This window comes from Fluoribacter dumoffii NY 23 (genome assembly GCF_000236165.1).
In the GTDB taxonomy this organism is placed as follows: Bacteria; Pseudomonadota; Gammaproteobacteria; order Legionellales; family Legionellaceae; genus Legionella; species Legionella dumoffii.
In genome coordinates this window covers 2595186-2652856 of record NZ_CM001373.1, presented here as the reverse complement: position 1 = coordinate 2652856, position 57671 = coordinate 2595186, and the positions used below count along the sequence as shown (strand labels likewise).

The following is a 57671-nucleotide window of genomic DNA, read 5'->3' as shown; positions in this document are numbered from 1 at the left end:
TACCCCGGTAATCGCTAATACCGTAAGCATAATAAGGAAGATCATGGTGATTAACAAAATATACCCGTGGTTATTCATTACTACATTCTTCCGCTCATGTTTGGATAAGGGGATGTATGTATCCCTAGAACTTTGCTTGTTTCCAGATACGGGAACACATTTTGTCTTGTGCAAAAAAAGTTTCATGAGCTCGCATTCCTTAAAGCAATATTGACTTCATACACATGGCGAAGCCGATTATCATTGGGCACAGTAACTAAAGTATCCAAGACTCTATATTGAGTGCTATTCTGATTCCCGGAAGCAACTTGGCCTTCAACCAGGAAACCTAGACGAATTGCATATACCTGAGCCCAATTGGTGACAGCATCGGCCGTAACATACTGGGAAATGCTCCCATTGCCTCCAATACCGTACTGGACTTTCATGACTTCCACCCCAGGAACAAGCGGTTGAATGGTCCAACCTGTCTCAGTCAGAATACCGCGCATCAACGCACTTTGCCCTCCTTGTCCTTGTCCTACAAAGAAAGCAGTTTGCTGCAAGGGAATGAATTGAGCTCCGGGTTGGTAATTGACAATGAACGCAGAGGTAGAATTATCGTATGGGCCTGATCCGGCTTCATGGGAAATGGTTGTTGCTGTTGCCCCTGTAATCACGAATACGGAAGTTTTAATGCAATCGGACACAGCGGCAAATTGTCCCAGATTAAGACTCAAGCCATTGGTACTTTGCACCGTAAAGGAATTACTGGCTGAGTCAATGGTGGTTATTGAAACAGGAAAACTCCCGGGAGCCGCCCCCAGAACTACCAATACATCACTGGTACTCTCTACATTTCCTGCCAAAGAAGAGTCTAGAGAAGGTGTCCAATTCCCAGGATTGCTGTCATTAGGAGAATTGGTTTGGGTAATTGAAATTGTGGTGCCATTTCGGTTGTAACCAGCGAGCAAGGCAGGAGTAACCCCTAAAGTTCCTAGAGGGCTTGAGCCCCCGCCATTTAAATTGGACATGGCCGTATTGATTGTCCCACAACCTGCGAATCCGGATGCGCGAATTACTGGTGTTACGAGGTTGGCGATAGCATTTTCAGTATTTTGAATAAGAGCCTGGGTATTACTTGTTCTATAAATTTGTGTTTGGGTGATATAAATTTCCATTACTGCATAACTAAGCAGGAGACCAATAGCTGTGGCGACCATTAACTCGACTAGGGAAAAACCTTTTTGATGCGCGGTATATTTATTCATAATTGACTTTGTATGCTCAGTTGAACGTAGTTCGGATTAACAGGCGAAGCAGTACTGCTTGCACCAACCTCATTTTGGGCAAGACTATCGTCCCATTGTACCGTTACTGTAATGATTGTATTGCCTCCTGTCCCTGGCGCAGGTGACGAAGTAATTGAACCGCTCCCATTGGGTAATCTGCTCACATCATAGGTTAACCAATACCATGTGTCATATGCAGCCAATTGGGGGCTTGAACAGGGGGATTGGTTGCATAAAACTCCCGGGGCCGCAGGGAGAACAGGTGAGCCGCTGCTGTTGATATTGCTAATATTGTAATTACCATTAATCGCAGCCTGGCTGTTTGCACGAATTTTATCAAATATATCATAAATACACTGCACCGCTTGTTGTTTGGCATAACTTGAATTATTGGCTTTGTTGGACAAAATTAACATCCCTGCTATCCCTAACATACCAACAGCCATGACCACTAAAGCAATGAGGACTTCAATTAAGGACATTCCTGTTTGGTGGATAATGAATTTCGCATTACCATTCATAAATAATCTCCATTAAGGACATGCAAGTGCACTGTTGTCCCAAACAGCTTGTCCCGGTGTATCACCCGATTGCACAAATCCTGTGGACATCACTTCTATGGAGCGCGCAAATGTCCCGCCTCGGCTGTCGCAAAATTTAAAATTACTTGGTGTTGCGGTTAATCCGTGGGAATCAAAGGTTACACTCCCAACATTCCCTGAAAGGACAGGGTCCGAGACTGATAATTGTTGGCTTTGCAATAAGGTGCTGGTACCTGATGAAGGCTTAGTGACCACTATCCATCCTGCCCCCCAATTACCACCACACGTGGTGGATTGGACGGCTCCAAATGGACACACCATGACATCCATTGATTCATTTAAAGCATTGTTGCGTGCATAATTTAATGCATTCACTAACATATCCGTATATGCAGTAAGGCGACTGTTCATGAGCATATTACTTAAGGCTGGAAGTGCGACAACCAAAGCCACACAGAGCACCAGCAAGGTGATTAAAAGCTCAATTAAAGTAAAAGCTGCATATTTAACTAACATGAATTCAAGTCCCTTGTAAATAGAACAAGTCCCTTTATATTAAGTTTAGGTGATAGCTATGTCTTTTACCAAAGAATTACCCCTTTTCACTGACGAAAGCGGGTATAAGGGAGCAGGGCATTGCAGGCGTCCGTCCATTTATCTGGTAGAGGAAATTCAATTCCTGCTGGGTAAATGGGGGCAGCACCTTGATGTACTGCAATCACTTCTTGAAACTATAAAATGAAATCTTACTTGGAGAGATTATTAGAGTTTGGTTTTCTAATCCCATTCAACGAATGTCTCCACGTCATTTTTTGTCTTTTGTTGCAGGGGCATTTTCTTGTTGTGGGCTAAAATTGCATGTCTGCTGCACTGGATTGGGTATTTAAATGTTTTTAATGCCTCTTCCAAATTGATAAATTCATAACCTTTTTCTTTATATAAATTAATGATATCCGGCAAGACATAAGCGTTAAGCAAATTCGCATGAATCAATAGAATTTGCGCTTGTTGAGGGTTGCGATGAAACTGGTTGTGTTCTTCGGCCCGCAAAGTTTGTTGCCAAATAAAATCAAGATAAAAGGGTTTCAGTTCCTCAAGATAAGCGCGTCTATTCAGCTCGGGAACAGATAACAATCGTTGATTAAAGACGAAGTCTTTAGAGTCTACGGTAATGGGGGCAACATGGTAATTTTTTTTGGCAAGATAACACAGTATGTCTTCTTTTTTTTGTCCAGAGCTCATTGCCAAATAAGGATAGCGAAAATACTTGGGCTCAGTCAGGACCGGATGCAAAATACGGTCTGCTCCTTTAATTTCCTGTATATACTCCTCAGTATTCATTTTATTTAAATTTGCATGTGAGAGGGTATGATTCCCTAATCCAAAACCGGCATCACGAAATTTACGCAGTATTTCCCAGTTATCTTTGCGGACTTCCCTGGCAATAATGAACCCGGTTGCAGGTACCTGTTCCTTGGTCATGGTATTAATCATCATGTTGAGATGAAAATTTCGATACTCACCCACAAAAGGAAGATCATCGATAGTTATGGATACAGTCTTTTTGAGTGCCACTGGTGTTTGTTTGGGGGGTAATTCCGGTGGTTCAGGGGCCTGGAGTTTGTTTTCAGAATCAAGAGTACTGTTGTTTGCATTAATAGCAATCTCATTGGGATTCAAGGAAAAACTGAGATTGGAACATGCCATTAACAGCATCAGCATGGAAGGTATTTTTTTAATAATATTTTTAATTTTCATTTAGAGCGGGTACAAACAAAATAAAGAAAAATGACATTGTAACAAAAAATTAATCTAAATGGCTTATCTTAAGTGCTTTTGCCACAAAAATTTTTAGAAGATAAGGTGATGAAAAGCAGATAATTCGATCACCTTATTTGAGAGTTAAGCTAAAACATAAGTAAGAATAAAACTAATTGGGACCATTTCCAGTGGAAACACCTGTTTTATTAGTATATTCCAATTGTTCCTCATCGTCTTCTTCATCTTGTTTTGCTTTACTAAAGAACAATGCAGTAGTCAGACTGCTTAAATAGCTTTTAGCAGCTTTTTCGGGCCCTTTGGTTTCCTTTTTAAATTCTTCAACAACCATTTTTAATGCATCCATACGGCAAGAATAAATCATATCAATCATTAAATTAAAAGTTGCTTTTAAATCAAAGTCCTCAATTCCTGAAAAAATATGCGCAGCACGGATGACTTTTTTACCGTTATTTTTTGGCTCTACTGTCATGAACTGAATATATTGAATTGCGGAAGTAACCAATGCTTCAACATCCTGAGGATTGACCTCATCTATAGCAAGAATTTGGTTTAATCCTTTCTTTTTCTTTTTGCCTGTTAGAATAACTGAATTATCTTCGTTTCCAATATACGAGGAGGCATATCCATTCTTGATTTGTTGACGCACCAAATGCATTGAACCTGCGAGAACAGCAGTTTTTTCAGCTTCATCAATCAAGGATTTTTCCAGGGATTCTCTTATTTTATTAAGGAAATGAAGTTGGGCAACACGCTCCCTTGACCTTAATTTTTCAATTTTCGCAACATTCTTATCAGCAAGCTCTTCTTTAATTAATTCATCAAGATCAGCATTGAGTTTGTCCCAACCTCCAAATCGATGAATTGCAGAGACGGGAGATTTTTTATTTGCCTTGAATTTATGGTGCTCAGGAGCAATTTGTCCTTCTGCAGTAAAAGAGGCAACGATGGCATGTTGTGCATCTTTTTCCAGCTTATATGAAGTTTGAATGAGTTTGTTTAGGTCATCTGTTGGGATAACAGTCAACATATGCTCTTTTGCAAATCCATTACGAGAATCATGTCCAATGAAAATCTGACTTAGAAAAGCATTTAGTGCTGTATGAAATTTAGCAATTTGGTAGAGGTCAGGTTTGTCTTCTTGTTTCACCTCATCACCAATTCCAATTGCATCTTTTAGACGATCATTAAGTAATCCTGGGGATTCAATTAAACTTCTATTATTTTCGATATCCTGCATTACAGTTAACATGGCGCCATAATAAGCGTTGGTTAGATTGATAATCGTCTGGTGCGACTTTACTTGTTCCTCTGCTCTAACTTTTTCTTTTACTTGTTCTTCTATTTTAAGCAGGATAGAGCCGAGAAATTGAAGTTCAAATTTTCGGTGGGGATTAGAAAGATCCTCGATTTTTCCCTTACCTTCACGTTTTAATATAATATCAACGGTATCGTCGAAGTTTTTTCTTAAATCACTTAGTTCCTTTAGTCCAAACGTCATGTTAGTCTCCAAATGTCCAATGGAAAAATAATGTAAGATCTTCTTACACGGTGTCAGTGTAAACTAAAGTAAACCTCTCGTCATGTATTTTCATTATACAATTTCCTATTTTAGAAAAATGAATTAAAATTCAGTAGGTTAGTAGTTTTAATTGGATTAAAACTTGAACTGTTCTTTGATAAAAATCATAAAAAAATTGTATTAATTTAAATAATGGGTAATATTTCTGTCATTTTTTATTAAGCGTATAAATCCATGATGCTCCAGGCACGGGCAATAGAACATTGAGTTCGTCTTCCATAGGATTGCGTGCATGAGAGGAAGTTTTTTCTAAGAGGTCTGTTTTGAATAGTACAACTGATAAACAGTTACAACACTTTTTTAATAATGCATGGTTTGCATTAATCTTTCTGCTTGTCTGTCGCATAATTTCGATGTGTTTCATTCCCTTAAACGACGTTTCAGAATCACGTTATGCAGAGATTGCCCGTAAGATGCTGGAAACAGGTAATTGGGTGACTCCATTACATGACTATGGAGTGCCTTTTTGGGCAAAACCGCCTTTGTCAACCTGGCTTTCTGCATTGTCAATGAAACTGTTCGGGATTAATGAGTTTGCTGTTCGTTTACCTGGATTACTCTTGTCTTTGGCAACCCTCTGGCTTGTTTGGGATTTAGCTAAAAAACACAGCGGACCCTTCATTGCCATGCTGACTGCTTTAGTTCTTGCTGGAACTCTGTATTTCTTCCTTGATGCAGGTACGGTGATGACCGATCCCTCTTTGGTTTTTTGCATTACTTTGGTTCTGGTTGCATTTTGGCATGCGGTAGTCGATTGCAGTAAGGTTTGGTCCTATGTTTTTTTTATTGGCTTGGGATTGGGGTTATTGGCAAAAGGCCCTGTTGCTGTCGTTTTATCAGGATTACCTATCTTTTTTTGGGTGTTGTTACGAAATCAATGGCTTAATTTATGGCAAAGGCTACCTTGGATAAAAGGTGTTTTTTTAATGCTTCTTATCGCACTGCCTTGGTATATTTGGGCTGAAATTCGGACGCCAGGGTTTTTAAATTATTTTATAGTAGGCGAGAATTTTAATCGATTTTTAAAGCCAGGATGGACAGGAGATAAATACGGTTATGCCCATAAACAACCATGGGGGATGATTTGGATCTATGCTGCAAGCGGAATTTTTCCCTGGTGTCTTTTAGGTGTGGCATGGTTTATCAAATATCGACATAACGTGCGTAAAGTATTCGCAGATAAAGATGGATGGTTGAGTTATTTCTTTCTGTGTACAGTAGTCCCTTTATTCTTTTTTACCTTTTCCAGCAACATCATTTATACCTATGTTTTTCCCAGTATCCCTGCCTTCTCTCTGTTTTTCGTTGAATACTGGAATCGGGTAGATGCTATAGCAAAAGCAAAGCAGCTTATCATTGGACTTTCTGTGGTTATTGGCGTGATATTCCTGCTGGCTACCTTTGCATTTAATGCACTACCGGAAGTTGTTTCCAAAACCCAAAAATCAGTGGTCGCTGCTTGGGTCAAACAAAACCCCGCTGCAGGAAGCGCTCTCATATATTGGGATTATAAAGTTGACTTTTCGGCGCAGTTTTACTCTGGCGGCAGAGCGAAATCTGCCTTTAGTAATAAAAAGCTCTGTGAATTGTTACATAACGGACGAGAAAATTATTTGGCAATTGAACCTCATGACACCCGCAAGATTTCCCCGGTTTTATTTTCCAGGATGATTTTGCTGCAACGGGTGTTTGCCGGTGATAAACCCATTTTATTAATGCGTATTCCGGTTTCGGTAAAAGACTTTTGTAACAATAAATGAATAATAAGCTGACCACAGGGAGTATCTTTTCCAACGCCAAGTTCTAAATTTGTTCAATAAAGATACCAATTCATTTAGAGTTTTGATATAATCCGGCACAATTTTTTAAGTCATAAGGAGTAACTGTGTCGCAATCCATTACAGTGAATTCAAGCACTTTTGTGCCTCGCGGTGACTTAATGGCCTGGGTTGTATGTTTATCTGCCGGATTGTTTTTCCTATATGAATTTTTTCAGCTCAATATTTTTGATGTAATCAATCAGCCCTTACGTGACGACTTCCATATTGACGCAACTCAATTAAGTTGGATGTCCAGTGCTTATCTGTGGGCGGATATTCTATTCCTTTTGCCTGCAGGAATTATCCTTGATCGCTTTTCTACACGTACTGTCATATTAAGTGCAATGTTCATTTGTGTTCTTGGTACTGTAGGTTTTGCGTTAACCCACTCCTTTATTTTAGCTTCGTTTTGTCATTTTCTCTCAGGAATAGGCAATGCATTTTGCTTTTTATCCTGTGTTGTATTGGTATCGCATTGGTTCCCCCCGAGAAGGCAAGCACTTGTTATCGGCTCTTTGGTGACGATGGCTTTTGTTGGCGGAATGATGGCTCATACTCCTTTTGCTTATCTTTACGAGCTTTTTGGATGGCGGAAGGCATTATTAATTGATGGTGCGGTTGGTGCTGTATTGCTGTTGTGGATTTACTGGGTGGTCCGGGATAAGCCAGAAGATTCGCCAGCAAAGATGAACACCAATCAAGGGCAAGTAATTTCCGGATTTATCAAGGCATTATCCAATTCTCAAAATTGGCTGGCAGGATTTTATACGTCGTTTCTTAATTTGCCTATTATGGTTTTGTGTGCTCTATGGGGTGCCAGTTATTTACAAGTAGTGCATCATTTACCTGAAATGGCAGCAAGTAATGTCGTGAGTCTGATTTTCATGGGAAGCGTTATTGGTTGTCCTTTAGCCGGATGGCTTTCTGATTCCCAAGGGCGTCGTAAGCCTTTAATGATAGCGGGTGCAATCGCAACGCTTGTCACCGTAATTCCCTTATTCCTGGATATCGCTTTATCGCAAACAACCTTGAGTGTGATCTTTTTTGCGTTAGGTTTTTTTACAAGTACCCAAGTTATCACCTATCCTTTGGTTGCTGAAAGCAATTCAACAGATAATACAGGGGCTGCAACTGGTATTGCCTCTGTGATTATTATGGGAGGGGGCGGTGTAGGGCAAGTATTATTTGGTTGGTTAATTACGCATCATGCAGGGGCGTCAGTTGCTAATTATACTGTGGCTGATTTTCAATACGCCATGTGGATGTTCCCGATAACTACGGTTGCAGCTTTGCTCGCCGTGTTAATAACCCGCGAAACTTATTGCAAGCGGTAAGCTGAGGAGTAAAAATGCAAGTGGTGGACGAGTTTCAAGAATATAATGATCTTAAGTCATCATTATTGCCCTGGATGGTATGTTTTGCTGCAACCTTATTCTTCTTTTATGAGTTTATTCAAGGGAATATGTTTGCATCCATCGCTGCAGATATTATGCAAGCTTATCAAATTCAGGCAGATAAAATGGCCTGGTTATCAAGTATTTACTATCTTTCCAATGTTTTATTTCTTTTTGTTGCGGGAATGGTACTTGATCGGTTTTCGATAAAAAATACTTTATTAATCGCTATGTTCTTGTGTGTCGCCAGCACTTTTCTTCTGGCTCATTCTGATTCTTTTTACATGGCATTATTTTGCCGATTTATTACCGGTATTGGCAGTGCATTTTGTTTTCTGGGACCTGTGCGCCTAGCCTCGCATTGGTTTCCACCCAGGCGGATGGCTTTGGTCACTGGGGCTATAGTCACCATGGCGATGGCTGGGGGGATGTTGGCTCAATATCCGTTGACCAAATTGGTTCTGATGGTAGGATGGCGTCAGGCTGTTCAGGATGTTGGAATTCTCGGTTTTGTCATGTTGCTCGTGATGTTCTTCTGGATAAAGGAAAAGCCCAAGAACCCATTAAAAGTTGTCCCGCCCATTAATGTTATTTCAGCTGCTAAAAAAGCGTATTTTAATGCGCAATATATACGGGCAGCTTTCTATGCGAGTTTAATGAATATGGCCATTGCTGTATTTGGTGCGATGATGGGAACTTTATATCTGGTACAGCGTCTGGATATCAATTCTGCACAAGCATCTATGGTAAACGGTATGTTATTCCTGGGGGCAATCATTGGTTCTCCACTGGTTGGCTGGATATCTGACAAGATGGGGTTACGCATTGTACCTATGAAAATAGGTGTGATTGCCTCCTTACTTACTTTACTCTCGGTACTCTATCTTCCTGTTTCTTATAGCCAAATGGCTTTTTTATTTTTCTTGCTGGGATTTTTTACTTCAGCGCAAGTGATAAGTTATGCTCTCGTAGCTGAGAGTAGCCCTCCAGCAATGACTGCAACTGCTGTTAGTGTGATTTCAATATTGACTCAGGGCGGTTATATTGTATATCAAAACCTATTTAGTTATTTATTAACAAACCATGGGGGTATGCATATGGTGAACGGAACTCCTGTTTATCTGCTTAGTGCATATCAATATGCTGCAATTATTTTACCAATAGGTTTATTAATTGCTTTTCTCATGCTTTTCGGTTTAAAAGAAACACACTGCCAACATACTGAGGACTAAGATGACAGGGCGAGTTTGTATATTACTCATGGATTCTTTTGGCATAGGTGCCAGTTTGGATGCCGCTCGCTATGGTGATGCAGGTGCCAATACCTTTGTTCATATCCATCAAGCTTGTGAGCGGGGAGAAGGGGACAAAACCGGTTTACGCCAAGGTCCATTAACATTACCTAATCTGGCACGGTTAGGACTTTACCATGCTGCATTAGCCAGTAGTGGATTACGCTTTGTGGAGTTATCCGCTTTTTCTGAGCCTGTTGGCTATTATGGGTATGCAGTAGAGCAGAGCTTAGGCAAAGATACTCCCAGCGGTCATTGGGAGCTGGCGGGGGTTCCCGTAACCTTTGAATGGGGTTATTTTCCCGAACAGCCTTTTTGTTTCCCAAAAAAATTAATTGATGATTTTATTCAACGTACTGGTGTACCAGGAGTACTTGGTGAGAAGCATGCATCTGGAACTGAAATTCTTGAGGAATTAGGTGAAGAGCATATGCGAAGTGGTAAGCCAATCGTTTATACTTCTGCTGACAGTGTATTTCAAATTGCAGCACATGAAGAAAGTTTTGGGTTACAGCGTTTATATGATATTTGTGAAATTGCCCGTCTTCTGGTAGATGAATACCAGATTGGCCGTGTCATAGCCCGTCCCTTTATCGGCAAACCAGGAACGTTTAAACGAACTGCAAATCGTAAGGATTATGCCACCTTACCTCCGGAAAAAACGTTACTCGATTATTTAAAGGAAGCAGGGCAGGAAGTGATTGCTCTGGGAAAAATTGCTGATATTTACGCGCACCAGGGTATCACACAAACCCTCAAGGCTGATGGTAACATGGCACTATTTGATAAAACGTTGGCTGCGATGAAAACGGCACCCGCAGGGAGTTTGGTTTTTACCAATTTTGTAGATTTTGATTCATCTTTCGGCCATCGACGTGATGTAGTGGGATATGCCCACGCACTTGAGGAATTTGATGCGCGTCTTCCAGAACTTGAAGCGATATTAAAACCCGACGATCTTGTGGTTATTGCAGCAGACCATGGGTGTGATCCTACTTTCCCGGGTTCCGATCATACAAGGGAACATATCCCGGTTTTAGTCTATGGCCCAAGTCTGAAAGGTCGCTTTATAGGACGTAGAGAAACCTTCGCTGATGTGGGGCAAAGCATTGCGCAACACTTAGGACTAAAAAACTTGCCTCATGGTATATCTTTTTTAATCTAATTCTACAGCCAATCAGGATGATGAATATCTATTTTTCTTTTAATGGATAATTATCATTCTGATTAATGGATAATTATCATTCTCAGACCCCTTGTTTTTTTGTTTATCATCCCCATTTAAATGATTCCGGTTTGATTTGAGGATTTAATTTTGGAACAATTTCATGGGACAACCATACTTTCAGTAAGACGCGGAAATCAGGTAGTTATCGGCGGTGATGGGCAGGTAACTCTTGGAAACACCGTGATGAAGGGTAATGCACGTAAGGTGAGACGCCTCTATAAAGATCAAATTATTGCTGGTTTCGCTGGTGGAACAGCCGATGCATTCACTCTTTTCGAACGCTTCGAGAGCAAGTTGGAAATGCATCAAGGCCATTTAGTCCGCGCAGCAGTTGAACTTGCTAAAGATTGGCGAACCGACAGAATGTTGCGTCGACTTGAAGCAGTGCTTGCAGTAGCAGACGCCAAATCTTCCTTAATAATTACAGGTAATGGTGATGTAATCGAGCCTGAAAATAGCTTAATTGCTATTGGTTCGGGAGGGCCTTTTGCGCAAGCAGCTGCACGAGCATTAATGGAAAATACTGAATTATCGGCTATGGAGATAGTGCGTAAAGCATTACTCATCGCTGGGGATATCTGTATTTATACCAATAACAATTTAACTATAGAAGAATTAAATAATGGCAACAAAAAATAGTAAGGTAATGACTCATCATGAGAGTATCCGGGAGGTGATGACTCCTCGGGAGATTGTCCAGGAATTGGACAAATATATTATTGGGCAGGATGATGCAAAAAGAGCAGTAGCTATCGCTTTACGTAATCGATGGCGGCGGATGAACATTAAAGATTCTGCCTTGCGCAATGAAATCATGCCAAAAAATATTCTTATGATTGGTCCAACTGGTGTAGGAAAAACTGAAATTGCCCGGCGGTTGGCTAAATTGGCACGCGCTCCCTTTATCAAAGTAGAGGCAACAAAGTTTACGGAAGTCGGATATGTCGGACGTGATGTGGACACCATTGTGCGTGATTTGGCTGATATCGCAGTCAAACAAGAACGTGAATTCGCCATGAAAAAGGTGGAGCATCTTGCTGAGGATGCAGCTGAGGAGCGAATTTTGGATGTGTTACTTCCCCCGGCACGCGGTAGTTTAACGCCGGGTGAAAAGGACAGCACAGCCAGACAAGTTTTCCGCAAGCAATTACGCGAGGGGACTCTAGACGACAATGAAATCGAAATAGAAATTTCAGCAAACTCAATAGGCATAGAAATTATGGCCCCCCCTGGCATGGAAGAAATGACAAGCCAGCTTCAATCGATGTTTCAGCAAGTAGGTAGCCATAAAACAAAAACACGTAAAATGACTATTGCCAAAGCTAAACAAATTTTACGCGAAGAGGAAGCAGCCAAATTAATTAATGAAGACGATATTAAAATTCGCGCCATAGAAAATGTGGAGCAAAATGGTATTGTGTTTATTGATGAGTTGGATAAAGTAGCGCGACGTGCCGAAAATGGTGGTGGCGGCGATGTTTCGCGAGAAGGGGTGCAACGCGATTTATTGCCTTTGGTGGAAGGAACGACAGTTACTACCAAATACGGGATGATTCGTTCTGATCATATCTTGTTTATAGCATCAGGAGCGTTTCATGTAGCCAAACCCTCTGATTTGATTGCTGAATTGCAAGGTCGATTGCCTATCCGCGTGGAGCTATCTGCTCTATCTGTTGACGATTTTGTGCGGATTCTCACTGAACCTACAGCTTCCTTGACTTTACAATACAGTGCCTTGATGGCTACTGAAGGTTTGACCTTAACTTTTGATGAAACAGGAATTAGACGTATCGCTGAGGTGGCATGGCAAGTAAACGAGCGTACTGAAAATATTGGCGCACGCAGACTTTACACCGTGATGGAGCGCTTATTGGAAGTTGTTTCGTTTGAGGCTACTGATAAATCAGGCGATTCGGTCCATGTTGACAAAGACTATGTCGAAAAAAATCTCGGGCAGATTGTCGCGGACGAGGATTTGGCTCGTTACATTCTATAATCTAATAGAGCCTGGATGAAACACGGATTAATTCGTTTTGCCCAGGCTATCAATTATGAAACTCTGTTTTACCCATAAAAATTAATGAACAAATAATAAAGAGTGCTTTTATTCTAAAAATTAAGTTATTCTTTTATTTGCTTGTTGTGATAAATATTGTCCAATGATTAAGGAAAATTATTAGGACTTTTGCTCTTGCTTATTTGATTCTTGGAGGTTTGATTCATCTGAAATGAAGTGTGATTAAACAGTGGTTCTCAGGGAGGAGATAAAAATGTCATATGATTCACGCTCTATTGCTAAAATGATAAGTAAAGATTTCGAGCTTTCTGGTGCATCTTCAGGAAATTCCAAATACCATTCTCTTTTTTCATCTGTAGGAGTGAAAACAAACTCATTTTTTAATCGTTCAAAATCAACTTTGGATTTTCCAGATTCGTACCCCAGGATTTGGAACAAAATTAGCGGGGGCTCTAACTTGAGAAGGATTAAAGCCTTGCTTTTAGACTATACCAAAGAAAAATGTTTTTTAGGTTCTTTTTTTGGTCGGGTAATTACAGGACATTGGAATAGGCATCATGTGAGTGCTGTAAGCCAGATTATTGCAAATATGTCCATTAAAAATTATTACGAATCCACTGATGATGTTGTTGCTGATTTGAAATTGTTAAAGCCAGAGAAAGGAGGATCCCTCGATCAGCGAATTAAATTTATTGAAATGAAATTAGAAGAACAACTAAACTATGAATTTAGAATGTAACCGGGAAGGGCAGGTGAGTTAGAGTCTGCATAATCGAAGCAATTCACTTGCTCCATAGAATTTAATGCTTTTTCCACTTAGGTAAGGGAGCTGTTTTTGATGTCTGATCCTTATATTTTGATTTTATATTACTCGCGCACCGGTTCTGTAGCGCAATTAGCCCAATACATTGCGCGTGGGATAGAGAGTGCGGGAGGTATTGAGGCACGCTTAAGAACAGTGCCCCCGGTATCTAATACGTGTGAAGCAGTGGATAAAGCCATTCCAGATAGCGGTGCACCCTATGCAACCTTGGATGATTTACGTTATTGTTCCGGACTTGCCTTGGGCAGCCCTACTCGTTTTGGGAACATGGCTTCTCCTTTGAAATATTTTCTCGATAGTACTTCCGCTTTATGGCTTGCGGGTGATTTGGTGGATAAGCCGGCTTGTGTGTTTTCTTCTTCTGCCAGTATGCATGGCGGTCAGGAAACTACCTTATTAAGCATGATGCTGCCTTTGTTGCATCATGGCATGATTTTAGTAGGCGTCCCTTATTCTCAGCCCTCTTTGAATGATACTGTGACAGGGGGGACCCCTTATGGAGTCACGCATGTATCCGGTGTGGCAAATAATCAACCTCTGAGTCAGGATGAAATTAATTTAGCCAAGCATTTGGGTGAGCGTTTAGCGCGTACTGCTCTAAAATTAAATAAAAAAAGGGGAGATTAATTTGAACTGGGTTGGACAAGAATGAGTTAACCCTGATTTCCAGCCCGAGTGAGCCCTTTGAACTCTGGCTATAATAAAGTTGAGTGAATTTAAAAATGAAAGTAATTAGTTTTAATGCCAATGGTATCCGCTCGGCGGCACGTAATGGTTTTTATGAGTGGCTTACAGCACAAGATGCTGATTTTGTTTGTATTCAGGAAACGAAAGCACACCCTGAACAGTTAATCCCGGAAGAGCTGTATTACCCCCGCGATTATTTTTGCGAGTATTATTCAGCACAAAAAAAGGGATACAGTGGGGTGGCAATTTATGCCCGTCACAAGCCACATCGTATTATTAGGGGCATGGGCTTTGATCATTGTGACAATGAAGGCCGATACATACAATTTGATTACCCAAAATTCAGTATTGTTTCGCTTTATTTACCTTCAGGCACAAGCGGTGAAGAACGCCAGACAGTGAAATATGCATTTCTCGCACAATTTGCCGAGCATTTAACGCGATTAAAAAATGAGGGGCGGGAATTAATTCTGTGTGGAGATTACAATATTGCCCATAAGAAAATTGACTTAAAGAATTGGCGCGGCAATCAAAAAAATTCCGGATTTTTACCCGAAGAACGTGCCTGGATGGATCAATTATTTGGTACTTTGGGTTTTGTCGATGCATTTCGCGTGCATAATCAGGAAGAAGAGCAATATACGTGGTGGTCCTTCAGGGGGCGCGCATGGGAAAAAAATGTGGGATGGAGAATTGATTACCAGGTTGTTACTCCCGGCCTGATAGAGCATGTAGTCGACAGCCGTATTTTTAAGGAACCTCGCTTGTCTGATCATGCTCCTTTATTAATCGAATATAAAGGGGATTGGTGTGCTTAAATTAGCAAGCTGGAATGTAAATTCATTGAAAATAAGACTGGATCAAGTAATACAATGGCTAGATTCTACGGGTACGGATATTCTGGCATTGCAGGAAACTAAATTGCTGGATGAACATTTTCCCGTAACTGCTTTTGTGGAGAAAGGCTATTATGTAGTGTTTTCGGGACAGAAAACTTATAACGGGGTGGCAATAATCAGTCGATATCCTTTTTCTGATGTTTTGACCGCTATTCCTGATTTTGAGGATCCTCAAAGGCGCATCCTGGCTGTGACTGTTGCAGGTATTCGCCTTATCAATTTATATGTCCCCAATGGTTCAGAGCTTACTTCAGAAAAATATCAATATAAGTTGAACTGGTTACAAAGGGTGACTTCATTTATTCAACAGCAAATGACTATATATCCCAATGTAGCGGTAGTAGGTGATTTTAATATCGCTCCAGAAGACCGTGATGTGCATGACCCTGCTGAATGGATAGGCTCTGTATTAGTAAGCCCTGCAGAACGGGAAGCATTTACACAATTATTACAACTTGGATTGCATGACAGTTTTAGGAATTTCATTCAGAACGAGCAGGCATTCAGTTGGTGGGATTATCGTGCAGGTGCTTTCAGACGTAACCGCGGTTTACGCATCGATCATATTTTGTTAAACGAAGCACTCAATACTTTATGCAAGCAATCCATTATCGATAAGGAGCCCCGCAAAGCCGAAAGACCCTCAGATCACGCACCTGTTTGGGTTGAACTCGATTTTAAAGTGAGTTAATTATTGTAGCCTGGCAGCGGAGCTTTTCGGGTTTCGCCCGCCACTCAGGCTATTTTACTGCTGATTTGGTTTTCATCACTTATTTTGTAAGGTTTCGAATAAGAACCAAATTCGTCGTTCCGTTTCATCGATATAAACTTCAAGGACACTGGTGGTGGCAAAATCATTTTTGTTGCTACACACCTCATGGGCTTTTCTTAAATTTTTCAAAAATGCCTTATTATCTTCCAAAAGGGCTTTCAGCATATCATCTGCAGAAAGAGTTTCATTAGCATCTCTAAGCGTCTGTAATTGCTTGATCTGTCCGATAGAATGAATGGTTCTTTCGCCAAGCTTGCGAACCCGTTCTGCCAAAACATCAATCATTGCAAAAATTTGTTCACTGTGTTCATCTAAAAGCAGATGATAATCACGATAATGGGGGCCAGTCATATGCCAGTGGAAATTCTTGGTTTTAACGAATAAAGCAAAAGTATCGGCTACCAGTGGATTAAGAGCCTCAGCAATTTTATGCCGAGCTTTGATATCAAGATCATTAGGTGTTTCCAGTTTATACAATTCCAGTTTTTTCATTTTAACTCCTTTTTAATAATATGTTTTTATAAGAGTAGACCATCATTTATAAATTGTGCATATTGTGGAGAAATATTCCTCAAAGTACTGCATAAAAACATAGAAACTTCTTATTAGTTATTAGAAATGATCGGTTTCTCCTCATCCGGATCTTTAGGGGGCATTGGTTTCTCTTTAGAGTACAGAGGTGAAGAAATGAGCGGTGGTTCTACTGCAGTCATTTCGTCATTTGTTGAGAGAGTATCCAGTTGAGTTAATAAAAGACTGTATGAATCACGAGTTTCAGGGGCTTCTGCATAGTCGAGAACGGTTGCCAAATAACTCTTGATTAACTGTTCGGTTAATTCTTGTCCATCACTAAACACATAATCAGGATGTTTTTCAAGGATAAATTTTGCAATTCGTGACGGATTAAAAGCTACCCCTAAATGTGAAATTTCCCATTTCAGAATCTTGACATCTTTTTCTGAGAATTTTTCTTTAGCGTCTGAAAGAATCATTTGGTACGTTTCACCCTGGCTGACTTTAGCAAGAGCAAGCTGATATTCTCCATGAAGTCTTTCAAGATCGCTGAAAGTTCTAATCTTTCTTATAAACTTTTCTTCTGCAAAATCTTGCGCGTATTCAGCCAAAAAAACCTGCATTCCTGCATCGAGTGACATTTTGGGTTGATCCCGAACTTGCAGAAAGTTGAAAGCAGACTCCAGTTGCCCATCAAGACAATACCCTAAAAAATTACCGCTCCATTCATAGAGCAAATCGGCATTTTTTGCTCTTTCGTATTGGGAGATGAACGCGTCAATTATTCCGTTCAAACCATTAGCTAAGCTAACGTGGGAATAAGCATGGTTGAGAGGGGCATAGGGATCAATATGCAGCTGTATCCCATTGATTGATAACAAACGGGGCTGTGAGAGATTGTGTTTGATGGACTCGTATCCCATTTCCATATAGGCTTTTTTATTTTCGGCCAATGCTTTTATTGCTTGCAAACAGTCAAAATGGTTGATGCCATTTTTTGAGCACTCCTCGGCAATCTCCACCAGTTTTTTAATTCGTTGCCGATCTTCCTCTCCGCCGTTGTTTTGATGTGCAGTTTCTATTTCCTTTTCGATTTGTTTGCGGGCAATTTTGTGGGCTTTAGTTTCTTTACTGCCGGAAGATGGCGACGGTATACGAGTTAACAAATCTTTCAGTTTTTCAAATGGAGTTTTTTTATGGAAAAAATCGGCCATTCCTTCTTCCAATAGCTTGCTTAATTTGAGATCCAGCGGAGGATACTTTTTAAGCAGACTGGCAAATTCTGATTTTTTAAATAGGGGGTTTAATTTATTGGCGGGGAATTTTTTTCCGAAATCAACTAAAAAATCTGCTAAATTTCTTTGTTCAAATTCACTTCCTGGGGGTATCTCCTTTTTTAATGCAGTGAGAAATACCCGTATGTCAGCAGATTGGGGTTTAATAAGTTCTAAAACAGTTCTTAAACTTTGTTTTTGCCGATAGGCAATAACAGATTCTTTTTGCTTTTTTTGTCTTTCAGCTGCTTCATCATCGTTTGCTGTACTCAATAAACCGGTTAATCGAATAACTTCTTCCTCAGAACGATCAGGTAATTGATGTCCATCGAAAGGAACTATCGCCCCGGAAACTACCTCAATAATATTTGCAGAACTATGAACGCCGCAGCTTAATTTATCTTTTTGTTGGACTCCTGAGGCACTGGTGATTTCATAACCATCCAAAATACCTTGTTCGACACATTGGGAAATTTGTTTTTTTGCTTCGGTGTAATCTTCACCCAGAGAATCCATTATGTGTACTTGTTTATTTTTTCTGTCGATTACAATAGCAACCGAATGCTCCCCAAGTTTCGTCGGCAATGAAAAAAATACATAACGTGGTTCTGCTTTGTAAAAATCAATATTCTTTTCTTCTAACTGGTTCGCCAAACTAAAATTATTGCCGACTTTATCCGGACCAACCATCAGAGTAACGAAGTTGTGAATATTTAGACTCTTAAGTACTCGGGAGGCACTGTTAACTATCGAGGAGTTATCGAAATCTATTTGATTTTTCCTATATCTTTCACCGCGTTTAGTTTGTACCTCGCGCTCCAGATCATCAAAAGGTTTGTAGGTTACTGCCATAACAATTACCAAAGTAAGCATTATATGATCTTATTGTAGTTTATTTGCAGACAATAAGCTCTAAATAAACAAGAGTAATAATAGAGCATAAAAGATGTAACACTTCATGCTATCTTTATAGGTGATGGCGTTAGGAATTTGCCTTGGATCTTCTAGGGTTAACAAAAGGGAGGCAATCTCTGCATTTTGATATAAAAATTGCTTTGCAGCGATTTTTCTGCTATTGTTTTGCGTCATTTGTGTCGAGTATGGTGCTTGACCTTGGGTTCAGGTGGCGATACTCATTACTAAAGAGAGTGGTATTATGAAAGCATCAATTCATCCAGAGTATAAAACAGTTAAGGTAACATGCAGTTGTGGCGAGCAATTTGAAACTCGTTCAACTTTGTGTAAAGATTTGAACATTGAAGTATGTTCACAATGCCATCCTTTTTATACTGGTAAGCAAAAACTGGTAGATACTGGAGGTCGTGTACAGAAGTTCCGCGATCGTTACAGCCAGCGTTCTACACAAGCAAAATAAGAAAAGAAATAAGGCGCGGTATTTTGCGCCTTATTTCTATATACTTCATTCGAAGTATAACTTGTTGACAGTTTGTTCCTGCAGTGCTAATTTGCCGTGATGTAGGTTCATGTCGTTCGATTCTTGTCTCAATCCTCATCAATTCATGACTTTTTCTCTTGATTCACAAGAGATTTCATAGTCAGAGGTTTGTGTGTCCTGCGAAATGGTGAAGGGTTCATGAATCAATAAGGGTTAGTAGGATTTTAGACCTTACTTAAGTTTTATTTTCATATGTAAGAGAGTGAGTACTTTGGATAATGAAGTTTTAAAGCAGTGCGCATTAGATTATCACGAGTTTCCAACTCCTGGAAAACTTGGTGTTCATATTACCAAATCAACTGACTCCCAGAGTGATTTGTCCCTGGCTTATACGCCTGGCGTTGCAGCCCCAGTAATTGCAATAGCAGAAAATCCTGAAGATGCCTATCGTTACACGAATAAAGGAAATTTAGTCGCGGTAATGACTAATGGTACCGCTGTATTGGGTTTGGGAGATCTTGGACCTCTTGCCAGTAAACCGGTTATGGAGGGAAAAGCAGTTTTATTCAAGCGTTTTGCTGGTATTGATGTATTTGATATAGAAATTGATGCTCATGACTCGCAAGCTTTTATCGCCACAGCGAAACGTATTGCTCCTACATTTGGTGGGATTAACCTGGAAGATCTTAAGGCCCCTGAATGTTTTGAAATCGAGCAAGCTTTAATTGAACAATTAAATATTCCAGTATTTCATGATGATCAGCACGGTACTGCCATTGTAATTGCAGCAGGCTTGCTTAATGCCCTTGAGTTACAAAACAAAAAATTATCCGAAGCAAAAATTGTGTGTATTGGCGCCGGTGCAGCCGGAATTGCTTCCATGCGCTTACTTGTTGCTTTAGGTGCCAATAAAGAAAATATGTTGCTTTTGGATACCAAAGGCGTCATTCATTCCGGGCGAGCCGACCTGAATGCGTACAAATTTGCTTTTGCCCGCACCACAGAATGCAGGACTTTGGCTGACGCACTCGTGGATGCTGATGTATTTATCGGCGTTGCAAAGCCCGATTTATTAAATGCTGATTTATTGAAATTAATGGCACCAAAACCGGTTATTTTTGCTTTATCAAATCCTGACCCTGAAATTAGGCCCGAGTTGGCTTTTCAGGTACGTGACGATTTAATCATTGCTACTGGACGCAGTGATTATCCCAATCAGGTCAATAATGTGTTATGTTTTCCCTATATTTTTCGCGGTGCGTTGGATGTGCGTGCTAAGTGTATTAATCAATCGATGCAAATTGCAGCAGTTGAGGCAATTCGCCAACTGGTGCATGAACCCGTTCCCCAGGTAGTAAAGGATAATTACCCAGGTGTTACGCATTGGGAATTTGGTCCTGACTACATTATTCCCAAGCCAATAGACCCTCGTTTAAGAGAACGAGTTCCCGCTGCTGTAGCTCAAGCTGCAATTGCAAGTGGCGCGAATCAAATGAGTTGTAATTTAGAATAAAAGTAGCATTCTGCATGGAATAGGGCATCTCAAGGTATAGCTATATGTCGGATGAGATATGCCTTATTTCATATGGGATAACGATAGGTAAATTATAAAGTTAAGAGTATGACTGTTGTATTCAAAACAGTGCCTGCTCTTGCTTTACAAGTATTAAGGAGATTGCCTTGCTTTCTGAAAACCGTAGAAATTACGCATTAATTGGATGGCTTATTTGTGGTCTTGGGGCCTTATTTTACAGTTATGAATATTTGCTCCGGATTGCGCCCAGTGCAATGGAAACTGCTCTGCGTGAGCATTTTAATTTATCCGCCACAGGGTTTGGGCATATTTCTTCTGTATATTATTATGCCTATGTCCCCATGCAATTACCCGTAGGGATTATGATGGACCGATACGGTCCTCGAAGGTTGTTAACATTTGCCTGTCTGATTTGCGTTATTGGAACTTTTTTATTCACCAGCACCACTTCTTTTTGGGTTGCTGCTTCAGGACGTTTCCTGGTCGGGTTAGGCTCGGCATTTGCGTTTGTTGGCGTCTTAAAGCTCGCTACCATCTGGTTGCCTGAAAATAAGCTCGCTATGGTTTCCGGTATCACCTCTGCATTAGGTACAGTAGGTGCGATGTTAGGCGATAATTTTTTAGAATTATTTGTGAATAGATTAGGATGGATTAGGACATTAAACCTCACTGCTTTCTTCGGAATTGTATTAACTTTTCTTTTATGGTTGGGAATACACGATAAAAAAGGCCGCTACCGACAAAGCGGCACAGTTCCGAATTTTAGAAAAGGGTTAGTTGATTTAAACATAATAGTCAGTAACAGACAAATTTGGATCAATGGTTTGTTTGGGTGTATGGTTTATCTGCCCACTACTGTTTTTGCGGAATTATGGGGAATACCCTATCTAAGGAATGCCCATGGTTTGACAGCACATGGTGCCGGTTTAGCAAACTCATTACTGTTCCTGGGGTTTACTATAGGCGCTCCGTTAATGGGTTACTTTTCTGACCGCATTGCGCGCAGAAGATTACCCATGTTTTTAGGCGCCAGTGTGGCAACAGTTCTTATGCTGGTTATTCTCTATGTCCCCGGCTTGAGCGAAACCAATGTCCAGGTGCTTATGTTTTTCCTGGGTCTATTTTATAGTGCGCAGGCAATTGTATTTGCAGTCGGCAGGGAGTTGAGTCCTGGTGAAGCAGCCGGTACAGCTATGGCATTTACGAACATGATTGTCATGTTGGGCGGCATGTTATTGCAGCCTTTAGTGGGACATTTATTAGATTTTAGTTATTCCTTACGTAGTGGCACCTCTATTTCTACGGCATTAGTCATGGAAAATGTTGATAGAGTATACAACATGACCGACTACCGAATTGCGCTGGCATTTATACCGCTCAGCATGTTAATTGCAGCTTTATTAACCTTCTTATTAAGGGAAACTCACGCTCATGCACCTAAATAATACCGTTTCAAGAAAACAAATGCTTTTTGGCATGTTTATCTGCTTTGTTGGGGCTGTTTTTTACTGCTATGAGTTTATCTTACGCATTATCCCCGGGGTTTTGCAGACGGAACTAAGCACTGCACTGGGGCATATATCAGCAACTACGTTTGGACAAATATCTGCCTTATACTATTTTGCATACTCTCCAATGCAAATGCCTGTCGGAATGCTGATGGATCGCTTTGGTCCCCGGCGTCTTTTAACGTTTGCCTGTATCTGTTGTACAGTCGGCTCCTGGATGTTTTCCCTGACCTCATCCATGTTTTTGGTGGGGGCAGGGCGTTTTCTAGTCGGTTTTGGTTCTTCTTTCGCTTTTGTTGGAGTTTTGTCTCTTGCATTACACTGGTTACCTAGACGTTATTTCTCCCTGGTTGCAGGCTTAATGACTACTTTAGGGATGCTAGGTCTGGTTTATGGTGAAGTGAAAATTACTGAATGGTCGCAGAGCATAGGCTGGGAACATGTATTATTTCTGATAGCCATTGTAGGCTCCGGATTGAGCTTGTTAATGTTTATTGTCGTTCGTGATGGACCTGAAGGACACCAGCCTAACAAACATCCCCTACCTGAGTTCTTTCAAAATGTTCTTAAGGTATTGATGGCCCCTGAAGTTTGGGTTATCGGTTTTGTCGGCGCATGTTTGTATACCTCTTTGTCGGTATTTGGGGAACTGTGGGGAAAAACTTATCTGGAACAAGCCCATCATTTGACTAAAGTAGAAGCGGCTAAAACAGTTTCTGCAGTTTTTCTGGGTTGGGCAGTTGGTGCTCCTATAGCAGGCTATTTGTCCGATCATACCGGAAGACGTTTGTTGCCCTTAGTTCTAGGCGCCATTTTAGCCTTGATTTGCATAAGCCTCGTATTGTACTGCCCTGGTTTATCCTATTTTAGCTTAAACGTTTTATTATTTTTGTATGGGGTATTTAGTGCTACAGAAATTATTGTCTTTATCATGGCTAAAGAATGCAGTGGGGCTCAATTGTCAGGTACCGTGTTTGCTGCAACGAATATGATAGTTACCCTCGGGGGCGTGGTGTTCCAACCCTTGGTTGGTAAATTACTGGATACCTTTGGAGACAGTGGTATTGTGGAAGGGGAGCATATTTATACTGTAGTGGATTATCAGGTCGCTTTATCCATTTTGCCTCTTTCCTTGTTGCTCGTTACTATCCTGGCTTTCTTTATTAAAGACCATAAGGACAGTCCCATACATTAGGGATGATGAAATTCCATTTCAATAATCCGGGTGTGCTTTGCAGCCCGGATTCTACTGGCTAATTCGCCTGCAAATACCTCAAATGACTAATTAAAAATCGCAATTAATTCTTTAACGGGGCGGCGTAATGCACCTTGGCAATTAATAAAACGAGCGACAGGAAAGCTTTTAATTTCTGCTTTTCTATAATGGTAGCGAGTAAATTCAGTATCATGATTGGATAAAATAACGGGAATACCTTGGGATGCTTTTTCTCTGGCCAATTCCGTAAGTTCGATTTGATCTTCTGTGGTAAACAATTTTTTCGTATAAGGCAGGTGGTGCGATTTTTCTGAGAGAAGTACATAAGGCGGATCGCAATAAATCACATCACCGCGTTCTGCCTGTTCAAAAGTTTTTCTGAAGTCATTATGCACGAATTCTGCATTTTGGCTTTTTTGATGAAAAAACTGCATTTCCTTGTACGGAAAGTAAGGCTTGCTATAAAGCCCGAATGGAACATTATAAATTCCTTTGGAATTATAGCGGCACAACCCATTATAACCGTGGCGGTTCAGGTAAAGAAAAAGAGCGGATTTGTGGGGGGAATGGAGTGATTCATTAAAATCAGTTCTTAATTGATAATATTTTTCTTTCTGGTTAAATTCTGGGTTGAAATAGGTTTTGCAAAATTCAATGAATTCTTCGCCTTGTTGTTGTAAGGTAGTAAAAAGAGAGATTAGATCCTGATTACTTTCTGCCAACAAATAAGCAGAATAATTTGTATTCATAAAAATGACGCCTGAACCAGCAAAGGGTTCGATCAGACGTTTACCCGGAGGAAGAAAGGGAATAATTTTTTCCAGGCAGTTATATTTACTTCCTGCCCATTTAAGGAAAGGCCTTATTTTAACCATAGGTTTTACCACGATTTATTCAGAAAGAAGTATTGCCTATTTTTAAGAAAAAAAACAGAATTTTTGATGCAAAATTTAGTCTCCAGCTGGAGTTCTGTTTCAAAAATTTTAACAATACTTAGTTAATTCAACTACCTTAGGGATTTCACCTTATCAAGCGCCTAAAATCACGACGTTATCATCAAATACTTGCAAACTAAACTATACTGATCACATGCAGATTTGTTTTGTTTTTGCACAATTATGTGTTTCTAAGGAGTGGCTATGTCATCAAAAATCATGCAGCTGATTATGGTTTTCACTTTGAGTACTTTTGTTTCCAGTTCATTTGCTGCCTGGGGTTATCATAAAAGTTATACAGTGTGCCGTGGAGGTAATTGTCACCATACGAATGTGAATAAGGGTTGTGTTAACGGTAATTGTGCTGTCAAGCGCACGGGTACTACCTGGCATCGATAATGAGCACCAAAGCGTACTTTGCCTCGATAGATGAAATTACTTCCTGCCTTTGTTGGTAAATGGTTTTCTCAATTTTCCCAAACTACGGGAAATAAAGCATGCTCCATTGGAGCATTTGCTGCAAGCTGTCCTGCTAAACCTGGGAAATCAGGAGATGTTGCCCAGTTTCTTGGTGCATGAGTTATGTCGTCTCCTAGAAAGCGGATAGAAAATACTCTTCGGCGTTGCGCATAATCCACTCCATTGGAGGCATGAAGGGTAAGCATATGAAAGCAAACCACGTCTCCGGGCGTTATTTCCCAACCTATAATGGGATAATGCTCCCGGTGGGAATCAATATCTGGGAGCTCTGTAAGGCTTCCTTCTGGGAACCACTTGGCCTGGTTCTCCATAAAAGAACGGGGCATGAGCCAAGGGCCTTTATGAGATCCCGCAACAAATTCCAAAGTGGACGTACGGGGAACGGGATCAACCGGTATCCATAAACTGCAATTTTGTGTTCCTTCGATATTATAGTAAGGTTGATCCTGATGCCAGGGGGTTTTTTGGCGAGTACCGGGTTCTTTGACCAGAAGATGATCGTGATAAAGTCGTGTTTGCTTGCTCTCCATAAGTTTCCCGGCAATTACGCTAACCGGGGATTCAAAAATAAATTGCTGGTAATAGGGATTTGTTTGCCAGGTACAAAAATCCTCAATAAATTGACCGGGATCCTCATTTTTACTGGCAATTTTAACTCGATGGCTTGGGAATTGCAGGTTGGATTCAATACCTTCACGAAGTAATTCTATTTCTTCAGCAGTTATAATTTGGCGAATACAAACTGCCCCATCCTTTTTATAGGCATCAATATGGGTTTGCTTCACAGCGGCCTCTACACGTTGCAAGATTTGCTGGGAAATGGAATGTTTTTTCATCGTTGACCGTTTAAAAGTATCAGTTTTATTGATGATACTGAAATTCATGAAAAAGAACTATTCCACAAGGACTTACTTGGTGTTGAAACGATAAAAGGAATCCTCCTCTTATTTTAAAAAATCCATGAGTGCAGATGAAACTTATGCTATGTTACAGCTTTGCCTAAACAGGGATGGGTAAAGTGCATGAATTAAAATTGTGTCCAAATGAACGAAAAGTGATTTTCCTGGCTTCTTTGGGCGGTGCTTTGGAATTTTACGATTTTATTATTTACGTTATTTTTGCACCAATAATCAGTCAGATTTTTTTTCCCAAAACCGACAAACTGGCTTCACTGATGAGCGTGTATGCTGTTTTTGCCATTGGTTATCTCATTCGCCCCTTAGGGGGAATTGCTTTCAGTCATTTTGGAGACAAATACGGCCGTAAAAAAACTTTTATTTTCTCGGTTATACTGATGGCTGTTCCCACCGTTATTATTGGATTTCTCCCCACGTATCAACACATAGGGATTTGGTCGAGTATTCTTTTGATTTTTTTACGCTTGTTGCAAGGGTTATCCATCGGCGGAGAAATTCCAGGAGCATTAACCTTCACCTGCGAGCATGTGAACCCTCGTGCGCGAGGGCTTGCCTGTGGAGTGATTTTTTCTTTGCTTAATCTGGGGATTTTTCTAGGGGCGCTAATCAGTTTAATTCTTACCAGTCAACTTTCAAATGACCAATTATCAAGTTTTGGATGGCGTATTCCATTTATCTGCGGAGGGTTGCTGGGGATATTTAGTTTTTATATTCGCAAACGGTTGGCTGAAAGCCCCTTATTCCTTGCATTTAAAAGTTCAGCAGAAAATAACCGCATGCCGTTTGTTGAAGCCGTCACCTTACACTGGCGAAAAATATTACAGGGCATTGGTTTAACCTGTCTTGGTGCGGTCATGATCAATTTGTTGTTTTTATATATGCCCACCTATCTTTCAACCATTCTTGTTTATCCAAAACAACAAGCGACCTTATTTAATACTCTGAATTTGGGTTTTTACTCGCTGTTATTGATTTTCTTTTGTTGGAGCGGAGATCGAATAGGGCGTAAACTGATCCTTTTAATAGGAGTAGTCGGTTTTATTATACTAAGTTATTTTCTGTTTATTCTTTTATCCTGGCAAACTACGTTTTCCCTGATTACCGCTTTGGCAATTTTTGCTATTTTAAGTAGTTCCATTATGGTATATCCCAGCTTGCTGGTTGACCTCTTCCCGGTATCTATCCGATATACAGGAATCGCTATTTCCTATAATCTTGCCTTTGCTTTTTTCGGCGGATTAACTCCATTTATTGCTACTTATTTAGTTGAATCATTAAATACCAAACTTGCACCCAGTTTCTATCTGGTCTTTAGTGCACTACTTTGTTTTGTAGCTTTGTTATCCATTAAAAAACTATATAGAGAGACGGAGGTCTCATGATGAGTTCTGCAGTAAGGCTGTTTGTATTCTGTGTTATATTTTTGCTGTCTAGTTTAACCGATGCAGCAAGATCTTTTATTATCGATACCGATGTTGGCGTAGATGATGAATTGGCAATACTTTATTTGTTGGCACAAAAAGATATTGATATAAAAGCGATTACTGTAGTCGGTACAGGAGAGGCCCATTGTCCCGCGGGACTCAGAAATGTTGCTGGATTGTTGGCTCTAATGCATCATAAAAATATCCCCATAGCCTGTGGAACCGATGTACCAATGAAAGGGACGCATCAATTTCCTGACTGGTTGCGTCAATTGGCGGATAATTTAGTAGGGGCTGCAGATTTATTGCCTCAAGTAAAATTGCCTCCTTCACAAACTGCAATTCAACTGTTGGAGTCTACCTTAAAAAAAGCAAAGGAACCTGTTGAAATTTTAGCAATTGGTCCATTAACCAACCTTGGTGGACTGGTGACCCAAGTGCCGGAAATTAAAAATAACATAAAAATGATATATATTATGGGTGGGGCAGTGGATACTCGCGGGAATTTGGCAGATGTGGACCATACGATTAAAAATACCAGTGCAGAATGGAATTTTTATGTGGATCCGTATGCTGCTGATAAAGTATTGCGCTCAGGGATTCCAATCACCCTGGTAGGCCTCGATGTGACAAATCAGGTGCCTGTAACCCAATCTTTTTATCAAAAATTAAAAGAAAACCAAACGAATCTTGCCAACCAATTTTTCTATGAACTGTTCCATCGTAATGAAGCAGAAATATATGAACATAAATGGTATTTTTGGGATGTACTTTCTGCAGTTATAGCCTATGATAATTCAATTGTGCAATCCAGTCATAAAAAACTGCGCGTAGTATTAAGCCCTGAAGAGCAAGCAGGTTCTACAATAGTTGATGAGAAAGGGAACAACGTCCAGGTATGTACCTCGGTAAATAAGGGACGCTTTGAAAATATCTTAATGGAAACTTTAACCAAGAAAATGGCTGGGTAGCCTTTGCCCGGGTGCTTGTAGGTCCGAATTAGCACTTTCGAATTCGGACTACGAACATCCCTGGATGTGTTTTAATTGGGAACCGAACGTTCTTCTTCAAAAAACTCCACTTTGCCTGTCTTGATGTCATGTACGCCCGCTACAATTCCAATTTGTTTTTTACTGATTAAATCTTTAAGGATTGGGCTTCTTTCTTGTATTTCCCTGGCGACTCTCAAGGCATTTGCTTTAGCAATGGCATCAACTAATTTAGGGTCAGTACAATTTTTTGTTCCTTGTTCTTGCATGGTGGGTTGCACAACAGGTTTGATTTTATCCAGGACATCAGTCAAATGCCCAAGTTGCACATCATTACATGCACCTGCTACCGCACCACATGAGGTATGTGCCAAAACTACAATAAGCCGGGATCCCGCTGCTTTTGTTGCGAATTCCATACTTCCAAGAATATCATCATTAAGTACGTTTCCAGCTACACGTAAGGTAAACAAATCTGCCAAACCCTGATCGAAAAATAATTCAGGGACGCTTCGGGAATCCATGCAATTGAGGATTACTGCAAATGGAAATTGTCCGTAAGAAGATTGATGCGCTTGTTTTAAATAATCCCTGGATATTTGTGTGTTGGTTAAAAAGCGGTGGTTACCATCCTTTAAGCGTTGCAAAGCTTGTTTGGGGGTCATTTTTTGCTGCTTTGCTTGAGTTATTGTTTTACCTAAAAGAGGTACTTCTGCCTCAGCTGTATTTGCAAAACTGGTGACAGCACAAGTAATCCCAAAGGTAAAAGTTAAAATTTTTGTCAGTTGCTGCATTGATGCTCCTCCTTTTTATAATTAGAATTCATTCCTTTATTGATAATAACCCAATCTCACCCTGTGTCCATCCTTTCATAAAAAATACCCTGTTTAGCCTCTTGAATTTTAAAAAAGCGCCTCTATTTTCCAAATATAAATAGTAACATGATGAGGAGAAAGTTATGAGTATCGTAAGACGTGATTATTTTCCTGTTTATAATGAAATTGGTTCCCTATTGGATAATTTCTTTAGAGGACAGCAATCCGATTCATCGATTGTTGATACCAGCACATGGGCGCCTCCCGTAGATATTAAGGAAGAAAAGGAGCGTTTTTTAGTTCTTGCGGATATTCCGGGAGTAAATAAGGAAGACATTCAAATATCCCTGGAGCATAACATTCTGACCCTGCGTGGAGAACGCCATTTTGAAAAAACAGAGAGTAACACTGGCTATACACGAATGGAGCGTTCCCAAGGGCAATTTTACCGGCGATTCAGCTTACCGCAAACTGCGGATGATACTAAAATAAGCGCAAAATACAAACAAGGCGTACTTGAAATCTCAATACCCAAAAAAGAAATGGCAGTTGAGAAAAAAATTGATATTACAGTAGAAGAATAATTTATAACCCACACCGGTAGCGGTACACGGACCTGTTTTTGAGACACCCCCCTATAGTCTCCTTTAGGCTCTGGATACCGCTAGGTGTTGTGTTATACGCCAAAATATTTTTTAATCTATTCCGTGCTTAGGATTTAAGTCTAAATTGTTCTTCAGGTTCGGGTAAAATATCAAAAAAAATACCTATGTTTTTTCTTTCATTTTCAAGAAAATCCATAAAACCGTTATAAGTTTTTTTATCCCCAAATTGAGGGTCAGTTACTTCAAAGTGTTCCTGGTTTTTTTTTCCCAGCAGCGTATGTAGCACTCCTGTATGTATCACAATGAGCGTAGTCATACCCTCAGGAAAATCAGCCTCACTTAAATGAGTAAGAGTTAATTTTTTTCTTGCGGGCACCTCTTTCTTAAAAAGCGAATAAAGCGACGCAATTACCGGATCTCTTGAGTATTTTTTAAGCGAGGCTTTAGATAATTCCTTAATTTCAACTCCTACTGCATGGAGATTATGTCTTTGGAAGAAGGAAACTATCTTTTCTGGTGATGCTTCTTTTCCGGGTGCAAACCAAATTTGTTTGTATATTTCCAGTTCTTTGCTGGGAGAGTAATCGTGTTGATCAATTATCCCTCTTTCCAGAAGTATGCGCATGATGAGTCGAGCAGTACAAGAGTTCTTGAATTTTTGTTTATCTATTTGGGGTTCCATATCATCAAGTTTTGCTTTGAGCATGGGATTGCTCAGCACAAAATCTGCAATTTCACTGGAGGTTACGATTAATTTAAGAAAACTTTGAGGATCGAGCATCCTCACAAAATCTTCTGAAGAGAGGAGCACTTTCAGGGTATCCAGGGAAAGACTTTTCATCGTTCCTAAAGTAATAATACCTTCCAGGGGTTTTTCATGGGTTCGATGAATTTCTTTAAATTTATGGACAAAAGTATCTAAACTTTCTTTATTAATCGCGCTGTTTGCATCCTTACCAAAATTAAAGTCAATGCTTTTATAGATATTTTGACTGTATTTAATATCACCAAGAATTCTATCTGGAAATTGTACGGCGGTAATATTCAGAATCATAAAATACCTTCCTGCCATGAATCATTATTATTCATTATAGAATATTACAAAATTTAATCACGCCGGCCTTTATTTGATCATTAAATTTGAGGAACATCCTTATTGAATCGCAAATTGATTTTTAGAAGCGAGAAAGTGGATTCGAGTAGAATTTTTGAGAAGGAATGAATGGCGATTTACCAGTAAACGTGCTTCTTCCCTTACAAATCTTTGTTTTATGAAAAGATGAACACTGTTTTGAAAGTCTCTTTAAAAACAGTGTTTAAGTTATCAAGCATGCTGAGGTTTTGAAACGGACTCTTGTGTTGATTCTTTTGCTGGCATCTTGAAACTATCAAGTTTGGGTAGATCCTCCATTTCACCTTCTTTGGGTGTTAGAGATTTTCCCGTAATCTCCTGAGGGCCGTCTTTCCCAGGTCTATAGATCTTTCCATCCCCATTAGAATAGGCCATGACTTTTTGGGTTTTTTCATCAACCATGATGAAACTTTTTCCTTCGCTGGCTTGTTGCTTGAAGAAGTCCGTCATATTCTCTTCCGATTTAAAGGACAATTTTAATTGGCCATTTTTATTTTCAGGAGGATTATCCTTTACCCATTGTTCCCCACAATGCTTTTTAAATGCGTCAAGCAACGAATTGATTTCGTCACTTTGAATACTGACGCTCTTCTTCTTGCGGGCCGTTTCTTCGTTATCCAATGCCTGAAGATCTTGCATCTGGGTGGTCCCTGATGTTGTTTTTTTGGGAGGTGATAAGGGCAAATCATCTGTTAAAGTGGAATGTGGCAGTTTATCCTGCACCCACTCATTGATCATTTTCTTTTGGCCTATTGTTTGCACAGCAGAGGCTACACCACCGCCGATGGCCAAACTGCCTTGGGGCGTTTTTTGGTTCGTCCAGCCTAATAAGACACCGCCGCTGTCCATAAATTGAGAGGCATGCTCAAGACTTTTTTTCACTGAAGAAGGATCCGCAGGTTTTGGATTACCTTTACTGTCATATTGCATGGTGGTTATAGGAACTGTCTGATATACCCCTTGCAAATGCTGGTACTTGGGTGTTGTAAGTAACTGCTCAATTTGGGCTACTACCGATGCCTGATTCGCTCCATTGGTGCCCGTTTTCCAACCTCCCTTTTGGTAAGTATCTATAATCTTGTCCGTTTGCGCCTGATTGGCAGAATAAGTGATCCCAACTTTTTTAGCTCCATTAGCATGTAATTTGTTTACTTCGTCCAGAATTTTAATTGCCTGATCCCTGGAGGAAACAGGAGTGCCATTTTTTGCGAAATCTACCTGAAAAGGAACGATATTTTTTGGCATGTGAGGATCCTTACACAATCTATGATAACTTTTTAATCATAGTTAATTGCACCTGAGTTTTCAATGAAACTCAAGATGGGTGACAATAATTTTTGCAAAATGAGGTCAAACTTAAGTACCAGGAATTTCTCGAAAAAACTCCAAAGCATATGCATTTGACCTCCAATAAATAGGTTAACTCATAAGTAAACCCTGTCCAGATTTAAACTTTCTTTTCAAGGTGCAACGAGACAACCCGAAGACGATGTTGGTCTGGATCAAGAGCCACAAAGGTATAACCAAAATCCATCATTGCGGGTGGCTGGGCCATTTGAATTCCCTGGTTTTGCCAGAGTGAATAAAGCTCATCGATGAAATGATCTTCTTCCACTTGCAGAGAAAGTTCATTTCCACCTCCAAGCAAGGCCGCTTGAGGTTTGACGGCCTGCTTTGCCCATAATCCCAGACGCATACCTGACTTCAAAACAAACATCACAAAAGTAGGGGATGATTCAACGGGCTTTTTTTGCAGGAGACGTTCATAAAAAGAAAGGCTGACCAAGGGGTTTTCGACATAAAAAATTACTAAGTTGGGATCAAGTTGCATTATCTACTCCTATTGATTTAAGGGAGTTTTAGTTTAAAAGATAGTGCTGACAGTTTTTGTCAGCAATGATTGATCCCTGCCGTGCAATACATATGGATAACAAAGAGGATTGATGTTTTAATATCGCCAGGTTACCCTGCTTCAAAGGTCAGGGCAGGGGTATTTAAAAGGAAGTTGATCATGAATAAGTTTTATGTAGATCCCGATATAGCAAAAGCCTCTACTATTCCCGCACATTTTTATACCTCTCCAGAATGGTTTGCACAAGCAAAAGAAAAAATATTTGCTCGAACCTGGCAATTTTGTTGCAGTATGGAAAGCCTACGCCTGGAGGGACAGTTGGTGCCTTTTACTTTATTGCCCGGATTACTGGATGAACCTCTATTATTTGTTCGTGACGAGCAAGATCGTTTCCGTTGCCTCAGTAATGTATGCACCCATAGAGGCAATATTTTGATTGAAGCTCCATGTACTGCTGAAAAAATAAAATGCTCCTATCATGGACGCAGATTTAATCTTTGTGGGGAGCTTTTGCATATGCCTGAGTTCGAGAGAACCTGTAATTTCCCATCGGCAAAGGATAATTTACCGCAAATACCATCTGATTGTCTTGATCCCTTCCTCTTTGCTTCATTAGATCCCCAAGCATCATTTAAGGAAGTGTTTGCTGAGATTAAAGAGCGGCTTTTCTGGTTACCAATGCAACATATGCGGCTGGACAGCACCCGTTCACGGGATTACCTGGTTAAAGCTCATTGGGCACTGTATTGTGAAAATTACCTTGAAGCATTACATATTCCCTTTGTCCATCCTTCGTTAAGGAAGGTGATTGACTGCACCACTTATACTACAGAGCTTTATCGTTATTGTAATTTACAATTGGCATTGGCAAGCCCTGGTGAAGAAAGTTTTGATTTACCCAAAGATTCAATTGATTATGGCAAAAAAGTAGCTGCTTATTATTATTGGATTTTTCCAAATACAATGCTTAATTTCTATCCCTGGGGATGCTCTGTGAATGTAGTAAAACCATTAGGTCCTGAATTGACTAAAGTTTCATTTTTAACTTTTGTTCTTGATGAATCCAGGTTAGGAAAAGGAGCAGGGGGTGATTTGGATAAAGTAGAGCGCGAAGATGAGGCTGTTGTAGAGTCGGTCCAACGAGGTATCCGTTCCCGTTTTTATGAAAGCGGGCGATTTTCACCGACAAAAGAACAAGGTACCCATCATTTTCAACGCCTTCTCTGTGAATTTCTTAATGAGGATTAGAAAGCACAGTAGTTAAAACATGGGAAAAACATTTTCCGCATTCAAGGATGAAATATGCATGATTTGGTATCAGAGCCTTCGCTTCAGCGAAAGCTCAATGCGCGTGTGTTGGGAATGATCACTTTAGGGGGATCTATTGGAACCGGTATTTTCCTGGCGAGTGGTAATGCCTTATCAGTGGCTGGTCCCGGGGGGACTTTACTGGCTTACCTGGTCATGGGAATCATGGTTTATTTTTTGATGGCAGGCCTTGGGGAGATGGCTGCCTTTATGCCTACTACAGGATCGTTTTACGTTTATGCTGCCCGTTTTTTTGATCCTTCTTTAGGATATGCGCTGGGTTGGAATTACTGGTATAGCTGCGCCGTTTATATAGCCTCCGAAATTTCAGCGTCTGCTTTAATCATGCATTTTTGGTTCCCAGGAAGCTCTTCGTTGCTATGGTGTTCTGTTTTCCTCTTTTTGATTATCGGTTTTAATGCGATTTCTACTAAAGCATTTGGTGAGTTCGAATATTGGCTGTCATTTATTAAAATTTTTGTGGTTATTTTATTTATCCTTACCGGATTTTTTTTGGTTTTCGGTCTGACGGAATATAAAGCAGGAGGTTTCCAGAATTGGCGTATTGGGGATGGTCCCTTTCATAGCGGGTGGATGGGTATGCTGGGGGCATTTGTCGCAGCAGGTTTTTCTTTTCAAGGTACGGAATTAATTGGAGTCGCGGCAGGGGAGAGTATCCATCCGGCAAAGACAATTCCCAAGGCAATAAGAATGGTATTTTGGCGAATTCTCATCTTCTTTGTTTTATCCCTATTTATTATCAGCCTTTTAATTCCCTATACTGCGGCTCAATTGACTGGTTCGGATGTGGTAACAAGTCCTTTTACTTTAGTGTTTCAACAGTACAATAAAGCGTCTGCCGCAATGATTATGAATGCGGTGATTCTGATTGCAATTATCTCCACTGCTAATTCAAGCATGTATGTGGGAAGCAGAATGCTTTGGTATTTAGCCAAGCAGGGGCATGTACCTCGTATTTTTTCAGTAGTAAATCAACGGGGAATCCCGGTTTATGCTTTAGCTTTGACGAGTTCTATTGCCATGCTTGCCTTTTTATCATCCATTTTTGGCAATGGCAGGGTGTATTTTTGGTTACTTAATGCCACCAGCCTTTCCGGTTTTATTGCCTGGATGGGAATAGCCATCAGTCATTACCGCTTCCGCAAAGCCTATTTGCATCAGGGAAAAGATCCGGCCAAACTGCCTTATTTGGCCAAGGGGTATCCCTTCGGACCTATGTTTGCGTTTGGGGTATGCATCGTCGTAATTGGCGGCCAAAATTATAATGCCTTGATGGCAACTCCTATTGATTGGTACGGATTGTTTATTTCATACATCGGGGTTCCCTTTTTTCTGATAATCTGGTTGGGACATAAATGGATTAATAAAACCCGGATTATCCCCCTTAAGGAGTGCCAGTTTCACTGTGAATAAGGAGTAATTTTCTGGTGGAAAAGGATGAAACCCTATACACTTGTTTGACTGTTTGCTAAGCGAAAGCCAATTGACGCAAAAAAGCATAAGGGATTGATTAATTAATGGAAATTTCTACTATAATAATGTTTTATTCCATGGAAAGTTTTCATGTCCAATAAAATACCCCATATCATTATTGTAGGTGGCGGTGCGGGAGGAATGGAGCTTGCGGCAATGCTGGCCAATAAATTTGGCAAAACCGGTAAAGCATCTATTACTTTAGTAGATTACTCACCTACTCACATCTGGAAACCGCTTTTACATGAAGTTGCGGCAGGCAGCTTGTTTACCAATGAGAATGAAATTGATTATCTCGCCTATGCAGCGACGCATCATTTTCATTTTGTTTTAGGTGCTTTCGAGGGCCTGGATCGAAGTAAAAAGGAAATCTATTTGTCGCCTTTTTACAGCCATGATGAAGAAGTTCTGCCCAAACGGGCAATCCCATACGATATTCTCATTATTGCCGTAGGCAGTGTGGCGAACGATTTCAATGTCCCTGGAGTGCGCGAGCATTGTTTGTTTTTAGACAATATTCAACAGGCAATTTATTTTCATCGTGAGTTATTAAACCGTTGCATGCGTCTTTCCCAGCAATCCCAGCAGAGTCAATTTAATCTGGTGGTCGTCGGAGGAGGGGCTACGGGAATTGAATTAATCGCAGAATTACACAGCACCATCCACGAGATCATAAATTATGGGATAGGTATTCAACCTGATATTATTTCTTTTACTCTGATTGAAGCGGCAAACAGATTATTGACCGCACTGCCAGAGGATCTCTCAGAAAAGGTGGCTGGGGAATTGACACGTATGGGCGTAAAAATTTGCCTTAATCAACAAGTTACCGAAGTGACTGAAAAGGGGTTGCATACCCAGGCAAATGAATTTATTCCTGCGGATCTTGTAGTGTGGACAGCAGGTATTAAAGCTCCGGATTTCTTACGTCAACTAGATGGGTTGGAGGTGAATCACCTCAATCAGCTGTTAGTAAAGCAAAGCTTACAAACGACCCTCGATGATTCTATTTTTGTTTTGGGCGATTGTGCGAGTTGCCCACAGGCCAATACTGGTAAGACCGTTCCCCCGCGGGCACAGGCGGCACACCAACAAGCAAGTTTTTTGTATAAAAATTTGCCTAAATATTTCGAAGGAAAACCTTTGCCTGTATATCATTATCATGATCATGGCTCTTTAGTTACATTAAGCCATCATGTAATTGGTAATTTAATGGGTAAAATTACCAGCAGGTTTATGATAGAAGGTAAATTGGCACGTTTATTTTATTTATCTTTACATAAACAGCACCAGGTATCTTTATATGGCTGGTGGCGAGTTTTTTTACTTACCTTGTCGAATTTATTAAGCCGGCGGGTAAAGCCTCGACTCAAGCTCCACTAATCAAGGGCTTTGGTTAGGATGCGGGTGTAGTCGAGAATACTAGGTATTTCCTAATGTGAGAAATGAGATTAAAAAAATTTAAGCAGGAAGCAATAATGTGGGATCAGATTAAAAAAGAATATATAAAACGTCTGTCTGGGGTAAAACCTTATCTTCAACACAATAAATTTGTAAAGGCGCATGATTTAGTCACCGTACTTTCTAAACTTATCCGTTCGAGTGACCGCGTATGTATCGAAGGGGATAATCAAAAGCAAGCCAGTTTCCTGGCTAAAACTCTGGCTCAGTTAAATCCGGTGGAGATAAATAATTTACATATGATCCAATCGGCAATAGCCTTGCCGGAACACCTCGATATTTTTGAGAAAGGTATCGCAAACCGTATTGATTTTTCTTATTCTGGCCCCCAATCCGTTCGCCTTGCCCACATGGTAACAGATAAAAAAATCCAGATTGGTAATATCCATACTTATAATGAACTTTTTGGGCGATTGGTAGCCGATTTGACTCCCCATGTCTGTTTGTTGATGGCAGACAAGGCAGACAGGCAGGGTAATCTGTTTACCGGTGCAAACACCGAGGAAACACCTGCGCTTGTTGAAGCTACGAATTTCAAAAACGGGGTGGTCGTTGTGCAGGTTAATGAGGTGGTTGAGCAATTACCGCGAGTTGATATTCCCGGAGATTGGGTTGATGTCATTGTTCAAGGTCCGGAAGTTTCGTATATTGAACCACTCTTTACCCGGGATCCAGCACAAATAGATGAAATTAAAATATTGATGGCAATGATGGTCATTAAAGGGATATATGCCCCTTATCAAGTGAATATCTTAAATCATGGGGTAGGATTTAATACCTGCGCCATCGAGTTGCTTTTACCTACCTATGGGGAATCATTGGGATTAAAGGGAAAAATAGCGCAACATTGGATAGTAAATCCATTGCCTACCTTAATCCCTGCCATTGAGGCTGGATTTGTCAAGACAATTTATCCTTTCGGGGGCGAGGTGGGAATGAATCGTTACGCAGCCGCACGCCCTGATATTTTTTTTACAGGCAAAGAAGGAGAATTACGTTCCAACCGGATGTTAGGCCAGTTGGCTGGACATTATGCGTGTGATGCATTTATCGGTGCTACCTTGCAGATGGATCTTGAAGGAAACAGCTCAACAGCAGTTGCGGGGCGTATTGCAGGTTTTGGTGGTGCGCCTAATATGGGCTGTGATGCTCCTGGTCGACGGCATTCTTCTTATGCCTGGTTGAAAGCCGGACAAGAGCGCAGTCAGGCATTGGCAACTAAAATGCCGCGGGGCAGAAAATTGGTAATTCAAATGGTAGAAACATTCCAGAGTTCGGCACAACCTACATTTGTAGAACATCTGGATGCCTGGGCCTTGCAAAAATCGATGAATGCTGACTTACCTGCCGTAATGATTTATGGGGATGATGTGAGCCATATAGTAACCGAAGAAGGCATTGCCAATCTCCTCTTGTGCCGCAATCTTGAGGAACGTGAACAAGCCATCCGCGGCATCGCAGGATATACTGAGGTAGGCATTGCCCGTGATCGGATGAAAGTGGAGGAGTTGCGTCAGCGTGGAGTGATAAAACGTCCTGAAGATTTGGGAATCAAAGTTTCTGACGCAACCCGCGATTTATTGGCAGCTAAGTCTATTCGGGACCTTGTTGATTGCTCACAGGGTTTATATGAACCCCCAGTAAAATTTAGAAATTGGTAGGGCAAAAATATGGAATACATGGAATTTCGTTTTTCGCTTTCTGGCAAACCTCTTGAAGGTAAAAAAACAGTATGTGGGGTGGTTGGCTCAGGTAACTTGGAAGTCATCATTGAGGCTAATGCGAGTTGCGAGACTGTTTTTACAATCCAGACGGCGGTGGAACATTATAAACCGGTTTGGAAAATGGTGATCGGGGATTTTATGACGCAAAACCAACCGGTGGGTTTGAACTTTACCCTTAATGATAATGGAGCGACCCCGGCAGTGGTTTTATTACGCTTAGCCCAAGCCTTGGAGGAATTTAAAGGTCATTATTCCATGGGCAACAATTATGCAGAGCTTGATGGACGTGAACGAATCCAAATACTTCTCGATAAAGACTCCTTCACTGAGTGGCTTGCTGATGAAAAGTTATATAGTCCCTATTTGGCCGCCTTAAATTTGCCCGGTGAAGCTGACGACGGCATTATCATTGGTTCTGGATTGCTGCACAAAAACAAAGTGCTCATTGCTTCCCAACAAAAGGATTTTATGGGGGGGGCTGTAGGCGAGATCCATGGAGCAAAGCTTACCGGCTTGTTCAAAGCTGCAGTTAAAACTCAAGCCAAGGCAGTGATTCTCCTCATTGACAGCGGCGGAGTCCGTTTACATGAGGCAAATGCTGGAGAAATTGCCATTTCAGAAACGATTCGCGCTGTCTTTGAGGCAAGGCAAGCAGGAATCACCACTATAGGTATAATTTGTGGCAAAAATGGTGCTTTTGGGGGTATGGGTATTATTTCTGCTTGTTTGGATTACCTTATAATTAATGAAATAGGGCGTATAGGGGTATCCGGCCCTGAAGTAATTCAAGCTGTTGCAGGAGTCAAAGCATTCGATTCAAAGGATAGGGCTTTGGTTTGGCGTGTATATGGAGGAAAAACCCGTTATTTACAGGATGTTGTTCAAAGTTATGTCAGTTCAGATGTTGCAGAAATACGCGAGCGATTAATTGCTGCTCTTGATAAGAGAGTGCCTCTCGAACTTCACTCCATGAAGCAAAAACATGCTTTGTTAAAAAAACGGTTTGAAGAGACAAAAGGTTTTCAGGAAGAGGGGGCTTACCTTAATCATATTGCCCCTGACTATGCTGTAACTCTTTTTGATATGGACGAAAAATCATTTTTACAGGCGGTAAAAAATATAAAATCGTAATTTAGGGCAAAGCCAGGCATTCAGGCTGAATACATGACAGGAATAAGAAATGGTAGAAATAAAGGACCTTCTCAAACAGATATTTTCTCAAGAAGTGAAGCTAACAGAAAATCAATCGGTTATTTATGGCCAGGCGACTCTCAAGGAGCAAAGGCTTCATATTCTTGGGGTTAAGGAGTCAATATTTCTTGGTGCAGAGCAGGCTTTGATTATGGCACAGCATGTAATAGATATTCTTGAAAGCCAATCTACTGATCCTGTTTTGCTTTTAGTTGATGTAGCGGGTCAAGAGTTAACAATGCGGGATGAATGGTTGGGGATGCAACAATATTTTGGACATTTGCTGGAGTGTTTGGAATGTCTTCGCCAACAAGGGAATATTTTAATATCCCTAGTGTGTAACAAAGCGTTAGGTGGCGCTTTTATCGCTTATGGTTTAACTGCAGATACCATTTTGGCTTTACCGGATGCAGCTTTGGCGGTGATGTGGCTGGAGGGTATTGCCAAAGTCACCAAAATAGAATTAAGTACACTTCAAGAGTTGAGTAAAACATTTTCCGTTTTTGCACCGGGCGTGCAAAATTTTTATGAACTTGGAGGGTTACATGAGATTGTGAACCCCTCTGAACTTGCGGATAAAATTAATGTAGCCATCCAGAAACAAAATCCTAAAGACGATCGTGCCTTGCTGGGGAGTGAGCGGGGGGGCAGAAAACTTGCTTATTCGATTATTAATAAAGTAACCAACTATTTATGAATCCGCAACGACACCATTTAATTTATCTCAACCCCGATGCGGAGATTACCATCAACTCCTGTCATGCAGATCAGAGATTAATTAAGAATGAAGTGCTCTATTGGCTTAACAAAGGGTTGCCTTGTATTTACGCCACCCAAATCCCCCTACAGAAAAAATTGAATCTGGGGTTGACCCTTTTGCTCCAGAATAAAAAACAACGAGTCGGTTTACAGGTTGACCCATTATTTGTCCAGAAACAAACCCCACCTCCTCAACTGCATAGGATGCAGGATTTTTTTTCCTGTCACTATGGAATAAATGACTTAAAAAGTTTTATGCCCCCCGTTGCGAATATCGCGGTTTACGGCTCTTTTTTATTTCACTTTTTATCGGGATGCTCTTTTGTTACCCCCGATTCTGATCTGGATCTACTGATTCATTATCAAGGGCAGTCCTGGGTTGATTTGCATAATACAATTGATGAGTTAACCCACAAGTTTAACCGTCCGATTGATGGAGAGGTACGTTTTTCTCTTTTTGGTGATATCCCAATCAAGGAACTACTTGATGTAGCTGCAGAAAAAGTGCTGTGTAAAAGCAAAGAGAAAGTTGAATTACTAGCAAAAGCTGAACTTTATGAACACTACCCCTTGCTGTGAAAGATCACTTGCCAAAATGGCGGTCCGAGCACTTTACTTAGAAGTGAAAGCGTATCCCAAACCGGGTCTGGTCAGTTTTATCGATGCGGGTGCGCATGTGGATATGGATGGCGAAACGTTTTATCGAAGCCTGTTTACCTTACGTCATTATTTTTATCATATTACCAAAAAAGGACGTCACACCCATTGTTTTGAGGATTTAAAACAAATCGCTATTGAAGCGGAGCAGGGGATGCTGGAAAAAACCGGGGGTGTGAATACTCATCGGGGTGCTATTTTTGCTTTGGGTATTGTTTGTGTTTCCGTAATTCGCCTGGCTCAGGCCAAGACGCGCTTTACTCCTGCTGATGTACATCAGCAGTTATTAAGGGATTGGCCTAAACATTTGCAGCTCCATGCAGGAAACCCTGACAGTCACGGGGCGATCGTGCGTCGACAATATAAAGTCATTGATGCCAAGCAAATGGCAATACAAGGCTATGCGCCGATTTTCCAGCTTCTTCCTGATTTCATCGACATTTTTCTAAACACCCAATCCCTGGATTTTGCCTGCTTGTTTGCCTATATTGGACTTTTACAGACCATGGATGATACGAATATCCTTTATAAAAAGGGAAAATTGGGATTGGATTATGCACAAGCGAAAGTGAGAGAGCTTGCTGTAATTGATTGCTTATTCACCCGCCATCAGAAGGCGACGGAATTACATCGCCTTTTTTCAAAAGCAGGAATCAGCCCCGGTGGGGTAGCCGATTTGATTGGCCTTTTATTATTTTTAGGCCAATTATTTTGTAAACCTCTTCGAGAATATTCCCCTGTCTGCAGCAATTAGGTAAAAAAATCGACCAGTTCTATACTTAACATAAACCATTTACTTTGCTCAAGAAATAGAAAACTTCGCAAAACAATGGCCATAAGTAAACTGGAACGAGACTAAATAATGAGAATCCCAGCAACTGTTTCTGATTACCGATTGTTAGCAAAAAGAAAGCTTTCCAAAAAAATTTTTGATTTTATTGATGCTGGCGCAGGTGATGAGATTACCAAAAGGAATAACAGGGATGCTTTTGATAATATCAGCCTCAGACCTTTGTGCCTAAAAGATGTCTCTTGCATTGTAACTGCGACTTGTCTGTTGGGTTTGGAACAAACTTTTCCGCTGCTTATTGCCCCGACAGCTTTCCACCAGCTTTTAGACGAAGAAGGCGAGGTAAGTACTGCAAAAGCAGCTGGATTTTGCGGAATCCCTATGGTTGTGAGCTCCATGTCAAACAGGTCGCTTGAAGACATTGCTCATTTTTCCTCAAATGAGAACCTCTGGCTGCAGGTCTACATCTTTAAAAACAGAGAATTGACTGCAAGTTTGATCCATCGTGCAGAAAAATCGGGATATAAAGCAATTTTAATCACAGTGGGGGTACCGATAACAGGTAAACGGGATAGAAATATCCGTAATCCATTTGTTCTTCCCCCAGAGCTTTCCACTGGGAATTTTACCAGCACCGCTAACAGTGAAGTGCTGCATCAGTTTACTGCTCATGAGTTTGATCCATCTCTAACCTGGAAAGACATTGAGTGGGTACAATCTTTGACGGCTTTACCTATAATTTTAAAAGGAATACTTAATCCTCTTGATGCAGAAAAAGCATGCAGCCTTAACGTTGCCGGAATTGTTGTTTCCAATCATGGTGGCCGCCAACTAGATACCGCTATGTCTACGATTACAGCTTTATCTGATGTGGTTAGAACAGTTGCCGGGCGTACCATGATTCTTCTTGATGGGGGCATTGAGCGGGGCACGGATATGTTTAAAGCTCTTGCCCTGGGAGCGGATGCTGTGTTAGCAGGCCGCTCTATCCTTTGGGCATTAGCCGTTAACGGAAGGGAGGGGGTGCAATCCATGTTGGCTTTACTAAGAGAAGAGTTGGAAACAACGATGATGTTAACAGGGTGTCGCGATATCCAGGAAATAAAGCAGCTGGGGAACGACATTTGTTGTATGGGAATGAAAACATTCTATGAAAACTGAAGCTCGGGAATATGAGTCACAAGGTATATATCAAGTCGGTTTGAATCGACAACGCGAGGCTGTTATTAGTGCTCATTTTATGCATAATATAAATCAGCGCTCAAAACATCAGCTTTATAGTTCTGAAGAATTTTCAAAAAAAGCTTTATTAGTCAATGCAGAAATAATTATTGAACGCCTAATTCCCACCCTTTTATCGGCATCAGACACGTTTATTCTCGAACGAGCCTCTGCGGCAAAAATCAGGGCCAGGAAAAACTTTAAAGAATATGGGTTAAATTCAGCACAAAAAATCAGTCTTTCTGAAGTAATTACGGAAGTCATGTTTGATCGGCAATTTTTAAAAGGCTCGAAATCAAATACTTCCCGGCGGATTTTAGCTGAAAAAATAAGAAAATTAATTGCTGAGCACAAACCGATAAAAATGGTTATCCCTGCCTTACCGTATAAAGTATCATCCCCTCTTAAAACCCGAGGCAATTTACCTGATTTATCGGAAATAAATTTTTTACTTGCATTAGTTGAGATCGCTAAAACAATTGATTTGATTTACAGCAGTACAATTGCAGGTCTCAGCAACAAGATGGCCTCCTTTACTGTGATTTGTGATGGTAATCGGTTTAACCAATTTTTGAATGAAAAATACACAACCATTAAACAATATCAGAATCATTTACGCTGGTGGATAAGCAAGTTAGGTTTTTCAAATTATGTAGAAATCAGTGATTATCAGCATATTATAAAAAATAATCTCCCTCAAAAAACGCAAGAGGAAAAAACAGTTATCCGAGAGCAGGTAGGAAATTTTTATAAACACTTAATGCTACCTCTGTTGGACCCCTATAACATGGAGCAAACGATTAACAAGGCAATCGAGTGTGATCCTGACCCGGAAATTACTAATCCTGAAGGAAGATTCATTCCTTTATTCAAGTCATTAATTTATACAGTAAGATATGAAAAACTGTCGCTCTATAGTGAAGTGCACCAGGAGGACTATAGCGAGTTGTATAGCGTGCTTACCCGGCATCTGTTTCAACCCTATGCCAAGTTGACCCAGGATGATTATGTTACAATTGAAGCATTTATCGGTAATCCTCAACCACGCAATTCCCCCTCCAGAAATAAACTGCTTGAATATTTACGGCAATCCATGTTGTCGCAGGCATGGCATGCAACCATTAATTATATGGCGGAAATTCGCAGTGATCGTGATTTGCCAAAGGAGCCTCTCAGTCTCTGCTATCCTGATTACATCCGCTGGACAATCCATGCTAAACCAGGTCAATTGGCTGTTTTAACAACTACGGCTTTTGGAGACCCTGTGCAGCCGTGGCATGGCGTGGGCGTTTTTATGCGCACAAAAAATAATAAAATAAAATTGTATACCCTTCCTGTTTTATCGCTGGAAAGTTGCGATGCAGTTCCTGTAATAGTGGAAAAAACAGGGCAGGAGCCAAGGATGAAAGGACAACCCTTATTTTATATACATCCAAATATAAAATGGAATCATTTTGATGACTTCATCGAAGAATTAAAAAAAGGATTAACGCGCAAGAGAAAACTCTGACGAAATATTGAGTGCATTCAGAGCTGGTTTGAGGAAATGAATTAAAGAGGTTGGCATGACATTATTTGAATTATCAAATTATTACAGTCGGGCTCTCGCTAAAATTAAAAATTTTCCCGATCGGTCCTCAAAGACCAGGGCGCTGACGCTGAAACAAACTCAAGACTTACTTGCAAGTTATCCTGAGTTTAGAAATGAATTATTTTGTTCCAAGCAAAGGCTGCAACACATTCGCAATGAGCGGCTTAGAAAAATATTAATTTATGCAAAATCCTACTCACCCTGGTACCAAAAATCTTTGGCTCATATTGATGTAGAGAATTTCCGTGAAGAAAGATTAAGTGAAATTCCGGTTATGAATAAAAATATTTTAATGGAAAACTGGAATGAAATTGTAACCGATAGAAAACTTTCCCTGGCCCATGCTGAAAAGCATATCGCAAAAATGCGTTGCGATAAGGATACCCTGTATTTGAATAATCGTTATCATGTGCTGGCAAGCAGCGGCTCAAGTGGTAATAGAGGAGTGTATGTTTATGATTGGGATGAATGGAATTATTTCTATTTATCTACCGCTCGTTATCCTTTATATAACCATAATCGTTCCCAGCGGTTAATCGATCCCTGCCAAAAACTAAAAGTCGCCCAGGTGGTTATTACCAACACAATTTATGCAATGTATTCCATTTCAAAAACATTTTTCTTTAGTAACATAGAAAAGTTTTATTTGCCTGTAACCCTGCCAATCAGGCAAATTGTGGATGGTCTTAACCAGATTCGACCTGACATCTTATTAGGAACACCAACAACCATTTATAAATTATGCCAAGAAGCTGTTGAAGGACGATTGAAAGCGCAACCCAAAATTATTGGCGTTTCCGGAGAGCCTTTATACAAACCCATACGCGAGTTAATTACCAGCATTTGGCCTGAAGTTAACCTTTTTAATACTCTGGGATCATCTGAGGGATTATGGGGGGTAAACTGCCAGGCTAATTCCGAGGAGATGCATTTAAATGATGACTTATGCATTGTTGAGCCAGTTGATGAGAAGGGTCACCGTGTTGAGAAAACAGTAGTGCCTCAAAAGATTTATTTAACTAATTTATATAATTATACCTTACCTTTGATTCGCTATGAGCTTTCCGACCAATTAGTGTTTTTGGATAAGACGTGCGAATGCGGAATACAGCATCAACTTATCGTAGAACCACAAGGCAGGCCGGAATTTGATTTCCTTTACCCCGATAACATTTTTGTTCATCACCTGGTTTTTGTAACCCCTATCCTGCTCGAAAAAAATATTCGAGAATATCAGGTTATCCAAACAAAAAATGGTGCAGACATTAAGATTTTAGCTACGGGTTCTGTGGATAAAATACAATTGCAAAAAACAATCGCTAGCCGATTAATTCAACTTGGTTTGACACAGCCGCAAGTAAATTTATTTGAAGTAACGCAGTTTGATTATCCTGAATCAGGTAAACTAAGAAGATTCCTAAAACTTGATTAGGTTCTCTACTTTTTTACTGTCTCACGGTCGTAAGTTGCGCCCAATTTTTATAAAAATCAATCTATACTCTAATTAGAGAGTTTTTATTATCTATAAGGAGAAAGTGATATGGAACCGAGTAACCATCTATCTCAATCAGAAATAATTCCGATACTTTCTCGCGCAACTATTTTTACAGGGATAGGTCTTATTGAACAAAAAATGCTTGCTGATAAATGTGTGATTGCAAACTATAGACCTGAAGAGATTGTTATAGAGCAAGGTGAAGTAGGGGACAAGCTTTATATTATCATTCGCGGGAGCGTGCAAGTTTCTGTAAAAACCCAATCCATGGGTTGGAAACGCGTTAATACTTTGGGGGCGGGTGATGTGTTTGGGGAAATTGCCATTCTCCGTAATATACGCAGAACGGCGCGCATCAGTACTATAACTGCTTGTCAGTTCCTTACGATTAATGCTCGGGATTTTTTAGCCGTTTATCAATATTTTCCACCGCGCGCGCGCGATAATATTCAATTGGTTGTTGCGAAACGTCTCCAAGAAAGTGGTGCTCATGTGCGCTTGTAAGACGGCAAGAAGTTTGTACGTCAACAAACTCCTGTCTGCCTCAATACATTACCCCTCATTTGCATTTTACCGTTACTCCCGGAATAAAAATGGAAGCAAATTTTCTTAATATTCTCTTGGGGTTTATTGAAGGATTCGGGCTTATTATTTCCCCTTGCATTTTACCTATCCTGCCTATTTTTTTGGCGGGTTCACTCACGGGATCCAAAAAAAGACCCCTCGGAATTATCATTGGTTTTACTTTATTTTTTTCTTTCCTGGTATTTTTTTCTCATCAATTGGTGCATTACCTTGATATTGATTTTAATTGGGTTCGGAATATTGGGTACGGCATTTTGCTCCTTTTAGGGTTCATTATGCTCTCGAATTATTTAACTGAACGCTTTGCCAAAATAACTCAGGGATTTGCACGCATAGGCAACTTTTTTTCTTCCGCCGATCAATCTAAAGGAGGGTTTTGGAATGGGCTCTTTTTTGGGGGAGTTATTGCCATTGTTTGGACTCCTTGTGCCGGACCGATATTGGCTGCGGTTATCGTACAAACGGCCTTGCAGAAAACAACGATTATCAGTTTCCTTACTTTGAGTGCCTTTGCCCTGGGGGCTGCAATTCCTATGTTCATTATTTCCCTATATGGCAAGAATCTGATGAACACATTCACGTTCTTTAAACGGCGTGCCCTTCTTTTCCGTAAATTTTTAGGGGGAGTGATAATCGCAAGTGTTGTCTATATGGTCTATTTTGAAGGAGATGTCGTTTCGTCTTCAGTTTCTCCTCAAACAGGCATTAAAACTTCCAATTCCCTGATTAATGGCTTATGGTTTTCCTATCCAGCACCCCCTGTACAAGGTATAGATGCCTGGATTAATTCACCTCCATTAGATTTATCTGATTTGCATGGGAAAGTTATTTTAATCGATTTCTGGACCTATTCGTGCATTAACTGTTTGCGCACGCTGCCCTACATTAAAGATTGGTACTCTCGTTACCATGAAAAAGGCTTGGTGATAATTGGTATTCACACTCCGGAATTTGACTTTGAAAAAAATCTGGAACATGTTAGAGCAGCAGTAAAGCAGTATGGAATTTTATATCCTGTAGCGCTTGATAACCAATTTGTAACCTGGAGAAATTATCATAATCATTTCTGGCCTGCCCATTTTCTAATTAATAAAAAGGGATATGTAGTCTATAAACATTTTGGCGAGGGAGAATATGATGTTATGGAGAATAATATTCGTTTTTTATTGGGAGTTAAGGATCTGGCTACTTTAAGATCTTTAAAAGGCACTTCATTTAACCTAACCCAAACCCCGGAAACTTATTTAGGCTATACGAAGGCAGATCCCTATTACAGTCCCAAATTTACTAAAGACAGGACCACGCAATATCATTTTCCTAGCGAATTATCCATAAACGAATGGGGCCTGGACGGATTATGGCAAGTCACTGCCGAGCATGTCATGTCGGAGGAGGCCAATGCGGCTATAAAAATACATTTTAATGCCCGCAAGGTCTATGCGGTGATGGGGAACAGCGCCACAAAACCCATCAAAGTCCAGGTGATTTTAACTGACGAACAATCCGGTAAAAAAATTCAGGCAAAGAGCCTTCTAATCGATAAATATTCCCTATATGAATTAGTTTCACAAAATAAATTCACCAGCGGCAATTTACAAATTATTACAAATGAGCCCGGTCTTAAAATATACACTTTTACCTTTGGAAGCTAATGGTGATAATTATCCCAATAATTATTTTTTGATGATGGTCAGAATTTTTTTTACTTCAGCGACCACTTTCCCTTCTTCATCAGTTATAGGAATTAAAAACTCCGATTCAATTTTTTTGGCTTCATTCACTTCAAGTCGGATTTTTTCAACCTGTTCGTGAGATAACTCAAAGCGTGCATAAATAGTTCCTTTAGCCGGTATTTTATAGCGAATCGAGGCCGATTTATCCCAAACAATGTAGCCTTTTCCCAGTAAATTCATAAGCATTAACATGTAAAAAGGATCCGTCATCGAATACATGGACCCTCCATAATGTGTTCCCACGTAGTTTTTATTCCAAAAGCGCATTTTCATTTGCACAATAATTTGGGTTCCATCCCGCTTAAAGCTCTTTACGCTAATTCCGGCCCCCCAAAAAGGAGGCCAAAACCGCATCATCCTTAGCAATGTTGAGAAATTCATTCGATTATTCCAGTTTTAAATTGGGGCAATTTCCAGTTCTTTTTATTCTTCATTTTATGTCTGATTCAGTCAATTAAATAGTATATACTTCCCTTTTTTGGATTGGTTTGATTTTATTATGTATCGGTTTATCCCCCAAAAAATGCTTATTTTTGCTGCCCTGTTTCCGGTGGTGGCAACTGCAAATCACTCATCCTATCTTCCGCCCGTTTTTACTGAAAATAAACGGCTTGCAAAAATGCAGCCGTTATTTCCCGTTATTGATAAAATGTACAAGAAATATGCCGAAAAAAATCATGTACCTGGGTATGCATACGGGATTTTTCTGGATGGTCGGTTAGTACATACAGGGAACGGGGGGTATACGGATATTGCAAAGAAAATTCCTGTTACGCCTCAATCCATGTTCCGCATCGCCTCCATGACCAAGAGTTTCACTGCTATGGCAATTTTAAAACTTCGGGATGAAGGGCGGCTAAGATTGGATGACCCTGCCTCTTTTTATATCCCTGAGCTAAAAAATCTAAAATTAACCCAAGACGCAGCAGAGATTACTGTCCGCGATTTATTAACTCATTCTGCCGGGTTCCCGGAAGATAATCCCTGGGGAGATAGAAACCTGAGTAAGACGGATGAGGAGCTCGTCGCTTTGGTAAGACAGGGAATAGCGTTATCGCATGTTTCAGGGACGTCATTTGAATACAGCAACCTGGGATATGCCCTTTTAGGACTGATAGTTAAAAATGTAGCAGGGATTTCCTATCAGGATTATATTGCGGCCAATATATGGAAGCCCCTGGGCATGGAGCAAGCAGCCTGGGAATTTGCACAGCTTCGCCCCAATCAATTAGCGCATGGTTATCAATGGGTGAATGATCATTGGCAGGAAGAACCCCTTCTGCACGATGGAAGTTATGCTTCTATGGGGGGGATGATTGCCTCCATTGAATCGTTTGGCCATTATGTGGGATTGCATCAATCTGCCTGGCCGGCACGAGATGATCCAGAAACTGGGCCAATCAAAAGAAGCTCTATCCGTGAAATGCATCAACCGTGGCGAATCTATGCCCTCAACCCCAAAAACCGCGTATATGGCAGGGTTTGTCCCTCAATAAATGCATACGGATTTGGGTTAAGGTGGTCGCAAGATTGTAATAATACCATCGCGGTAGGGCATACGGGGGGATTACCTGGCTTTGGAAGTAACTGGTTTATTGTACCTGAATACGGTCTTGGTGTTGTCTTATTAACCAATGTAACCTATGCTGCGGCAGAAGCAACCAACGTGCGCGTAATAAATAAGCTCATTAAAGAGGCACGACTCAAGCCCAGAGAGTTACCCCCTTCACAAATATTAAAGGACAGACAAAAAGCACTGGTAAAATTATTACCTGAGTGGAGCGATGCAAAAAAAAGTGGATTATTTGCAGGGAACTTCTTCCTGGACTCACCAGTGGAATCGTTACAAAAGAAAACCCAAAAATTATTTGCTAAGGCAGGGAGAATTCGTCGAATTAGCAGAATTATTCCCGAAAATCAATTACGTGGATATTTTCTCCTTGAAGGCGAAAAAGCAACCCTGAAAGTGAGTTTTACCTTGTCACCAGAAAGTACTTCCTTAATTCAACATTTTGAAATAGAAGAAAAAACTTGACCCATAATTGCACTTTAGGACTGTATTTCAAAGAAGGCGCATACCGGTTTGCTAAAATACTGCAAACCGGTGTGCAGTGGCATCACCCGGATTAAGATAGTATATAAACTTAAATTATACTTTGGGCAGATACAGCCTTCTCACACAACATACGCAATGCAGTAGCGATTTGTTTTAACTCCTCATTGTGTAAATGATATTTCTTCCCTAACAGAATTGGATCGGTGAAGCTTAACCATACCTGACCCTGGGTATCTTCTGTAGCCATTATGCGCAAGGGTAAGTCCAGCGCAATTGCTGCATTTTCTTGCATCAAAGGAGTTCCTTTAGCGGGGTTGCCGATGATAAGCACTTCTGTCGGAAGTAAGGTTTGATTCACTTTTTGAGCTTCGCTGCTGTGATTGATGTGAGCAAAGATTTTCCCGCCTTGCTGGGTAATTATATCAATTATCCGTTCCATTGTTTGTGAGACAGGGTAAGGACTTTGCAGTGTTTGCGATCCAGATCCTTCAGGAGCGCCGAGTTTCTTGTCAAAGGCTGCAGCAATTTTTCGTCCCAGGATATCCAAATCCGTTAAATTTTCTTTATTGGCCAAGAGGGTGACACATAAAAGTTCGTCGGGTGCGGTAAAACGACTTAAAAATGCGGAGAAACCTGGGGTATTTCCCTTAATTTCCATTAATCCTGGATGTCCGGGAAATAGCCACCCTGCATTTCCAGGAATTGAAGTATTATTATCCAGAGTAATACAGCGATATAGAAAATCCCTATTTTCTTTTTCTTTGATTAAAACAGATCCTGCAAGGCTAATATCCCATTGGCTAATGTCTTCGGCAGAAGCAATGATTCCACAGTGAGAAAAAGTACTTGTCCAGGTAATTGCCGGAACAGTTTTATTTCCATTGTCATACCCTAAAGCAACTTCCACTGGATTTATATAGGAGGGCTGGAGTAAAAACTTGCTATGTGTATGGGGAAGGGTGCCATTATTGACTTCATTATCAATTGAAGAACTATTTTTGACAAAAAACGTCCGTTGTAAACCCACCCGGGTAATTTGATTTTTTATTACATGTTCTTCGTAATTCATGCCGCTTGCTTTTTCAATGATAAGCCCTAACAGATAGTAGTTGGTGGCACTGGGTAGCATTTTGCTGCCTGGGGGGAAATGCAATTTCTCATTGTGCAGTAAATGCAACAAATCTTCTGGTTGATACTCTTTATAAAAGGAAAAGTTGGCGTTTTTAGTATAATCAGGGAGCCCGGAACTATGGGTTAATAATTGACGGATACTAATGTTTTGCCATGATTGCGGAAGAGAAGATAAATAATCTGAAACGGGGCTATCTAATTGCAATTTCCCTTCTTCTTTTAACTGCATTATCGCTACTGCAGTATATGCATGGGTTAATTGACCGACATAAAAGAGTGTGCGTGTCGAAACCAGAAGTTTTTTTTCTGTATCAGCCAATCCATAACCTGTTACCCGGGTAATATAGGGAGCTTGGACAATAGCCAGGGAAATTCCCGGAATGTTATTTTCTTCCATATATTCCATAATGAGGTCATCTACAGATTGTCCTTGATACAGGACATGATAATCACCGCGTCCACTACCGGAATGAGCGTTCATTATTCTTCCTTATGAGGGTTACAAAACTATTGTTTAGTATAGATGACTATCGAGGATTAGAGGAAAACCCGAGGGATTTTACAAAAAATCCTCGGGGAGTTATTGGCTAACTCAATTGCGCTTTCTGCTCGCAGGGAAGTTCTATAAATGAATCTGCGCCACAATGAATTTTGTTGCGGCAAAAATAAGGAGGAACAACTGTATCCGGAACCAGAAATCCCTCTTTCATACTGACAAACAATTGATCGCTACGGCTGGCAAATTCTAAAAGTAATCGTTCCCCCTTTTTTAAAAGGGTAGCCACTGGGGTCATGCTAAAGCGCAATAAAACAGGAATATTACGTTGAAGAGGGGTCACAATGGATGTATTAATTGCCACTTCACAGCGCGAACCACTGTCTTCATCCACGGTGCGGGTAGCTGGTCGAAGGTGACCCATGGATAAAGGATGATATTTTCCGTCATGGTCCATTTTCCCTAACCGGGCGATTACATAGGAATCAATCTCATTACAACTGAATTTAAGCTGTACGGTAATAGGGCCTGCAATAGTTGTTTCTTGTTCGAAAAGTAATTCATAAGCCAGTTTTTGCTTTTCAAATTGTTCTATACCAGGCAAGACTTCACTACCTGGGGGAATAGAAATCCAGCAATCCTCAGCTTCTGCGGGGATTTGTTGTTGTAATCCCCGCACCTCCGCTTCCTGGGATTTTTCGAGATAAAACTTGCGTACCTGGGTTTCCGGGCTGGGGAAGCTTGTGGCAGACTCATACTGATTTTTCCCTTCAACCCAATACCGTACCGGAGGCAAATTGGCATAACCATTGTCCACTCCTTTGAGTATATGATCAAAAAAGGCAAGAGCCTCCAATTGCCAGGAATAGACAGGCAACTCATATTCAGCCGGACCAAGAATCATCCATTTTTTATTAGCCGGAGTACTGGAGTGTTCGAAAAGGTCATAGCAACCAAATTGATGCAATTCAATGTTGCCTAAGTTTTGTGCAACGACAAAAGGAATATCAATCTTGTTTAATCTTTTAAATGGTCCCTGGGTTATTTTAGTCTCTTCTCTTGAATTGCTATCTATCATTAGGTGAATGTACCATTGCAGCACCTCGGGTATGGGATGATTCTTTTTAAATTCCTGCACAATTTTAGTTAAATTGGGTTTAATAAACCTTTTCCAGAACCAGGGATAACTGATGAAATAGCTGATTAAGGCCCTTTTCCATGGCGCTACATAGCGATGTACTGTAGGTGAGTTAAAGTTAGCCCCTACCCATAGATTCATAAAACCGGCATTAAATACTCCACCATAATGGAAAACATGACGGTAAAAATCAGTACAAATTTCATTTGCAAAAAAGGCCCGTAAAGAAGGCGGGTTAAGTGAAGCAACACTGGCCTGATTCATTCCGTAGTAAGAAGTGCCAAACAAACAGACATCGCCATTTGACCAGGGTTGCTGTGCTGCCCATTCAATACAATGGTAATGATCCTGGGTTTCTTGCTCATTTTGCCAAGGTTGAAAATCGCCTTCAGAGCGACCAATCGATCTCGCAGTAACTACTACCTGCACATAGCCCCTATCAGTAATAACAGGAGGGGAGCCAATTTCATTATTTCCAGAAGGCAGCCCTGTTGTATGTAAATCACGGTTGTAAGCAGAAAACTGGAGGATAACTGGATATTTACCCGCTTTTGCAGGCGTGTACACATCTGCAGAAAGATGGACCCCATCTGGCATGGGAATCATTACGTCGGCTTGGAGCTTACAACCTAGCCCAGACTCGGCAACACGGGCAGGTTTCCATCCTGCTAATTGATAATGATTTAAGCGTGCGCGAGGAATAAAATTACTGTTTAACCATTTTTTCATAATTTACAAATTCTTATTTTTAATAGCTGTTTGATTTAAAAGAAAATATTTTAACAAAACCGCATCTATTAATCCCCAGATAATTTATAAAATAATGAAAATAAATGACTCACCTCTTCCTGGGAATGACCAAATAGTATCGGAGAGGGGAATTTGCTATTTACATGCTTTAGCATGCAACTTTAAAATTGTAATTTTGCCCTTTGCAGCAAATGATTAAAATGGGTATTGCCGCGGGCGCTACAGGTTTATATTAACAGGGATATTTAAAAATGTTAAAAATTGAACTTTTACAAAATAATCTTGATGCAATCCCGGAGCTTGCCCGCATTTGGCATGAGGTTCTGGGTAGCATTTGGTTGCCTGATGTTCCGCTTAAAGTCGTTGAGCAACGTTTTCTTGAACATGCTAACGCTGATAAATTGCCTATGACTTTTGTTGCATTTGATGGAAAAATGCCGGTGGGAATGTGCAGTTTACGTGAAAATGATGGGATTCGACCTGATTTAATGCCATGGCTAGGCTCCTTAACTGTAAGACCCGAGTACCAAAGCCAAGGTCTTGGGAGGCGGCTTATCGAGGTAACTAAGGAACAAGCAAAAAAAATGGGATATGAGATACTTTATCTTTTTGCTTTTGATCGAACTATCCCTGCTTATTATCAATCGTTGGGATGGAATATTATAGATAAGGATGAGTTTAAAGGACATCCTGTTACTGTAATGCAAACCCATATGAATCCCTGATTGCCCCTTAGTGCAAACCATTAGCATTTCCAAGGGTAACCCTTGGGTTTACCTAAGGATTTTGCTAATTATTTGCCTATTCAGTTCTGTTTTTTTGCATTTTCCAAAATAATTGTCTAGTCTTTATTTGCATTAATAAAACTATCAATCTGATATTTTAGGGAGAAAATAATGAATCAGAATATTTTTCAAGGGAAATGGATGGAAATCAAAGGTCAAATGAAGCAATTTTGGGGAAAGCTTACAGATGATGACCTGCAACAAATTGAAGGAAATCAGGAAGAAATCTACGGAAAATTAAGAAAGCATTATGGCTACACTCAAGAGCAAGCCAAAAAAGCCGTGCAAGATTTCCAAAAAAAATTGCATCACTAAAGGATCGCTTTGGAAGGAGTCTTATTATGGAAAACAGAGGAATTGTTAAATCCGGCGAACTTACAGGCACCAAGGTTATTAATAGTGCCAATGAAAATCTGGGCGAGATTGCAGAAGTTGTAATAGATAAGGCATCTGGAACAGTGAACTATCTGGTATTGGATTTTGGTGGTTTTCTAGGTTTCGGAAATAAATTTTTTGCAGTGCCCTGGAATCTTTTTTTGTATGATAACAAAGATGATTGTTTTATTCTTAATGTTGAAAAACAGCATTTGAAAAATGCCCCTGGTTTCGACAAAAGTCATTGGCCAAATTTTTCAGCGCCTGAATTTAAAACAACAATAACAGGATTTTATACAGGAGGAAAGGAAGCATGAAAATTTTAGCAGGAGTATTATTCAGCAGTATGGTGTTAGTCTCTATGTCTTCATTTGCTTCTGATGATAATAGTTCCAGTAGCAGTTCAAGCTCAAGTTCTAACACCACCAAGACTTCAATGAAGTCCAATTGGATTTGTACTACCAATGCAAGTTCAAGTGATAAAAGAGCGGATCAGGATGCAGACAAGAAAATGTCAGAGAAAACTTCTTCTGCTTCCAAATCATTCACTTTTGCACAAAAACATTGCAGGGATTGTACGCAAATTACTTGTAATGTAAAAAAATAACCCACTTACCTGCATTCCTTGAATCAAGGGATGCAGGTGTTTTTTTCAAAATTTATTTTTCCAAAAACAATTAAGGAAATCCATTAGTTCCCGCCCATCATCAATGAATTATTTTCTAATTATTTGAAGAATTTGAAAATTCTTTCTATGCTAAAAAATAGTTTTTGGTAATTCATTTTATGCTAAGGAATGCGAATGAACATTTTAGAAACCAAGATATTGAATGGTCCTAATTATTGGTCAAACTATAGAAAGGAACTTATCGTTATCAAACTGGATTTAGAAAAATATGAGGAGCTTCCTACAAATCGTTTGGCTGGATTTAAGGAAAGACTGGTTCAGGAGCTACCTAGTTTAAAAAGTCACCGCTGTTCCTTGGGAGTGGAGGGTGGATTCTTAGAACGGGTTGAGGAAGGTACATGGTTAGGGCATGTGATTGAACATGTTGCTTTGGAGTTGCAATATCTTGCCGGAATGGATTGCGGTTTTGGCAGAACTTATGGGACTAAAGATTATGGCGTCTATCATGTCATCTTTGCTTATCAAATAGAGGAAGCCGGGTTGCATGCAGGAAAAACAGCGGTAGAATTTATACGCTCCATTGCCGAGGGAAAAAAATATCCCCTAGAGGAAGCAATCAACCATCTCAAAGAGATTTTTAAAAGAAAAAGTTTAGGACCAAGCACCCAGGCCCTTGTGGAGGAAGCTAAAAGAAGAAAAATTCCCTGGAAACGCCATAATAACACTTCTTTAATTACCTTTGGATATGGACGAAATCAAAAAAAGATATGGGCCTCTGTGTCTTCGAAAACCAGCTCCATTGGGGTTGATATTGCTTCTGATAAAGAGTTGACCAAACACATCCTGAGGGCAAATTTTATTCCGACTCCCGAGGGCATGATTATCAATTCTGAGGAGTCTCTTAAAGATGCGATTGCCCAATTGGGTTTCCCATTAGTTATAAAGCCGCATAATGGCAACCATGGGAAAGGAGTAACTACTCATATCACTGATTTGAATAAAGCATATTTTGGGTATGAACTGGCAAAAAAAATTTCCAATGAATTAATTATAGAGCGTTTTATAACGGGAAATGATTATCGATTCTTAGTGATAAATTATAAAGTAGTTGCTGTAGCTGAACGCACTCCCCCCCAGATTACAGGTAATGGAAAACTTACAATCAATGAATTAATTAAGCAGGTGAATGAGGATCCCAATCGAGGCGAGTCGCATGAAAATATACTGACAAAAATCAAAATTGATGAATCCACTTTCTCTATTTTAAAACAGAATAACCTCACTCTCGAAAGTATATTACCTGTAGGACATATTTTAAAATTAAAAGAAACTGCCAATTTAAGTTCCGGGGGAACAGCCAGGGACGTTACAGACATAGTCCATCCTTTTAACATCTCTCTTGCGGAGCGTGTAGCGCGACTGGTGAATTTGGATATTTGTGGAATTGATGTCATTTCCCAAGATATCGGTTGTCCGCTTAATGAAAATTCGGGGGCGGTTATTGAAGTAAATGCAGGACCTGGGTTAAGGATGCATTTGTCCCCCAATGAAGGTATGGCGCGTAATGTGGCAGAACCCATATTAAATATGCTTTATCCAGCGAATTT

The 57671-nt window shown here is 40.3% G+C and carries 55 protein-coding genes (2 of these 55 cut by a window edge); 38 read left to right on the top strand and 17 right to left on the bottom strand.

Going from position 1 to position 57671, the window contains the following annotated elements; genetic code table 11:
- The 4 genes in view from KYQ_RS12005 to KYQ_RS11990 are tightly spaced (at most 12 nt apart) and all read right to left on the bottom strand, a layout consistent with a single transcriptional unit that may run on beyond the window.
- On the bottom strand, positions 1-186 hold the beginning of the coding sequence (locus KYQ_RS12005; RefSeq protein ID WP_010654508.1) for a pilus assembly PilX family protein. 405 nt of this gene lie to the left of the window's left edge; only the first 186 of its 591 coding nucleotides appear in the window; it begins with the start codon at positions 184-186; the stop codon falls past the left edge of the window.
- Positions 183-1250 carry a PilW family protein gene (locus KYQ_RS12000; protein ID WP_010654507.1) on the bottom strand — a complete coding sequence of 356 codons (1068 nt, stop codon included), beginning with the start codon at positions 1248-1250 and terminating at the stop codon, positions 183-185. The genes KYQ_RS12005 and KYQ_RS12000 overlap by 4 nt, the downstream gene beginning before the upstream one ends.
- Positions 1247-1792: a type IV pilus modification protein PilV gene (gene pilV, locus KYQ_RS11995; RefSeq protein WP_010654506.1), complete on the bottom strand. Its 546-nt coding sequence runs from the start codon at positions 1790-1792 to the stop codon at positions 1247-1249. Before pilV ends, KYQ_RS12000 begins: the two co-directional genes overlap by 4 nt.
- Before the next feature lie 12 nt (positions 1793-1804).
- Positions 1805-2329: a GspH/FimT family protein gene (locus KYQ_RS11990; protein WP_010654505.1), complete on the bottom strand. Its 525-nt coding sequence runs from the start codon at positions 2327-2329 to the stop codon at positions 1805-1807.
- A 58-nt stretch (positions 2330-2387) separates the two neighbouring features.
- Between KYQ_RS11990 and KYQ_RS19160 the strand changes: the two genes are divergently transcribed.
- Positions 2388-2555, top strand: coding sequence for a hypothetical protein (locus KYQ_RS19160; RefSeq protein WP_019350132.1), 168 nt, complete (start codon positions 2388-2390; stop codon positions 2553-2555).
- A 35-nt stretch (positions 2556-2590) separates the two neighbouring features.
- On the opposite strand, the gene KYQ_RS11980 is transcribed toward KYQ_RS19160, so the two are convergent.
- Positions 2591-3571, bottom strand: a complete 981-nt coding sequence (locus tag KYQ_RS11980; RefSeq protein WP_010654504.1) for a polysaccharide deacetylase family protein — start codon at positions 3569-3571, stop codon at positions 2591-2593.
- 172 nt (positions 3572-3743) lie between these two features.
- A complete protein-coding gene (locus KYQ_RS11975; RefSeq protein WP_010654503.1) occupies positions 3744-5093 on the bottom strand; it encodes a hypothetical protein in 1350 nt (449 codons plus the stop codon).
- A gap of 344 nt (positions 5094-5437) precedes the next feature.
- Here KYQ_RS11975 and KYQ_RS11970 point away from each other — a divergent pair, with 344 nt between their 5' ends.
- From KYQ_RS11970 to xth, 10 genes are all read left to right on the top strand, one after another.
- Positions 5438-6934, top strand: a complete 1497-nt coding sequence (locus KYQ_RS11970; RefSeq protein ID WP_010654502.1) for an ArnT family glycosyltransferase — start codon at positions 5438-5440, stop codon at positions 6932-6934.
- Positions 6935-7059: 125 nt separating this feature from the next.
- Entirely contained in the window at positions 7060-8328 is a 1269-nt protein-coding gene (locus KYQ_RS11965) for an MFS transporter (RefSeq protein WP_010654501.1), read from the top strand.
- Positions 8329-8342: 14 nt separating this feature from the next.
- On the top strand, positions 8343-9620 hold the full coding sequence (locus KYQ_RS11960) for an MFS transporter (protein ID WP_010654500.1): 1278 nt from the start codon (positions 8343-8345) through the stop codon (positions 9618-9620).
- A 1-nt stretch (position 9621) separates the two neighbouring features.
- A complete protein-coding gene (locus KYQ_RS11955) occupies positions 9622-10845 on the top strand; it encodes a phosphopentomutase (RefSeq protein ID WP_010654499.1) in 1224 nt (407 codons plus the stop codon).
- A gap of 150 nt (positions 10846-10995) precedes the next feature.
- Positions 10996-11547: an ATP-dependent protease subunit HslV gene (hslV, locus tag KYQ_RS11950; protein WP_010654498.1), complete on the top strand. Its 552-nt coding sequence runs from the start codon at positions 10996-10998 to the stop codon at positions 11545-11547.
- Positions 11531-12904, top strand: a complete 1374-nt coding sequence (hslU, locus tag KYQ_RS11945) for an ATP-dependent protease ATPase subunit HslU (protein ID WP_019350129.1) — start codon at positions 11531-11533, stop codon at positions 12902-12904. Before hslV ends, hslU begins: the two co-directional genes overlap by 17 nt.
- A gap of 274 nt (positions 12905-13178) precedes the next feature.
- Positions 13179-13664 carry a DUF5617 domain-containing protein gene (locus tag KYQ_RS11940; RefSeq protein WP_010654496.1) on the top strand — a complete coding sequence of 162 codons (486 nt, stop codon included), beginning with the start codon at positions 13179-13181 and terminating at the stop codon, positions 13662-13664.
- Between the two features lie 99 nt (positions 13665-13763).
- Positions 13764-14375, top strand: a complete 612-nt coding sequence (gene wrbA, locus KYQ_RS11935; RefSeq protein ID WP_010654495.1) for an NAD(P)H:quinone oxidoreductase — start codon at positions 13764-13766, stop codon at positions 14373-14375.
- A 95-nt stretch (positions 14376-14470) separates the two neighbouring features.
- Positions 14471-15253, top strand: coding sequence for an exodeoxyribonuclease III (locus KYQ_RS11930; protein WP_010654494.1), 783 nt, complete (start codon positions 14471-14473; stop codon positions 15251-15253).
- A complete protein-coding gene (gene xth, locus KYQ_RS11925; RefSeq protein ID WP_010654493.1) occupies positions 15246-16025 on the top strand; it encodes an exodeoxyribonuclease III in 780 nt (259 codons plus the stop codon). Before KYQ_RS11930 ends, xth begins: the two co-directional genes overlap by 8 nt.
- Before the next feature lie 75 nt (positions 16026-16100).
- Here xth and KYQ_RS11920 read toward each other — a convergent pair whose 3' ends face one another.
- Entirely contained in the window at positions 16101-16598 is a 498-nt protein-coding gene (locus KYQ_RS11920; RefSeq protein WP_010654492.1) for a Dps family protein, read from the bottom strand.
- A gap of 113 nt (positions 16599-16711) precedes the next feature.
- Positions 16712-18766 carry a hypothetical protein gene (locus tag KYQ_RS11915; RefSeq protein ID WP_019350128.1) on the bottom strand — a complete coding sequence of 685 codons (2055 nt, stop codon included), beginning with the start codon at positions 18764-18766 and terminating at the stop codon, positions 16712-16714.
- A gap of 283 nt (positions 18767-19049) precedes the next feature.
- Here KYQ_RS11915 and rpmE point away from each other — a divergent pair, with 283 nt between their 5' ends.
- The 4 genes from rpmE to KYQ_RS11890 all read left to right on the top strand — a co-directional run bounded on the left by rpmE (position 19050) and on the right by KYQ_RS11890 (position 23526).
- A complete protein-coding gene (gene rpmE / locus KYQ_RS11905; RefSeq protein ID WP_010654490.1) occupies positions 19050-19268 on the top strand; it encodes a 50S ribosomal protein L31 in 219 nt (72 codons plus the stop codon).
- A gap of 292 nt (positions 19269-19560) precedes the next feature.
- Positions 19561-20802 carry a malic enzyme-like NAD(P)-binding protein gene (locus KYQ_RS11900; protein WP_010654489.1) on the top strand — a complete coding sequence of 414 codons (1242 nt, stop codon included), beginning with the start codon at positions 19561-19563 and terminating at the stop codon, positions 20800-20802.
- 167 nt (positions 20803-20969) lie between these two features.
- On the top strand, positions 20970-22268 hold the full coding sequence (locus KYQ_RS11895) for an MFS transporter (RefSeq protein WP_010654488.1): 1299 nt from the start codon (positions 20970-20972) through the stop codon (positions 22266-22268).
- Complete coding sequence (locus KYQ_RS11890; RefSeq protein ID WP_010654487.1) at positions 22255-23526, top strand: MFS transporter; 1272 nt, start codon at positions 22255-22257, stop codon at positions 23524-23526. The genes KYQ_RS11895 and KYQ_RS11890 overlap by 14 nt, the downstream gene beginning before the upstream one ends.
- Positions 23527-23612: 86 nt before the next feature.
- Here the strand turns inward: KYQ_RS11890 and KYQ_RS11885 are convergent, their stop codons facing one another.
- Positions 23613-24422: a Dam family site-specific DNA-(adenine-N6)-methyltransferase gene (locus tag KYQ_RS11885; protein ID WP_010654486.1), complete on the bottom strand. Its 810-nt coding sequence runs from the start codon at positions 24420-24422 to the stop codon at positions 23613-23615.
- 264 nt (positions 24423-24686) lie between these two features.
- Between KYQ_RS11885 and KYQ_RS11880 the strand changes: the two genes are divergently transcribed.
- Positions 24687-24881: a hypothetical protein gene (locus KYQ_RS11880; protein WP_010654485.1), complete on the top strand. Its 195-nt coding sequence runs from the start codon at positions 24687-24689 to the stop codon at positions 24879-24881.
- Between the two features lie 68 nt (positions 24882-24949).
- Here KYQ_RS11880 and KYQ_RS11875 read toward each other — a convergent pair whose 3' ends face one another.
- Entirely contained in the window at positions 24950-25846 is an 897-nt protein-coding gene (locus tag KYQ_RS11875) for a phytanoyl-CoA dioxygenase family protein (protein ID WP_010654484.1), read from the bottom strand.
- 125 nt (positions 25847-25971) lie between these two features.
- Between KYQ_RS11875 and KYQ_RS11870 the strand changes: the two genes are divergently transcribed.
- Together KYQ_RS11870 and KYQ_RS11865 are read left to right on the top strand one after the other, a co-directional pair.
- Positions 25972-27261: an MFS transporter gene (locus KYQ_RS11870; RefSeq protein WP_019350125.1), complete on the top strand. Its 1290-nt coding sequence runs from the start codon at positions 25972-25974 to the stop codon at positions 27259-27261.
- A complete protein-coding gene (locus KYQ_RS11865) occupies positions 27258-28274 on the top strand; it encodes a nucleoside hydrolase (protein ID WP_019350124.1) in 1017 nt (338 codons plus the stop codon). The genes KYQ_RS11870 and KYQ_RS11865 overlap by 4 nt, the downstream gene beginning before the upstream one ends.
- Positions 28275-28345: 71 nt before the next feature.
- Here the strand turns inward: KYQ_RS11865 and KYQ_RS11860 are convergent, their stop codons facing one another.
- A complete protein-coding gene (locus KYQ_RS11860) occupies positions 28346-29086 on the bottom strand; it encodes a carbonic anhydrase family protein (RefSeq protein ID WP_010654481.1) in 741 nt (246 codons plus the stop codon).
- Positions 29087-29250: 164 nt separating this feature from the next.
- Here KYQ_RS11860 and KYQ_RS11855 point away from each other — a divergent pair, with 164 nt between their 5' ends.
- Positions 29251-29691 carry an Hsp20/alpha crystallin family protein gene (locus KYQ_RS11855; protein ID WP_010654480.1) on the top strand — a complete coding sequence of 147 codons (441 nt, stop codon included), beginning with the start codon at positions 29251-29253 and terminating at the stop codon, positions 29689-29691.
- A 127-nt stretch (positions 29692-29818) separates the two neighbouring features.
- Here the strand turns inward: KYQ_RS11855 and KYQ_RS11850 are convergent, their stop codons facing one another.
- From KYQ_RS11850 to KYQ_RS11835, 3 genes are all read right to left on the bottom strand, one after another.
- Entirely contained in the window at positions 29819-30766 is a 948-nt protein-coding gene (locus KYQ_RS11850; protein ID WP_010654479.1) for a hypothetical protein, read from the bottom strand.
- 270 nt (positions 30767-31036) lie between these two features.
- Positions 31037-32089 carry a hypothetical protein gene (locus tag KYQ_RS11845; RefSeq protein ID WP_019350123.1) on the bottom strand — a complete coding sequence of 351 codons (1053 nt, stop codon included), beginning with the start codon at positions 32087-32089 and terminating at the stop codon, positions 31037-31039.
- 202 nt (positions 32090-32291) lie between these two features.
- Positions 32292-32675 carry a VOC family protein gene (locus tag KYQ_RS11835; protein ID WP_010654477.1) on the bottom strand — a complete coding sequence of 128 codons (384 nt, stop codon included), beginning with the start codon at positions 32673-32675 and terminating at the stop codon, positions 32292-32294.
- Between the two features lie 180 nt (positions 32676-32855).
- Between KYQ_RS11835 and KYQ_RS11830 the strand changes: the two genes are divergently transcribed.
- From KYQ_RS11830 to KYQ_RS11770, 13 genes are all read left to right on the top strand, one after another.
- Positions 32856-33944 (top strand): SRPBCC family protein, encoded by a 1089-nt coding sequence (locus tag KYQ_RS11830; RefSeq protein ID WP_010654476.1) that lies wholly within the window; start codon positions 32856-32858, stop codon positions 33942-33944.
- A gap of 54 nt (positions 33945-33998) precedes the next feature.
- Positions 33999-35438 (top strand): amino acid permease, encoded by a 1440-nt coding sequence (locus KYQ_RS11825; protein ID WP_010654475.1) that lies wholly within the window; start codon positions 33999-34001, stop codon positions 35436-35438.
- A gap of 150 nt (positions 35439-35588) precedes the next feature.
- A complete protein-coding gene (locus KYQ_RS11820) occupies positions 35589-36881 on the top strand; it encodes an NAD(P)/FAD-dependent oxidoreductase (protein ID WP_010654474.1) in 1293 nt (430 codons plus the stop codon).
- Positions 36882-36976: 95 nt separating this feature from the next.
- Positions 36977-38620 (top strand): malonate decarboxylase subunit alpha, encoded by a 1644-nt coding sequence (gene mdcA / locus KYQ_RS11815; RefSeq protein WP_010654473.1) that lies wholly within the window; start codon positions 36977-36979, stop codon positions 38618-38620.
- Positions 38621-38629: 9 nt separating this feature from the next.
- Positions 38630-39814, top strand: a complete 1185-nt coding sequence (locus KYQ_RS11810; protein ID WP_010654472.1) for a biotin-independent malonate decarboxylase subunit beta — start codon at positions 38630-38632, stop codon at positions 39812-39814.
- A 49-nt stretch (positions 39815-39863) separates the two neighbouring features.
- Positions 39864-40571: a biotin-independent malonate decarboxylase subunit gamma gene (locus KYQ_RS11805; protein ID WP_010654471.1), complete on the top strand. Its 708-nt coding sequence runs from the start codon at positions 39864-39866 to the stop codon at positions 40569-40571.
- Positions 40568-41212: a phosphoribosyl-dephospho-CoA transferase MdcG domain-containing protein gene (locus KYQ_RS11800; protein ID WP_010654470.1), complete on the top strand. Its 645-nt coding sequence runs from the start codon at positions 40568-40570 to the stop codon at positions 41210-41212. The genes KYQ_RS11805 and KYQ_RS11800 overlap by 4 nt, the downstream gene beginning before the upstream one ends.
- Positions 41190-42044 carry a triphosphoribosyl-dephospho-CoA synthase gene (locus KYQ_RS11795; protein WP_010654469.1) on the top strand — a complete coding sequence of 285 codons (855 nt, stop codon included), beginning with the start codon at positions 41190-41192 and terminating at the stop codon, positions 42042-42044. The genes KYQ_RS11800 and KYQ_RS11795 overlap by 23 nt, the downstream gene beginning before the upstream one ends.
- 108 nt (positions 42045-42152) lie before the next feature.
- Positions 42153-43241 (top strand): alpha-hydroxy acid oxidase, encoded by a 1089-nt coding sequence (locus KYQ_RS11790; protein ID WP_010654468.1) that lies wholly within the window; start codon positions 42153-42155, stop codon positions 43239-43241.
- Positions 43231-44811: an L-tyrosine/L-tryptophan isonitrile synthase family protein gene (locus KYQ_RS11785; protein ID WP_010654467.1), complete on the top strand. Its 1581-nt coding sequence runs from the start codon at positions 43231-43233 to the stop codon at positions 44809-44811. The genes KYQ_RS11790 and KYQ_RS11785 overlap by 11 nt, the downstream gene beginning before the upstream one ends.
- Positions 44812-44866: 55 nt before the next feature.
- The gene (locus KYQ_RS11780; RefSeq protein WP_010654466.1) at positions 44867-46324 is read left to right on the top strand and encodes a phenylacetate--CoA ligase family protein; all 1458 of its coding nucleotides are present in this window, start codon (positions 44867-44869) and stop codon (positions 46322-46324) included.
- A 108-nt stretch (positions 46325-46432) separates the two neighbouring features.
- Positions 46433-46891 carry a cyclic nucleotide-binding domain-containing protein gene (locus tag KYQ_RS11775; RefSeq protein WP_010654465.1) on the top strand — a complete coding sequence of 153 codons (459 nt, stop codon included), beginning with the start codon at positions 46433-46435 and terminating at the stop codon, positions 46889-46891.
- Positions 46892-46980: 89 nt separating this feature from the next.
- Complete coding sequence (locus KYQ_RS11770) at positions 46981-48624, top strand: redoxin family protein (RefSeq protein ID WP_010654464.1); 1644 nt, start codon at positions 46981-46983, stop codon at positions 48622-48624.
- A gap of 21 nt (positions 48625-48645) precedes the next feature.
- On the opposite strand, the gene KYQ_RS11765 is transcribed toward KYQ_RS11770, so the two are convergent.
- Complete coding sequence (locus KYQ_RS11765; RefSeq protein WP_010654463.1) at positions 48646-49086, bottom strand: DUF4442 domain-containing protein; 441 nt, start codon at positions 49084-49086, stop codon at positions 48646-48648.
- A 118-nt stretch (positions 49087-49204) separates the two neighbouring features.
- Here KYQ_RS11765 and KYQ_RS11760 point away from each other — a divergent pair, with 118 nt between their 5' ends.
- Positions 49205-50740 carry a serine hydrolase domain-containing protein gene (locus tag KYQ_RS11760; RefSeq protein WP_010654462.1) on the top strand — a complete coding sequence of 512 codons (1536 nt, stop codon included), beginning with the start codon at positions 49205-49207 and terminating at the stop codon, positions 50738-50740.
- A gap of 109 nt (positions 50741-50849) precedes the next feature.
- On the opposite strand, the gene KYQ_RS11755 is transcribed toward KYQ_RS11760, so the two are convergent.
- Entirely contained in the window at positions 50850-52373 is a 1524-nt protein-coding gene (locus KYQ_RS11755; RefSeq protein WP_010654461.1) for a serine hydrolase, read from the bottom strand.
- 106 nt (positions 52374-52479) lie between these two features.
- Entirely contained in the window at positions 52480-54255 is a 1776-nt protein-coding gene (locus KYQ_RS11750) for a CocE/NonD family hydrolase (protein WP_010654460.1), read from the bottom strand.
- Between the two features lie 272 nt (positions 54256-54527).
- On the opposite strand from KYQ_RS11750, the gene KYQ_RS11745 reads away from it, so the two are divergent.
- From KYQ_RS11745 to cphA, 5 genes are all read left to right on the top strand, one after another.
- On the top strand, positions 54528-55001 hold the full coding sequence (locus KYQ_RS11745) for a GNAT family N-acetyltransferase (RefSeq protein WP_010654459.1): 474 nt from the start codon (positions 54528-54530) through the stop codon (positions 54999-55001).
- Between the two features lie 171 nt (positions 55002-55172).
- The gene (locus tag KYQ_RS11740; RefSeq protein WP_010654458.1) at positions 55173-55376 is read left to right on the top strand and encodes a CsbD family protein; all 204 of its coding nucleotides are present in this window, start codon (positions 55173-55175) and stop codon (positions 55374-55376) included.
- 26 nt (positions 55377-55402) lie between these two features.
- A complete protein-coding gene (locus KYQ_RS11735) occupies positions 55403-55753 on the top strand; it encodes a PRC-barrel domain-containing protein (RefSeq protein WP_010654457.1) in 351 nt (116 codons plus the stop codon).
- Positions 55750-56043 carry a hypothetical protein gene (locus KYQ_RS11730; protein WP_010654456.1) on the top strand — a complete coding sequence of 98 codons (294 nt, stop codon included), beginning with the start codon at positions 55750-55752 and terminating at the stop codon, positions 56041-56043. The genes KYQ_RS11735 and KYQ_RS11730 overlap by 4 nt, the downstream gene beginning before the upstream one ends.
- A 195-nt stretch (positions 56044-56238) precedes the next feature.
- Positions 56239-57671 carry the 5' portion of a cyanophycin synthetase gene (gene cphA, locus KYQ_RS11725; RefSeq protein WP_010654455.1) on the top strand. The gene runs 1207 nt beyond the window's last position, so 1433 of the gene's 2640 nt are visible here — the first part of the coding sequence; the start codon lies at positions 56239-56241; its stop codon lies beyond the right edge, outside the window.

Bases quoted from the DNA above. Each gene is read 5' to 3' on its own strand.
- wrbA (WP_010654495.1), top strand. From the start codon at position 13,764: ATGTCTGATCCTTATATTTTGATTTTATATTACTCGCGCACCGGTTCT.
- KYQ_RS11755 (WP_010654461.1), bottom strand. From the start codon at position 52,373: ATGAACGCTCATTCCGGTAGTGGACGCGGTGATTATCATGTCCTGTAT.
- KYQ_RS11765 (WP_010654463.1), bottom strand. From the start codon at position 49,086: ATGAATTTCTCAACATTGCTAAGGATGATGCGGTTTTGGCCTCCTTTT.
- KYQ_RS11870 (WP_019350125.1), top strand. From the start codon at position 25,972: ATGGGTAAAGTGCATGAATTAAAATTGTGTCCAAATGAACGAAAAGTG.
- KYQ_RS11785 (WP_010654467.1), top strand. From the start codon at position 43,231: ATGAAAACTGAAGCTCGGGAATATGAGTCACAAGGTATATATCAAGTC.
- KYQ_RS11855 (WP_010654480.1), top strand. From the start codon at position 29,251: ATGAGTATCGTAAGACGTGATTATTTTCCTGTTTATAATGAAATTGGT.
- KYQ_RS11790 (WP_010654468.1), top strand. From the start codon at position 42,153: ATGAGAATCCCAGCAACTGTTTCTGATTACCGATTGTTAGCAAAAAGA.
- KYQ_RS11770 (WP_010654464.1), top strand. From the start codon at position 46,981: ATGGAAGCAAATTTTCTTAATATTCTCTTGGGGTTTATTGAAGGATTC.
- KYQ_RS11745 (WP_010654459.1), top strand. From the start codon at position 54,528: ATGTTAAAAATTGAACTTTTACAAAATAATCTTGATGCAATCCCGGAG.
- KYQ_RS11875 (WP_010654484.1), bottom strand. From the start codon at position 25,846: ATGAATTTCAGTATCATCAATAAAACTGATACTTTTAAACGGTCAACG.
- KYQ_RS19160 (WP_019350132.1), top strand. From the start codon at position 2,388: ATGTCTTTTACCAAAGAATTACCCCTTTTCACTGACGAAAGCGGGTAT.
- KYQ_RS11865 (WP_019350124.1), top strand. From the start codon at position 27,258: ATGATGAGTTCTGCAGTAAGGCTGTTTGTATTCTGTGTTATATTTTTG.
- KYQ_RS11825 (WP_010654475.1), top strand. From the start codon at position 33,999: ATGCATGATTTGGTATCAGAGCCTTCGCTTCAGCGAAAGCTCAATGCG.
- KYQ_RS11810 (WP_010654472.1), top strand. From the start codon at position 38,630: ATGGAATACATGGAATTTCGTTTTTCGCTTTCTGGCAAACCTCTTGAA.
- KYQ_RS11885 (WP_010654486.1), bottom strand. From the start codon at position 24,422: ATGGTTAAAATAAGGCCTTTCCTTAAATGGGCAGGAAGTAAATATAAC.
- KYQ_RS11800 (WP_010654470.1), top strand. From the start codon at position 40,568: ATGAATCCGCAACGACACCATTTAATTTATCTCAACCCCGATGCGGAG.
- KYQ_RS11760 (WP_010654462.1), top strand. From the start codon at position 49,205: ATGTATCGGTTTATCCCCCAAAAAATGCTTATTTTTGCTGCCCTGTTT.
- KYQ_RS12000 (WP_010654507.1), bottom strand. From the start codon at position 1,250: ATGAATAAATATACCGCGCATCAAAAAGGTTTTTCCCTAGTCGAGTTA.
- KYQ_RS11850 (WP_010654479.1), bottom strand. From the start codon at position 30,766: ATGATTCTGAATATTACCGCCGTACAATTTCCAGATAGAATTCTTGGT.
- KYQ_RS11990 (WP_010654505.1), bottom strand. From the start codon at position 2,329: ATGTTAGTTAAATATGCAGCTTTTACTTTAATTGAGCTTTTAATCACC.
- KYQ_RS11890 (WP_010654487.1), top strand. From the start codon at position 22,255: ATGCACCTAAATAATACCGTTTCAAGAAAACAAATGCTTTTTGGCATG.
- KYQ_RS11820 (WP_010654474.1), top strand. From the start codon at position 35,589: ATGTCCAATAAAATACCCCATATCATTATTGTAGGTGGCGGTGCGGGA.
- KYQ_RS11805 (WP_010654471.1), top strand. From the start codon at position 39,864: ATGGTAGAAATAAAGGACCTTCTCAAACAGATATTTTCTCAAGAAGTG.
- KYQ_RS11920 (WP_010654492.1), bottom strand. From the start codon at position 16,598: ATGAAAAAACTGGAATTGTATAAACTGGAAACACCTAATGATCTTGAT.
- KYQ_RS11930 (WP_010654494.1), top strand. From the start codon at position 14,471: ATGAAAGTAATTAGTTTTAATGCCAATGGTATCCGCTCGGCGGCACGT.
- KYQ_RS11795 (WP_010654469.1), top strand. From the start codon at position 41,190: ATGAACACTACCCCTTGCTGTGAAAGATCACTTGCCAAAATGGCGGTC.
- KYQ_RS11980 (WP_010654504.1), bottom strand. From the start codon at position 3,571: ATGAAAATTAAAAATATTATTAAAAAAATACCTTCCATGCTGATGCTG.
- pilV (WP_010654506.1), bottom strand. From the start codon at position 1,792: ATGAATGGTAATGCGAAATTCATTATCCACCAAACAGGAATGTCCTTA.
- KYQ_RS11775 (WP_010654465.1), top strand. From the start codon at position 46,433: ATGGAACCGAGTAACCATCTATCTCAATCAGAAATAATTCCGATACTT.
- KYQ_RS11960 (WP_010654500.1), top strand. From the start codon at position 8,343: ATGCAAGTGGTGGACGAGTTTCAAGAATATAATGATCTTAAGTCATCA.
- KYQ_RS11940 (WP_010654496.1), top strand. From the start codon at position 13,179: ATGTCATATGATTCACGCTCTATTGCTAAAATGATAAGTAAAGATTTC.
- KYQ_RS11845 (WP_019350123.1), bottom strand. From the start codon at position 32,089: ATGCCAAAAAATATCGTTCCTTTTCAGGTAGATTTCGCAAAAAATGGC.
- KYQ_RS11975 (WP_010654503.1), bottom strand. From the start codon at position 5,093: ATGACGTTTGGACTAAAGGAACTAAGTGATTTAAGAAAAAACTTCGAC.
- KYQ_RS11730 (WP_010654456.1), top strand. From the start codon at position 55,750: ATGAAAATTTTAGCAGGAGTATTATTCAGCAGTATGGTGTTAGTCTCT.
- KYQ_RS11735 (WP_010654457.1), top strand. From the start codon at position 55,403: ATGGAAAACAGAGGAATTGTTAAATCCGGCGAACTTACAGGCACCAAG.
- KYQ_RS11780 (WP_010654466.1), top strand. From the start codon at position 44,867: ATGACATTATTTGAATTATCAAATTATTACAGTCGGGCTCTCGCTAAA.
- KYQ_RS11955 (WP_010654499.1), top strand. From the start codon at position 9,622: ATGACAGGGCGAGTTTGTATATTACTCATGGATTCTTTTGGCATAGGT.
- mdcA (WP_010654473.1), top strand. From the start codon at position 36,977: ATGTGGGATCAGATTAAAAAAGAATATATAAAACGTCTGTCTGGGGTA.
- KYQ_RS11830 (WP_010654476.1), top strand. From the start codon at position 32,856: ATGAATAAGTTTTATGTAGATCCCGATATAGCAAAAGCCTCTACTATT.
- KYQ_RS11880 (WP_010654485.1), top strand. From the start codon at position 24,687: ATGTCATCAAAAATCATGCAGCTGATTATGGTTTTCACTTTGAGTACT.
- KYQ_RS11750 (WP_010654460.1), bottom strand. From the start codon at position 54,255: ATGAAAAAATGGTTAAACAGTAATTTTATTCCTCGCGCACGCTTAAAT.
- KYQ_RS11740 (WP_010654458.1), top strand. From the start codon at position 55,173: ATGAATCAGAATATTTTTCAAGGGAAATGGATGGAAATCAAAGGTCAA.
- KYQ_RS11915 (WP_019350128.1), bottom strand. From the start codon at position 18,766: ATGCTTACTTTGGTAATTGTTATGGCAGTAACCTACAAACCTTTTGAT.
- hslU (WP_019350129.1), top strand. From the start codon at position 11,531: ATGGCAACAAAAAATAGTAAGGTAATGACTCATCATGAGAGTATCCGG.
- KYQ_RS11860 (WP_010654481.1), bottom strand. From the start codon at position 29,086: ATGCAGCAACTGACAAAAATTTTAACTTTTACCTTTGGGATTACTTGT.
- KYQ_RS11835 (WP_010654477.1), bottom strand. From the start codon at position 32,675: ATGCAACTTGATCCCAACTTAGTAATTTTTTATGTCGAAAACCCCTTG.
- rpmE (WP_010654490.1), top strand. From the start codon at position 19,050: ATGAAAGCATCAATTCATCCAGAGTATAAAACAGTTAAGGTAACATGC.